The organism is Kribbella sp. CA-293567 (genome assembly GCF_027627575.1).
Lineage (GTDB): Bacteria > Actinomycetota > Actinomycetes > Propionibacteriales > Kribbellaceae > Kribbella.
The window spans coordinates 3,994,164-4,051,392 of the sequence record NZ_CP114065.1 but is presented as its reverse complement, the minus strand read 5'-3'; the positions used below and the strand labels follow the sequence as shown (position 1 = coordinate 4,051,392).

General features: G+C 69.6%; 52 protein-coding genes (2 of these 52 only partly in view). 35 read left to right on the top strand and 17 right to left on the bottom strand.

Annotated elements, in window-relative coordinates; all coding sequences use genetic code 11:
- On the bottom strand, positions 1-266 hold the start of the coding sequence (locus OX958_RS18605) for an SLC13 family permease (RefSeq protein ID WP_270130034.1). The gene continues 883 nt to the left of window position 1, outside the view; 266 of the gene's 1,149 nt are visible here — the first part of the coding sequence; the start codon lies at positions 264-266; the stop codon falls past the left edge of the window.
- Between the two features lie 45 nt (positions 267-311).
- On the opposite strand from OX958_RS18605, the gene OX958_RS18600 reads away from it, so the two are divergent.
- Entirely contained in the window at positions 312-3,032 is a 2,721-nt protein-coding gene (locus OX958_RS18600) for a bifunctional acetate--CoA ligase family protein/GNAT family N-acetyltransferase (RefSeq protein ID WP_270130033.1), read from the top strand.
- A gap of 382 nt (positions 3,033-3,414) precedes the next feature.
- Positions 3,415-3,606 (top strand): hypothetical protein, encoded by a 192-nt coding sequence (locus OX958_RS18595; protein WP_270130031.1) that lies wholly within the window; start codon positions 3,415-3,417, stop codon positions 3,604-3,606.
- A gap of 497 nt (positions 3,607-4,103) precedes the next feature.
- Here the strand turns inward: OX958_RS18595 and OX958_RS18590 are convergent, their stop codons facing one another.
- Positions 4,104-4,982, bottom strand: a complete 879-nt coding sequence (locus OX958_RS18590; RefSeq protein WP_270130030.1) for a helix-turn-helix domain-containing protein — start codon at positions 4,980-4,982, stop codon at positions 4,104-4,106.
- A gap of 136 nt (positions 4,983-5,118) precedes the next feature.
- On the opposite strand from OX958_RS18590, the gene OX958_RS18585 reads away from it, so the two are divergent.
- Positions 5,119-5,805: an SDR family NAD(P)-dependent oxidoreductase gene (locus OX958_RS18585; RefSeq protein WP_270130029.1), complete on the top strand. Its 687-nt coding sequence runs from the start codon at positions 5,119-5,121 to the stop codon at positions 5,803-5,805.
- Between the two features lie 89 nt (positions 5,806-5,894).
- Entirely contained in the window at positions 5,895-6,851 is a 957-nt protein-coding gene (locus OX958_RS18580) for a phosphotransferase enzyme family protein (protein WP_270130028.1), read from the top strand.
- Positions 6,852-6,937: 86 nt separating this feature from the next.
- On the opposite strand, the gene OX958_RS18575 is transcribed toward OX958_RS18580, so the two are convergent.
- A complete protein-coding gene (locus OX958_RS18575) occupies positions 6,938-7,450 on the bottom strand; it encodes a DUF2087 domain-containing protein (RefSeq protein ID WP_270130027.1) in 513 nt (170 codons plus the stop codon).
- A 57-nt stretch (positions 7,451-7,507) separates the two neighbouring features.
- On the opposite strand from OX958_RS18575, the gene OX958_RS18570 reads away from it, so the two are divergent.
- The gene (locus tag OX958_RS18570; protein WP_270130026.1) at positions 7,508-8,566 is read left to right on the top strand and encodes a P1 family peptidase; all 1,059 of its coding nucleotides are present in this window, start codon (positions 7,508-7,510) and stop codon (positions 8,564-8,566) included.
- A 104-nt stretch (positions 8,567-8,670) separates the two neighbouring features.
- On the opposite strand, the gene OX958_RS18565 is transcribed toward OX958_RS18570, so the two are convergent.
- Positions 8,671-8,967 carry a hypothetical protein gene (locus tag OX958_RS18565; protein WP_270130025.1) on the bottom strand — a complete coding sequence of 99 codons (297 nt, stop codon included), beginning with the start codon at positions 8,965-8,967 and terminating at the stop codon, positions 8,671-8,673.
- On the opposite strand from OX958_RS18565, the gene OX958_RS18560 reads away from it, so the two are divergent.
- The 4 genes from OX958_RS18560 to OX958_RS18545 all read left to right on the top strand — a co-directional run bounded on the left by OX958_RS18560 (position 8,968) and on the right by OX958_RS18545 (position 13,353).
- Positions 8,968-9,627, top strand: coding sequence for an ABC transporter ATP-binding protein (locus tag OX958_RS18560; RefSeq protein ID WP_270130024.1), 660 nt, complete (start codon positions 8,968-8,970; stop codon positions 9,625-9,627).
- Positions 9,624-11,531 carry an FtsX-like permease family protein gene (locus OX958_RS18555; RefSeq protein WP_270130023.1) on the top strand — a complete coding sequence of 636 codons (1,908 nt, stop codon included), beginning with the start codon at positions 9,624-9,626 and terminating at the stop codon, positions 11,529-11,531. Before OX958_RS18560 ends, OX958_RS18555 begins: the two co-directional genes overlap by 4 nt.
- Before the next feature lie 66 nt (positions 11,532-11,597).
- Entirely contained in the window at positions 11,598-12,224 is a 627-nt protein-coding gene (locus tag OX958_RS18550; RefSeq protein ID WP_270130022.1) for a DUF5998 family protein, read from the top strand.
- Between the two features lie 4 nt (positions 12,225-12,228).
- Positions 12,229-13,353, top strand: coding sequence for an alkaline phosphatase family protein (locus OX958_RS18545; RefSeq protein WP_270130021.1), 1,125 nt, complete (start codon positions 12,229-12,231; stop codon positions 13,351-13,353).
- Positions 13,354-13,366: 13 nt separating this feature from the next.
- On the opposite strand, the gene OX958_RS18540 is transcribed toward OX958_RS18545, so the two are convergent.
- Positions 13,367-15,058 carry a S8 family peptidase gene (locus OX958_RS18540; RefSeq protein WP_270130019.1) on the bottom strand — a complete coding sequence of 564 codons (1,692 nt, stop codon included), beginning with the start codon at positions 15,056-15,058 and terminating at the stop codon, positions 13,367-13,369.
- Positions 15,059-15,103: 45 nt separating this feature from the next.
- Between OX958_RS18540 and OX958_RS18535 the strand changes: the two genes are divergently transcribed.
- Positions 15,104-15,754, top strand: a complete 651-nt coding sequence (locus OX958_RS18535) for a thymidine kinase (RefSeq protein ID WP_270130018.1) — start codon at positions 15,104-15,106, stop codon at positions 15,752-15,754.
- The gene (locus OX958_RS18530; RefSeq protein WP_270130016.1) at positions 15,751-16,614 is read left to right on the top strand and encodes a sulfurtransferase; all 864 of its coding nucleotides are present in this window, start codon (positions 15,751-15,753) and stop codon (positions 16,612-16,614) included. The genes OX958_RS18535 and OX958_RS18530 overlap by 4 nt, the downstream gene beginning before the upstream one ends.
- 207 nt (positions 16,615-16,821) lie before the next feature.
- Here the strand turns inward: OX958_RS18530 and OX958_RS18525 are convergent, their stop codons facing one another.
- Positions 16,822-17,286 carry a GNAT family N-acetyltransferase gene (locus tag OX958_RS18525; RefSeq protein WP_270139090.1) on the bottom strand — a complete coding sequence of 155 codons (465 nt, stop codon included), beginning with the start codon at positions 17,284-17,286 and terminating at the stop codon, positions 16,822-16,824.
- A 153-nt stretch (positions 17,287-17,439) separates the two neighbouring features.
- On the opposite strand from OX958_RS18525, the gene OX958_RS18520 reads away from it, so the two are divergent.
- From OX958_RS18520 to OX958_RS18485, 8 genes are read left to right on the top strand one after another with little or no spacing between them, the layout of a single operon-like run.
- On the top strand, positions 17,440-18,822 hold the full coding sequence (locus OX958_RS18520; RefSeq protein ID WP_270130014.1) for an ABC transporter substrate-binding protein: 1,383 nt from the start codon (positions 17,440-17,442) through the stop codon (positions 18,820-18,822).
- 22 nt (positions 18,823-18,844) lie between these two features.
- Entirely contained in the window at positions 18,845-19,762 is a 918-nt protein-coding gene (locus OX958_RS18515; RefSeq protein WP_333486375.1) for a carbohydrate ABC transporter permease, read from the top strand.
- On the top strand, positions 19,759-20,649 hold the full coding sequence (locus OX958_RS18510; RefSeq protein WP_270130010.1) for a carbohydrate ABC transporter permease: 891 nt from the start codon (positions 19,759-19,761) through the stop codon (positions 20,647-20,649). The genes OX958_RS18515 and OX958_RS18510 overlap by 4 nt, the downstream gene beginning before the upstream one ends.
- Positions 20,646-21,524: an NAD-dependent epimerase/dehydratase family protein gene (locus OX958_RS18505; RefSeq protein WP_270130008.1), complete on the top strand. Its 879-nt coding sequence runs from the start codon at positions 20,646-20,648 to the stop codon at positions 21,522-21,524. The genes OX958_RS18510 and OX958_RS18505 overlap by 4 nt, the downstream gene beginning before the upstream one ends.
- The gene (locus OX958_RS18500) at positions 21,525-22,790 is read left to right on the top strand and encodes an enolase C-terminal domain-like protein (RefSeq protein WP_270130007.1); all 1,266 of its coding nucleotides are present in this window, start codon (positions 21,525-21,527) and stop codon (positions 22,788-22,790) included.
- The gene (locus OX958_RS18495) at positions 22,787-23,650 is read left to right on the top strand and encodes a sugar phosphate isomerase/epimerase family protein (RefSeq protein ID WP_270130005.1); all 864 of its coding nucleotides are present in this window, start codon (positions 22,787-22,789) and stop codon (positions 23,648-23,650) included. The genes OX958_RS18500 and OX958_RS18495 overlap by 4 nt, the downstream gene beginning before the upstream one ends.
- 51 nt (positions 23,651-23,701) lie before the next feature.
- Positions 23,702-24,976 (top strand): ROK family transcriptional regulator, encoded by a 1,275-nt coding sequence (locus OX958_RS18490; protein ID WP_270130003.1) that lies wholly within the window; start codon positions 23,702-23,704, stop codon positions 24,974-24,976.
- A complete protein-coding gene (locus tag OX958_RS18485; protein WP_270130002.1) occupies positions 24,973-25,536 on the top strand; it encodes a GNAT family N-acetyltransferase in 564 nt (187 codons plus the stop codon). Before OX958_RS18490 ends, OX958_RS18485 begins: the two co-directional genes overlap by 4 nt.
- 43 nt (positions 25,537-25,579) lie before the next feature.
- On the opposite strand, the gene OX958_RS18480 is transcribed toward OX958_RS18485, so the two are convergent.
- A complete protein-coding gene (locus OX958_RS18480) occupies positions 25,580-26,674 on the bottom strand; it encodes a Gfo/Idh/MocA family protein (protein ID WP_270130000.1) in 1,095 nt (364 codons plus the stop codon).
- Positions 26,675-26,690: 16 nt separating this feature from the next.
- Entirely contained in the window at positions 26,691-30,560 is a 3,870-nt protein-coding gene (locus OX958_RS18475; protein WP_270129999.1) for a glycosyl hydrolase family 28-related protein, read from the bottom strand.
- 109 nt (positions 30,561-30,669) lie between these two features.
- On the opposite strand from OX958_RS18475, the gene OX958_RS18470 reads away from it, so the two are divergent.
- Positions 30,670-31,941 (top strand): erythromycin esterase family protein, encoded by a 1,272-nt coding sequence (locus OX958_RS18470; RefSeq protein WP_270129997.1) that lies wholly within the window; start codon positions 30,670-30,672, stop codon positions 31,939-31,941.
- On the opposite strand, the gene OX958_RS18465 is transcribed toward OX958_RS18470, so the two are convergent.
- The 3 genes from OX958_RS18465 to pepN form a co-directional block, all read right to left on the bottom strand.
- On the bottom strand, positions 31,924-32,334 hold the full coding sequence (locus OX958_RS18465) for a hypothetical protein (protein WP_270129996.1): 411 nt from the start codon (positions 32,332-32,334) through the stop codon (positions 31,924-31,926). The genes OX958_RS18470 and OX958_RS18465 overlap by 18 nt on opposite strands.
- Before the next feature lie 330 nt (positions 32,335-32,664).
- Complete coding sequence (gene sepH / locus OX958_RS18460; RefSeq protein WP_270129995.1) at positions 32,665-34,671, bottom strand: septation protein SepH; 2,007 nt, start codon at positions 34,669-34,671, stop codon at positions 32,665-32,667.
- Positions 34,672-34,884: 213 nt separating this feature from the next.
- The gene (gene pepN, locus OX958_RS18455) at positions 34,885-37,344 is read right to left on the bottom strand and encodes an aminopeptidase N (protein WP_270129994.1); all 2,460 of its coding nucleotides are present in this window, start codon (positions 37,342-37,344) and stop codon (positions 34,885-34,887) included.
- A 70-nt stretch (positions 37,345-37,414) separates the two neighbouring features.
- Between pepN and OX958_RS18450 the strand changes: the two genes are divergently transcribed.
- The 6 genes from OX958_RS18450 to OX958_RS18425 all read left to right on the top strand — a co-directional run bounded on the left by OX958_RS18450 (position 37,415) and on the right by OX958_RS18425 (position 42,583).
- Positions 37,415-38,356, top strand: coding sequence for an aldo/keto reductase (locus OX958_RS18450; protein WP_270129993.1), 942 nt, complete (start codon positions 37,415-37,417; stop codon positions 38,354-38,356).
- Positions 38,353-39,120, top strand: coding sequence for a YaaA family protein (locus OX958_RS18445; protein WP_270129992.1), 768 nt, complete (start codon positions 38,353-38,355; stop codon positions 39,118-39,120). Before OX958_RS18450 ends, OX958_RS18445 begins: the two co-directional genes overlap by 4 nt.
- 169 nt (positions 39,121-39,289) lie before the next feature.
- Positions 39,290-39,499, top strand: a complete 210-nt coding sequence (locus OX958_RS18440) for a hypothetical protein (protein ID WP_270129991.1) — start codon at positions 39,290-39,292, stop codon at positions 39,497-39,499.
- 28 nt (positions 39,500-39,527) lie between these two features.
- Complete coding sequence (locus tag OX958_RS18435) at positions 39,528-40,040, top strand: MauE/DoxX family redox-associated membrane protein (RefSeq protein ID WP_270129990.1); 513 nt, start codon at positions 39,528-39,530, stop codon at positions 40,038-40,040.
- Between the two features lie 45 nt (positions 40,041-40,085).
- Positions 40,086-40,646 carry a TlpA family protein disulfide reductase gene (locus OX958_RS18430; RefSeq protein WP_270129989.1) on the top strand — a complete coding sequence of 187 codons (561 nt, stop codon included), beginning with the start codon at positions 40,086-40,088 and terminating at the stop codon, positions 40,644-40,646.
- Between the two features lie 5 nt (positions 40,647-40,651).
- Entirely contained in the window at positions 40,652-42,583 is a 1,932-nt protein-coding gene (locus OX958_RS18425; RefSeq protein ID WP_270139088.1) for an ABC transporter ATP-binding protein, read from the top strand.
- Here OX958_RS18425 and OX958_RS18420 read toward each other — a convergent pair.
- Positions 42,500-42,925: a S26 family signal peptidase gene (locus tag OX958_RS18420; RefSeq protein ID WP_270129988.1), complete on the bottom strand. Its 426-nt coding sequence runs from the start codon at positions 42,923-42,925 to the stop codon at positions 42,500-42,502. The two genes, OX958_RS18425 and OX958_RS18420, sit on opposite strands and share 84 nt — an antisense overlap.
- A gap of 177 nt (positions 42,926-43,102) precedes the next feature.
- Here OX958_RS18420 and OX958_RS18415 point away from each other — a divergent pair, with 177 nt between their 5' ends.
- On the top strand, positions 43,103-44,515 hold the full coding sequence (locus OX958_RS18415; RefSeq protein WP_270129987.1) for an APC family permease: 1,413 nt from the start codon (positions 43,103-43,105) through the stop codon (positions 44,513-44,515).
- A 10-nt stretch (positions 44,516-44,525) separates the two neighbouring features.
- On the opposite strand, the gene OX958_RS18410 is transcribed toward OX958_RS18415, so the two are convergent.
- A complete protein-coding gene (locus tag OX958_RS18410) occupies positions 44,526-45,749 on the bottom strand; it encodes a Cmx/CmrA family chloramphenicol efflux MFS transporter (protein ID WP_270129986.1) in 1,224 nt (407 codons plus the stop codon).
- A 243-nt stretch (positions 45,750-45,992) separates the two neighbouring features.
- Between OX958_RS18410 and OX958_RS18405 the strand changes: the two genes are divergently transcribed.
- The gene (locus OX958_RS18405) at positions 45,993-46,616 is read left to right on the top strand and encodes a rhomboid family intramembrane serine protease (protein ID WP_270129985.1); all 624 of its coding nucleotides are present in this window, start codon (positions 45,993-45,995) and stop codon (positions 46,614-46,616) included.
- An 88-nt stretch (positions 46,617-46,704) separates the two neighbouring features.
- Here OX958_RS18405 and OX958_RS18400 read toward each other — a convergent pair whose 3' ends face one another.
- Complete coding sequence (locus tag OX958_RS18400) at positions 46,705-47,622, bottom strand: threonine/serine dehydratase (RefSeq protein WP_270129984.1); 918 nt, start codon at positions 47,620-47,622, stop codon at positions 46,705-46,707.
- A 69-nt stretch (positions 47,623-47,691) separates the two neighbouring features.
- On the opposite strand from OX958_RS18400, the gene OX958_RS18395 reads away from it, so the two are divergent.
- Genes OX958_RS18395 through OX958_RS18385 form a run of 3 tightly spaced genes read left to right on the top strand, consistent with a single transcriptional unit; the run spans position 47,692 to position 50,744 of the window.
- Complete coding sequence (locus tag OX958_RS18395; RefSeq protein ID WP_270129983.1) at positions 47,692-49,572, top strand: propionyl-CoA synthetase; 1,881 nt, start codon at positions 47,692-47,694, stop codon at positions 49,570-49,572.
- A 59-nt stretch (positions 49,573-49,631) separates the two neighbouring features.
- The gene (locus tag OX958_RS18390) at positions 49,632-50,285 is read left to right on the top strand and encodes an SDR family oxidoreductase (RefSeq protein WP_270129982.1); all 654 of its coding nucleotides are present in this window, start codon (positions 49,632-49,634) and stop codon (positions 50,283-50,285) included.
- Between the two features lie 30 nt (positions 50,286-50,315).
- Entirely contained in the window at positions 50,316-50,744 is a 429-nt protein-coding gene (locus OX958_RS18385) for an OsmC family protein (protein ID WP_270129981.1), read from the top strand.
- An 83-nt stretch (positions 50,745-50,827) separates the two neighbouring features.
- Here the strand turns inward: OX958_RS18385 and OX958_RS18380 are convergent, their stop codons facing one another.
- Entirely contained in the window at positions 50,828-51,286 is a 459-nt protein-coding gene (locus tag OX958_RS18380) for an Lrp/AsnC family transcriptional regulator (protein ID WP_270129979.1), read from the bottom strand.
- 93 nt (positions 51,287-51,379) lie between these two features.
- Between OX958_RS18380 and OX958_RS18375 the strand changes: the two genes are divergently transcribed.
- From OX958_RS18375 to OX958_RS18365, 3 genes are all read left to right on the top strand, one after another.
- The gene (locus OX958_RS18375; RefSeq protein ID WP_270129978.1) at positions 51,380-52,231 is read left to right on the top strand and encodes an LLM class flavin-dependent oxidoreductase; all 852 of its coding nucleotides are present in this window, start codon (positions 51,380-51,382) and stop codon (positions 52,229-52,231) included.
- The gene (locus OX958_RS18370) at positions 52,228-52,653 is read left to right on the top strand and encodes a nucleoside deaminase (RefSeq protein ID WP_270129977.1); all 426 of its coding nucleotides are present in this window, start codon (positions 52,228-52,230) and stop codon (positions 52,651-52,653) included. Before OX958_RS18375 ends, OX958_RS18370 begins: the two co-directional genes overlap by 4 nt.
- Before the next feature lie 75 nt (positions 52,654-52,728).
- Complete coding sequence (locus tag OX958_RS18365; protein ID WP_270129976.1) at positions 52,729-53,982, top strand: serine/threonine-protein kinase; 1,254 nt, start codon at positions 52,729-52,731, stop codon at positions 53,980-53,982.
- Here OX958_RS18365 and OX958_RS18360 read toward each other — a convergent pair.
- Positions 53,969-55,999 (bottom strand): vWA domain-containing protein, encoded by a 2,031-nt coding sequence (locus OX958_RS18360; RefSeq protein ID WP_270129975.1) that lies wholly within the window; start codon positions 55,997-55,999, stop codon positions 53,969-53,971. The genes OX958_RS18365 and OX958_RS18360 overlap by 14 nt on opposite strands.
- 94 nt (positions 56,000-56,093) lie before the next feature.
- On the opposite strand from OX958_RS18360, the gene OX958_RS18355 reads away from it, so the two are divergent.
- A complete protein-coding gene (locus tag OX958_RS18355; RefSeq protein ID WP_270129974.1) occupies positions 56,094-56,627 on the top strand; it encodes a helix-turn-helix domain-containing protein in 534 nt (177 codons plus the stop codon).
- A gap of 6 nt (positions 56,628-56,633) precedes the next feature.
- Here OX958_RS18355 and OX958_RS18350 read toward each other — a convergent pair whose 3' ends face one another.
- Positions 56,634-57,229, bottom strand: partial view of an LppU/SCO3897 family protein gene (locus OX958_RS18350; protein WP_270129973.1) — the 3' portion only. The gene runs 301 nt beyond the window's last position; 596 of the gene's 897 nt are visible here — the last part of the coding sequence; its start codon lies off the right edge, out of view; its stop codon occupies positions 56,634-56,636.

Below are 57,229 nucleotides of genomic sequence, written 5' to 3'. Positions count from 1 at the left end.
TCGAGGGAGAGCACGATGGTCAGGGCGGTCGCGAGCACTACGACGAGCAGCCAGAGTCGCCACATCCGGCCCCGAGCCAGATGAGCTGCTTCACGGGCGGCGACGTCGAAGACCTTCGCTGCGTCGGCGAGCCCGGCGATCACCGTGACGGCGACCAGGAAAACCAGCACCGGAGCGATTCGCTCGATCACCGCGAGCGCGTCCGAGGGTCCGAGCAGACCGGTGGCGAGCGCAACGATCCCGCCGAGCGCACTCAACCACCACATGGAATCGCCGCCCTCCGAAGCCCGGTGTGTGAGTACGCTGGCCGCGTGACAGTGCCGGAACAGCCTCAGCGACCGGCTCAGTATGCCGTGGAGCACCCGGCCGGCTATCCAGCGGAGTACGAAGCGGATGTGGTCCTGCGCGACGGGGCGACAGCGCACTTGCGGCCGATCACCCCGGGTGACGCCGAGCTGCTGGTCTCCTTCTACGCGCGGGTCTCCGAGCAGTCGAAGTACTACCGCTTCTTCGCGCCCTATCCGCAACTGTCGGATCGCGACGTGGCGCGGTTCACCCAGGTCGACTACGTGGACCGGCTGGCGTTGATCGTGACCGTCGGCGACGCGATGATCGGCGTCGGGCGGTACGAGCGGACCGGGCGGCGGACCGCCGAGGTCGCGTTCCTGATCGAGGACGCGCACCAGGGCCGGGGCCTGGGGCAATTGTTTCTCGAGCACCTGGCCCAGTCGGCGCGCGAGCACGGCATCACCCGGTTCATCGCCGAGGTGCTGCCCGACAACCGCAAGATGATCACGGTCTTCACCGAGGCCGGGTACAAGGTCGCGCGCGAGTTCGAGGACGGCGTGATCATGGTCGAGTTCGACATCGCGCCGACCGACACCTCGTTCGGGGTGATGCAGGCCCGCGAGCAGCGCTCGGAGGCGCTCTCGATCGCGCGGCTGCTGAGCCCGGCCGGCGTCGCGGTGATCGGTGCGTCGCGGCGGGCGGGCACGATCGGCAACGCCCTGCTGCGCAATCTGCGGGACGGCGGGTTCCCCGGCCGGTTGTACGCGGTGAACGCCGACACGCAGGCCGACGAGATCGACGGCGTACCGGCGTACCCGACGATCCGGGACGTGGACGGTCCGGTCGACCTGGCCGTGGTCGCGGTCCGGGCCGAGATGGTCGCCGACGTGATCCTGGACTGTGCGGCCAAGGGCGTGCGGGGGCTGGTGGTGGTGTCCAGCGGTTTCGCCGAGATCGGGGACGAAGGCCGCAAGCGTCAGCGCTACCTGGTCGGCCTGGCCCGGTCGTACGGGATGCGCGTGATCGGCCCGAACGCGCTGGGTGTGATCAACACGGCCGCCGGGGTCAGCCTCAACGCGACCCTCTCGCCGCTGATGCCGAGTCGTGGGCGGGTCGCGTTCTTCTGCCAGTCCGGCGCCCTCGGCGTGTCGATCCTGGCCGACATGGTCGGCCGCGGTCTTGGTCTCTCGAGCTTCGTCTCGGCCGGCAACCGAGCCGATGTCTCCGGCAACGACCTGATGCAGTACTGGTACTCCGACGAGGCGACCGAGGTGGTCCTGCTCTACCTCGAGTCGCTGGGCAACCCCCGCAAGTTCAGCCGGGTCGCTCGTCGGCTGGCCGGGCGCAAGCCAGTGATCGCGCTGAAGTCCGGCCGCGCCACGCAGGGTGTTCCGCTCGGCCACACGGTCCGCCGCAGCACGTTGCCATCGGCAACGGTCGACTCGTTGTTCCGGCAGAGTGGCCTGATCGGCGTCGACACGCCGGGTGAGCTGTTCGACGTCGCCCAGTTGATGGCGCACCAGCCGCTGCCCAAGGGCCGCCGGGTCGCGATCGTGAGCAACTCCGACGCCCTCACCCTGCTCGCGCTGGACTCGATGGCCGGCTGTGGGCTCGACGTCGCGGGCGACCCGCGCACGCTGAACGCCGAGGCAACGGCCGCCGACTTCGGTGGCGCGCTGGAAGAAGTCTTCGCCGACGAGCGGGTCGACTCCATCGTGGTGATCTTCACCCCACCCGTCCAGTCGAACGGCGCCGAAGTCGCGGAGGTCCTCGCCGCCGCGGCCGCCGGATCGGACAAGCCGGTCGTCTCCACCTTCCTCGCATCCCGCAGCGTCCCCGCGCAACTTCGCGTCTCCGACGAGCAAGGCGGCGCCGCCCGCGGCTCGATCCCGTCCTTCTCCTCCCCGCAGTACGCCGTGGGAGCGCTGGCCAAAGCCACGCAGTACGCGGAATGGCGGCGGCGCGCGGACAGCACCATTCCTGAACTACCGGACGTCGACACCGCCGGCGCGGAAGACTTCGTCGCCGAGTTCCTGCAGCGCCACCCCGCGGGCGCCGACCTGGACGACGCCGACCGGCAGCGGCTGCTGAGCTTCTACGACATCAGCGTGCTGCCCGCCTTCCCGGTCCTGTCGGCAGACGAAGCGGTCGCCCGAGCGGAGGACCTCGGCTTCGAGGTGATCCTCAAGGCGACCGCCGAGCAATGGCGGATGCGCCCCGACCTGGCCGACATCTGGCGTCACATCCACGACGAAGACGACATGCGCGAGGCCTGGGCCGAGATGACCCGAACCTTCGGCGTCGCCGCCGACCCCGGACGAGCGCAGTTCGTGGTCCAGAAGATGGCGCCTCCCGGCGTACCGGTGGTGATCTCGGCACTGGAAGACGTCGCCTTCGGCCCGGTCGTCTCCTTCGGCCTCTCCGGCGTAGCCACCGACCTCCTCGGCGACCGCGCCTACCGCATGCCACCCCTCACCACCGTCGACGCCGCCGAAATGGTCCGCGAAGTCCGCGCGGCCCCCCTCCTTTTCGGCTACCGAGGCTCCGACCCGGCCGACATCCCCGCCATCGAAAACCTCCTCCACCGAGTCTCCCGCCTGACCCTGGAACTCGAAGAGGTAGTCCGCTGCGACCTCCGCTCAGTACTGGTAGCAGCCCAAGGCGCCACCATCCTCGACACCACCATCCGCATCGCCCCCAACGAAAAACCCCGCCAGGACACCCCAGCCCGCCGACTCACCTGACAACTCCCTCCGCACCCCGACTCGTGACGCACGCTCCGCTTCGCTCCGCCGCCTGCCTCGCACGCGAACGCTGACGCTGCAGGTGAAGCCTCGGTGGTCATCCCGTGCGGGGAAGGTTCGCGGCGCATGCTCCGCTTCGCTACGCCTGCTGCGTTGCTGCGTTGCCGCGGTGATGCGCGAGTCCCGCTGAGGCGAGGCGGGCGCAGGCGCGTCGCGACGGCTGCTCCGCGCCCGCTTAAGAGGCGAATACGGGGTCGAGGTGGCAGCTCGGCCGACGTCCCGCGCTAACGGGCTTGCGATGTTGGCGTGGTCGTTGCTTCAACAACTCGGGCTACAGGACTCCAGCCATCGCGCCCGGGGTCCTGGGTTCCCCCTGACGGTGATGTCCGGCTTCCGCTTCGTCCGGTACGCCGCGAAGGCCGCCAAGCCGGTGCTGATCATCAACCCGGGCCACACCCGAGGCGACCCGTACGCCGATGTCCGGGTGAACCTTCCACCGGGCGAGGCGCTGACCAGCCTGACGGACGTCCTCCGTTGCTCATCAAGGAAGTTCGTACACAACGACAGGCAGTAGTGCCCGATTTGCCGACCAGCCACCGAGTCGGGAGCCTGCCGTGATGGCGTCGAGGCGACTACTGCCTGTCATCGTGTCCGCCAGGGCGCGATCGCAAGCGCCGGGCGCTCCGACGCGGTCACACGAACCTCACAGGACCAAAGCACCGGGGGCAGAATCCTTCCGCGCACCCATCGGGACTGCTCGGCCGGTGTAACGCCGGTCGGCGCGCCGGTCGGCGACGAGCCCACCACGTCGAAGGCTGTCGCGTCTTCCTGCCACCAGCCTGATACATCCCCGGGCTCGACACCTCCGTAGGCGCGGCACATCCGCAGGCCCGATACATCCGCAGGCCCGACACATCTTTGGTCTGACACATCCCGAGGCCTCGACACATCCCGCCGCAGCGCGATCGGCAGCCGGCCCGTGCAACACCAGCAGCAGGCCGAGCAGGATCTTGCGCCGCCGCGACCACGTCTTCCAGCGAGGCTTCTTCACGCGGCACGACAACTAGTCCCTCAACGCCGGGCGGCGCTGTCCAGCTCCCGGGGAGCCGTGCCGAGGTTCCCGGACGAACTAGGCAGCTCCGCCGACGCCAGCAGAGCGAGCTTGTCGGCATCGCTCGACCCCGCGTCCGCGTGATAAACGACGAGTTTCAAATCCTCCGCACCGTCGATGCTCAGGCGTTCGCGGTTGAGGGTCAGCTCACCGACCTGTGGGTGGTTGATCCGGATCGGTGTTCCGCGCTGTCCGCGTACTTCGTGGCGGGCCCAGAGTTCGCGAAACAGAGGGCTGGCGAGTGAGAGTTCGTCGGTGAGTTCGAGGAAGCGGGGGTCGTCGACATCGTTGCCCACGGCTTGTCGCAGGTTTGCGATCAGGCACTCCGAGACGTTCTTCCATTCCGGCAGCAATGCCTGTTCCGCCGGGTCGAGGAACAGGTCCCTCAGTTGGTTGCCGCCGACGGTGAGGCCGGGAGAGAGGGCTCTGGCGAGACTGTTCGAGGCCAGGATGTCGAAGTACCGGCCCTCGATGAAGGCAGGCTGGACCAGGCCGTCCAGGAGCTTGAGCGCGCCGGGCGGAGGTGTGCCCTGCGCAGATCGGCCTCTGCGCGGCCGGGGCGCCTCCGAGACCAGAGACCGCAGGTGAGCGACATGATCGTCGTCGAGCCGGAGCACGCGAGCGATCGACTCGAGCACCTGCAGGGACGGATTGCGATCGCGCCCCCGCTCCAAACGCAGGTAGTAGTCGGCGCTGATGCCGGCGAGCATGGCGACCTCTTCGCGCCGCAGCCCAGGCACCCGCCGTACGCCGATGTCGGGAATGCCGGCTTGCGCAGGGGTCACCAGTTCGCGTCGGGCCCGCAGGTACGCACCGAGGGCGTTCGTCGTCTCCCTCATGCGATCGACCCGAAGCTCGGCAGAGGGGGGCCTGCCACACCCCAGGCTGAACAGGGCTCTGGTTCCGGCGGGTAGCTGCTCATACCGTTGCCAACGGCCCGCTCGGGCCAGATATTTCGACGGGAGAGACGGGCACATGACAGTCACACTGATCACCGGGGCCAACAAGGGCATCGGGTTCGAGACGGCCAAGCAGTTGCTGGAGCTGGGGCACCTGGTCTACATCGGAGCGCGCGACGTCGAGCGCGGCGAGAAGGCCGCGGCGGAGCTCGGCGCGCGGTTCGTGCAGCTCGACGTGACCGACGACGCCTCGGTGAGCAACGCGCTGGCGACGATCGACGCGGCCGAGGGCCGGCTCGACGTCCTGGTGCACAACGCCGGCATCCTCGGGGACGGCGACATCGACGGCCCCAAGGCGCTGCAGGTCTTCGACACCAACGCGGTCGGCATCGTCCGGGTCACCGAAGCGGCCCTCCCGCTGCTGCGCAAGTCCGCCAACCCCAACGTCGTGACCATCTCGAGCAGCGCCGGCTCGTTCTGGGCGGTAACGAACCCCGACCGGCCGGAGTACCCGATGCCGATCGGGCTCTACTCGGCCTCCAAGGCGGCAGCCACCATGCTGACGATCCAGTACGCGAAGTTCCAGCCGGGCATCAAGTTCAACGCGATCGAGCCGGGCACCACGGCCACCGACATGACCGCCGCCTTCGGTATCGGCCGCTCAGTGGAAGAGAGCGCGGCCTTCGTGGTCCGGCTGGCAACTCTCGCCGAGGACGGTCCGACCGGAACTTTCCAGGACGAGAACGGGACACTGGCCTGGTAGCGAGGATCGACCGATGCCAGATCGTCGGACCATCGGAGCACCTCACATCGGCAACAGGCCAGCCCCCGGCATCTCGGTAGCCTGCCTGGATGACGGCTGTAGAGGTGGTGGGCGTCGCGCGGTGGCTGGCTGAGGTGTTCGGGGTGGGGGAGCCCGTGCGGCTGGCGCGGGTGGGGCGGGGTGCGATGGGGGCCGTGTGGGAGTTGAGGGCTACCGCGGGAGTGTTCGCTGCCAAGCAGTTGTTCTGGTTCGACGGCGGGATGGCGGCGGTCGAGGCGGAGGTGGCGTTTCGGGCGGCGTGTGCGGAGGCCGGGGTGCCAAGTCCTGCGCCGTTGGCCGCGGTCGACGGCGCGTACGTCGTACGTCGCGGTGGTCAGTGGTGGCGGCTCTACGAGTGGGCTGATGGTGAGGTGCCCGACCGGTCGGATGCCGAGGCGGCTGGTTGGCTTGCGCAGCAGATGGGCGCCATCCATGGTCTCGATTGGCCTGGTGGGAAGACCGAGGTGGTCAGCTGGTACCACCGGGTGGAAGTCGATTGGCCCTCGCTCGTCGCCCTCGCGGACAGCGCGCGGGTCGAGTGGGCCGACGCGTTGGCGCGGTCGCAGCCGCGGGTCGCGGAGCTGACTGCGCTCGTCAATGCCGCGCCGATCGGTGAGCCGGTGTGGTGTCACCGAGACCTGCAGAACTCGAACGTACTGCGCTCCGCCGGCCGCAGTTGGCTGGTGGACTGGGACAACGTCGGGTCGCTGGCGCCGTGGCGCGAACTGGGTGCGCTGCTGACCCACCACCTCGATCGGCCGGACGAGCTGCATCGGATCGTCGGCGCCTACCGGACGGCCGGTGGGCCGGCCGAGATCGACAGCCCGACCGGATTCGCGACCGGGCTGGCGATCTCGCTCAACTTCCTGCACGAGCAGGCTTCCGTCGCTCTTGATGCTGGGGCTGCCGGTCAGCATCGGCAGTTCGCCGAGAAGCAGGTGCGGGCGCTGCTCGATTCACTGCCGAGCCTCGCGACCCTCGAGCAGGCTTCCCGAGCAGCGCGCTGACAGACGGCCCACTGACGAACCTCACGTTGGCGTCAGGCAGAGCGTCAGCGATAAGAAACCCGTCAACGGCGGGACCGACGGGGCGCTCACGCAGTACGGCGGTAGATGGCGTCGGTGCGGGTGAGGAGCCGGCTGTCGACCAGGAGGCGGCGGAGGGCGGCGTGGTCAGGGTGCCAGGAGTTCAGGATCGTGTTGACCTCCGGCTCCGGGTAGTCGCGGCCGGGCTCGAAGACCTTGACCAGGTGCTCGAGGACGATCTGCAGCTTCGCGGGGAAGGTCGGGAAGTGCGTCAGCCGTCCATCGCGGATGAAAGCACGGAGTACGGCGTCGCGGGCTGGGTCCGAGTCCAAGGGTTCGGGGTCGCGACGGTTGCTGCGGGCCGCCTCCTTGAAGACGTGCTCGACCGCCTGCAACCCGTCGGCCGAGGCGGTCAGGAGCCCGGTCTTGAGCAGCCGCTGAGCTGCCTTGCCGACAACCGCGGGGGAGAGGCCGGTCGCCGCGGCGATCTGGTCCGGGGTGCGCGCGCCGAGGACGACGGCGGAGTACGTGCGCAGCCTCGACGGTTCGGCCAGAGATCCACAGAGCAGGTCGGCGTTCATGCCTTCCAACGTAATGTCGGCGGCAACCGATTTTCCCCACAGTGCTAGACAGTCCCCATGACCGCCGAGCAACCGCGACCTGGTCCCCACAACGCGATCACCGACGTTCCCGGCGTACTGGTCGGGCAGGTCGAGCGCACCGACCCGCCGTACCTCACCGGTACGACGGTCGTCCACGTCCCCGAGACAGCGGTCGCGGGAGTGGACGTCCGTGGCGGCGCTCCCGGCACCCGCGAGACCGATCTGCTCGATCCGGTGAACTCCAATCCGGGCGTGAATGCGATCGTCCTGAGCGGCGGGAGCGCGTTCGGGCTGGACGCGGCGTCGGGCGTCATGCGGTCGCTCGAAGCGCGAGGGGTGGGGATTCGGGTCGGCGCGGGTGAGTACGACGTCGTACCGATCGTGCCGACTGCGGTGATCTTCGACCTCGGCCGCGGTGGCGGGTTTCAGGCTCGTCCGGACGCGGACTGGGGGTGGCAGGCACTCGACGCCGCCACGGGCGGAGCCGTTGCTGAAGGCAACCATGGTGCGGGTGCGGGGGCCAGGGCAGGTGGGCTCAAGGGTGGGGTCGGGACGGCCAGCGTGGTACTGGCGGACGGTACGACGGTCGGCGCGCTGGTGATCGTCAATGCGGCCGGCTCCGCTGTTGACGCGCAAGGGCGGTTGTATGGCGAGCGCTACGGGCTGGGGGAGGAGTTCGCTGGTCTTCGTACGCCGACTGAGCCGCCGCCGGACCTGCCTGGTCGCATTCCGGGTATGAACACCGTCATCGCGGTGGTCGCCACGGATGCCTCGCTGGACAAGGCCGCCGTCAAACGGATGGCGATGGTCGCGCACGACGGACTGGCTCGCGCGCTCGATCCCATTCACACGCTGCTCGACGGTGACTCGATCTTCGCCTTGTCCACCGGCAAGTCCGAGCGGCTGAGCGTCACTGATCCGGCAGCGCTTCTGCAACTGGAGTCGATCTTCGGAGCTGGTGCGCGGACGCTGTCGCGTGCGGTCGTCCGCGCGATGCTTGCCGCCGAGACGGTCGAGACTCCGGCGGGCAAGATCATCAGTTACCGAGACGCTTACCCGTCAGCGTTCCTGGGGGATGGGAGCACGAACGAGTAGCAGTACGTACGACTCCGGTCGTACGCGTGGCGGCTCATAGGCGCCGAAAGACGCACGGAAGACTGGTCCCGGGGCCGACGAAGTGGTGGTGCTTTCCCGGAAAGCTACCGGGTATGAGCTACCCAGGTCCCCACCCCACGAACCCGCATCAGTCCAACCCCGGCTGGTCCGCCGTGCCGCAGCAGACGGCGGAGGAACACGACCAGTTCACTGCCGTGCAGCAGGTCGGTGGTCAGTCGCAGCATCATCCGACCCAGCAGTTCGCGGGTGGGCAAGGCGTTGGTGGTCAGCAGCAGCAGTTGGCGGCGCAGCAGTTCGCGGGTGGGCAGCAGGCTGGTGGTCAGTCGCAGCAGCGGCCGGCGCAGCAGGTTGCGTACGGGCAGCACGGTGCTCCGGGGCAAGTGGTGCTCGCCGGGCATGGGCTGGTGAAGTTCTACGGCGACGTGGTCGGCCTGGCCGGTGTTGACGTGGAGGTGCGGACCGGGGAGGCGCTCGCTGTCATGGGGCCGTCCGGGAACGGCAAGACCACGTTGCTGCATGTGCTGGCTGGCATCCTCACTCCAGACCAGGGGCAGATCTGGCTGGGTGGTGACCGCGTCGACCAGCTGAACGACGCCGCCCGGACCGTACTGCGCCGCCGCCGGCTCGGGTTCGTCTTCCAGGACAACCAACTGCTCGCCGAGCTTCCCGCCGACGAGAACGTCGCCCTGCCGCTGATGGTCGACGGGGTCTCGCGGCGCGAAGCCATCAGCCGTGCCCGCGGAATGCTCGCGCAGGTCGGTCTGGCCAACGAGGCCGGGCGCCGCCCCGGTGAACTCTCCGGCGGGCAAGCGCAGCGCGTCGCCATCGCGCGTGCTCTGGTCGGTGAACCTCAGGCGGTCTTCGCCGACGAGCCGACCGGCGCCCTCGACGCCGCGACCGGCGCCCAGGTCATCGACCTGCTCGTCGGCGCCGCGACCCATCGCGGCGCGGCCGTGGTCGTCGTCACCCACGACGACGCCGTCGCAGCCCGGTGCCACCGCGTCGTACGGATCGTCGACGGCAAGGTGAGCGACCGATGAACCCGATGACCGACCTCGGTCTGCGGTTCGTCCGCAGGCCGGGACCGGGCGGACGAGCCGCCAACCTGGCCGCGCTCGGCGCCACCGCGATCGTCGCGCTGCTGGTCACCTTCCTGATCGCCGGCTCGCTCGGCCTCAAGCACCGGTCCGACCGGATCGGCTGGCGCGCCACCGACGACGGCACCGTGCAGACCGCCGTCGGTGTCGTCAACGAGCTCGACGACATGGCCGCCGGCATCCCCATCTCCCGGTACGACGTCGCCATCAACGACCCCGGTAAGAGCAGTGAACTCCCACCACCTCCGGGCCTGACCAGAGTGCCCAAGCCCGGCGAGGTATTCGTCTCACCCGAGGTCGCCAAGCACTGGTCGGCCGACCTCGCCAAGCGTTACGACCTCGCCAAGCCGACGGGCGTCATCAGCGACCAGGGCCTGTCGTCCACCAGCGAATGGGTGATCATTCAGGGCGTCGAGAAGAACTCGCCCGGCGTCGCGGCCGGCGACAATCCGAAGTACCTCGAAACCTGGAACGGCAAGGCACTCGACGAGCGGATGTCGACCCTGCTCGTGCTGGTCGCGTTCGGCATCACCCTGGTCCTCTTCCCGCTGCTCAGCCTGGTCGGCCAGGCAGCAGGTGTCGCCGCCAAGCGCCGTGAGCATCGCCTGGCGGCGCTCAGACTGGCCGGCTCCACCCGTGGCCAAGTGCTCTGGCTGAGCGCCGTCGAACAAGCGGTGCTCGGCCTGATCGGCGCCGTCGCCGGAGTGATCGGCTACACCTTGCTCACCCCGCTGATCGCGCGGATCCCGCTCGGTGGCGGCCGCTGGTACGTGCACGACCTGACCCCGAGCTGGTGGGTCGTCCTGATCGTGCTGCTCGCGGTCCCGGTCCTGTCGGTGCTGAGCGCGCTGATCGGCCTCGGCCGGGTCAGCATCACCCCGCTCGGCGTGGTCCGCGGCCAGACCCGCAAGGCCACCAGCGCGCTGCGCCTCGGTCTGCTGGTGATCGGCCCGATCGTGCTCGCGGTCCTCGGTACCGGCGGCGCGATCCTCCCGCTCCTGATCGGGGTCGGCCTGGCCGCGCTGGCGGTCCGGATCGTCGGCCCGTTCGCGGTCCAGGTGATCGGCAGACTGATGGCCCGTACGGCGAAGGGCCCGGTCGCGCTGCTGGCCGGCCGGCGCCTCGCCGACGACCCGAAGGCCGCCTTCCGCCCGGTCGCGGCGCTGGTGCTCAGCGGCTTCGTCACCGGCTTCCTCGCGCTCTTCATGCCCTACGGCATGAGCAACGACGCCAAGGACGCCTCTTTCGAGCTTTACACGAAACAAGGACAGTCAGCCACCGTCGTCCAGGATGCGAAGTCCAAGCTCACCGCGGCCGGACTCACGGGGCAGGTCACCACCTCGGGCCAGGTCGTGTACATCTCGGTCCCGGCCGACGACCGCGAAAGTGCCAGGACCGCGCTCTACGACCTGGTTCCCGGGAAGGTCCCGTTGACCGACGCCGAGCGGGAGGAGCAGGACGCCGGGATGTACAAGGACCTGCGGCTCGGCGTCGCGCTGCTGCTCGGGCTCGTCTTCGTCACCGGTGCTGCCTCGACGGCGGCCGGAGCGGTCGGGACAGCACTCGACCAGGCCGGGCCCGCGAAGGCGCTGCGCCGATCCGGAGTACCGCTGAAGGTGATCGAGAAGTCCGCCCGGCTGGCGGCCGTCGTACCGGTGGTCGGTGTCGGTCTGCCGGTGGTCGGCTTCGGCGCCCTGACCGGCTTGGCGCTGAGCGGAGGACGGGTTCTCACCGAAGGTAGTTCAGGAGTCGTGCTGCTGGTCGCGCAGGTCGTGATCGGGCTGGCACTGGTCGCCGTCGCCGGTGCCGCGGGCGCGCCGGTACTGCGCAAAGCCAGCGTCGGCTGATCCCGGCGCGCAACTGTCCACAGGGACCGATCGGGCTCCGGGCCCGGCGCATGCAAGGATGAGGTCATGCGTGACCTGAATGCGCCGGTCCCGGAGCTGGCGGACGCCTCGTCCGAACTTCGCGACGCGATCGACCGGTGCGGCTACTACCCAGACGTCGTGACCGACTCACTCGCGGTGGCGATCGCCGACGAACCGATCCGGGCCTTCGTGCTCCAGCACGAACCGACCTTCGACCGCGACGAGGTGCGGCGCCACATCACCATCCTGGCGCTCACCCCGAGCCGGCTGATCGTCGGGCACACCGACGAGCACGCCGCCGACGACCTGATCCGCGCGCCGTACGCGTCCACCTCGACCGAGGCGATCCCGCTGAACCGGGTGAACGCGGTGGTGGTGAACAGAGTGGTGCCCAACCCGGCCGGCTACGCCTCCAAGGCCTCCGGCGGCAAGGCCGACCCGGCCCCCGGCGGCGAGGTCGTGCTGACCATCGGCTGGGGGATGGTGAACCGGATCGACCTCGAGCCGGCCGTCTGCGCCGACCCGAACTGCGAGGCCGACCACGGCTACACCGGTTCCGTCGCGGCCGACGACATCTCACTGCGGATCTCCGCGGCGGCCGACGGCCCGGCCGGGATCCAGCAGGTGCTCGACTTCGCTTCCGCGTTGTCGTTCGCGACGACCAGCAGGTAGTGCCGTGGCCGACCCGACGCCGATCCTGCCCGCCTACGGCAGCGGGTCACTCGCCGACGTCCTGCCGTCGGTCGCCGGCGCCCTCTCGGTGCCCGGCGAGCAGAACCTGCTCGACCTCCCACCCGCACCCCGGTACGCCGTACTGCTGCTCGACGGCCTCGGCTGGAACCTGCTGCGCCGCAACGCCGAGACCGCGCCGTACCTGTCGTCCCTGACCGCCCGCAGCCTGACCGCGGGAGTCCCGTCGACAACCGCGGCGAGCCTCACCAGCCTCGGAACCGGCCTGCCACCCGGCGCGCACGGGATCGTCGGCTACACCTCCATCGTGCCGGAGACGGGCGCCCTGCTGAACGCCTTGCAGTGGGACGCCCCGGTCGACCCGCGGCGCTGGCAACCGCACCAGACCGTGTTCGAGCGGGTCGCCGCCGCCGGCGTTGCCGTGCGCAACGTCAGCAAGGCCCGTTTCGACAACTCCGGCCTGACCTCGGCGGCGTTCCGGGGCAGCAAGCACCGCGGCGCCGACACCGTCGAGGACCGCCTCGACGCGACCAGGTTCGCCAGCCGGGAGGGCGACAAGTCGCTGGTCTACGTCTACGACTCCCAACTGGACTACACCGGTCACGGGCAGGGGAGCGAGTCGTGGCAGTGGCGCAAGGAGCTGGCCGCCGCCGACACCTTCGCCTCGCAGATCAGGTCCGCGTTGCCCCGCGACGCGGTCCTGCTCGTCGTCGCGGACCACGGCATGATCGACGTCGCCCCCGAGGACCGGATCGATCTGGACGCCGAGCCCGCGCTGACCGACGGACTGCGGCTGATCGGCGGCGAGTCACGCTTCCGGCACCTGTACTGCGTCGACGGCGCGACCGACGACGTGCTGGCGACGTACCGGGAGCGGGTCGGCGACAAAGCCCTCGTGCTCAGCCGGGACGAGGCGATCGCGCGCGGCTGGTTCGGCCCGGTCGAGGAACGGGTCGCTCCGCGTCTGGGTGACGTCATCGTCGCGTCGCTCGGACCGGTCGCCCTGGTGGCCGGCCGCCGCTATCCGCAGGAGGCAGGCCTGATCGGCCTGCACGGCTCCCTCACCGACGACGAGATGGCGATCCCGCTGCTGATCGACTCGGGCTCCTAGCAGCGGGCCGGTACTAGAAGCTCCACACGTTCCAGAAGAAGCTTGCCTGCGCGGTCTTCGCCTCGGCGTCGCGCGCCGTCACGGTCACCTTGTAGCGGCCGGATCCCGGAGTCAGGACGCCGGTGATCCAGCCGCGCTGGCCGTCGATGCTCAGCCCCGGCGGCAGTCCGGTCGCGGTGTAGCTGATCTCGCCCTTGCTGCTCAGGCCCTTGATCAGCAGCGGGATCGCGGGCACCCCGCCGAAGCCGAGCTGCTCGGACGGCTTGGTGATGCTCACGCCGGAGGCCGGTGCCTTGGCCGTTGCCCCGACGGCCTCGGCCGCGTCGGTGACGCCTTCGCCGTAGAACGAGTTCAGTGCGTCGGAGCCCTTGCAGGTGGCCGCTCCGCTGGGCGGGCACGGCAGATCGTTGGCCTGCACGGAAAGCCTGGCCCGGACCTGCCCGGGGCTCAGCTTCGCGTTCGTACTGCGAATCAGCGCCGCGACGCCGGCGACGTGCGGCGAGGCCATCGACGTACCGTCGAGAGACTGGTAGCCGCCACCTGGCACGGTCGAGTAGACGGCCTGACCGGGCGCCGCCAGCGAGATCTTGCCCTCGCCGAAGTTGGAGAAGTTCGCCCTCGTCCCGCCGGGGCTCAGTGCCGCGACGACCACCATGTTGGGCAGTTCGGTCGGCAGGCTGATGCAGTCGTTGGTGACCGGCCGGGCGGCCGGGGTGGAGTCGTTCGGGCTGCTGTCGTCGGAGGACTTCGCGGCCAGGTCGTAGTTCTCGTTCCCGGCGGCGGCGACGTTGACGACGCCCTTGGCGTCCGCGTACGCGACCGAGCGCCGGACCGCCTCCTGGATGGCGTCCTGGTCGGGGTTGCTCGGGCAGAGGAACATCCACGGGTCGACGTAGTAGCTGTTGTTGGTGACCGAGACGCCCTTGTCGGCCGCGTAGACGAACGCGCAGACCGTGTTCTCGGGGTAGAACAACTGCTGGCCCTCGGGCTCGGCCACCCGGATCGACGAGACCTTGACGCCGGGCGCGACGCCGATCATGCCCTTGCCGTCCTTGGCCGCCGCGATCGTGCCGGCGACGTGGGTGCCGTGCGAGGCGACCGGCCGCCAGGCGCCGGGCCGGACGTCGGCCTTGCCGTAGGCGCAGGACGCCGACCTGCTGGCGTCGAAGTTCGCCTTGAGGTCCTGGTGCAGGTCGTCGACGCCGGTGTCGAGGACCGCGACGGTGACCGCCTTCGAGCCCTGGTTCACCTCCCAGGCCTGGTCCGCGCCGATCGCGGTCATGTCCGGGCGGACGGTCTCGGACGAGTTGTCCGGCGCCTGGGCCGTCGGGGCCGGGATCGCCGGGTTGGCGGCCGCGGCCGGAACGTCGGACGTGCGGGTCGCGCCGACCTTCTGCACCCCCGGCCTGGTCCGCATCGCGCCGGCGAAGCCCGTGTTCGACGAGTGCACGACGAGCACCCCGATGGCGTCGTACGCCGCGTAGACGGTGCCGCCGTTGGCGGCCACCCCGGCGATCGCCGTAGCGGTCTGCTTGGGAGCCGTGATCACGAAGTAGGCCCGTAACCCTGCCTCGACCCGGGTAGGAGCGGCCGCCGACGGGACGATGGTGGCAGTCAGCGTCACGCAGAGCGTGAGGAACAGGATCAGGGCTTTGCGCACGGTCAAGTAGAACCCGGGGAAGGTGCAGAACGAAAGCCGACGCACCCCGGCGTACCTGACGTGGGAGCGACTTTGGCAGGATGGGCGCCCGTGGCTGAGCTGCTGTACTTCACCGGGACCATGGACTGCGGCAAGTCCACGCTGGCGCTGCAGATGGATCACAACCACGCGGCGCGTGGCCGGCGGGGGAGGATCTTCACCAGCAACGACCGGGCGGGAGAGTCGACGCTGTCGTCGCGGCTCGGCCTGGAGGCCGCCGCGATCGAGGTCAAACCGGATTTCGACTTCTGGCAGTACGTCGTCGACGAACTGACCCAGGGCGGCCGGATCGACTACGTGGTCGCCGACGAGGCGCAGTTCTACCAGGCCGAGCAGGTCGACCAACTGGCCCGGCTGGTGGACGAACTGCAGATCGACGTCTTCTGCTTCGGCATCCTGACCGACTTCCGCGCCACCCTGTTCCCGGGCTCGGCCCGGCTGGTCGAGCTGGCCGACCGAATGGAACTGCTCCAGGTCGAGGCCTTGTGCTGGTGCGGTGAGCGCGCCACCCACAACGCCCGGACGCTGGGTGGTGAGATGGTCACCGAAGGCGAGCAACTCGTCGTCGGAGACATGGTCACCAATGCCGCCGACATCGCCTACGAGGTGCTCTGCCGACGCCACCACCGGCGCCGGCTGACCGCCGCTCGTGCTCGTGCCACCCTGTCACCCGAAGTACTCCCGTTCGGAGGCGCGTCGTGAACCCGCTCATCTCTGCCGAGTCGTTGCTGGCCGCCACCACCAGGCCGGTACTGATCGACGTCACCTGGAACCTCTCGGCCCCCGCCGGTGCGCCGAAGGCCGCGCCCGGCCGGGACGCGTACGACGCCGGTCACCTCCCGGGCGCGCATTTCGTCGACCTGGACACCGAACTGGCCGGACCTCCTGGCGACGGCGGCCGCCATCCGTTGCCCTTAGCAACCACTGTGGAAGCGGCGTTGCGCCGCGCGGGGGTGAACGAGGACTCCGCGGTGGTGGTCTACGACGCCGCCAACTCGATGGCCGCGGCCCGCGCCTGGTGGATCCTGCGGTACTTCGGCGTCCGCGACGTGCGCGTCCTCGACGGCGGCTTCGCGGCCTGGCGGGCTGCCGGGGGAGAGGTGACGACCGACGTTCCCGAGGACGGCAAGGGCACCTTCACCGCAACGCCGGGTCAGGTGCCGATGCTCGATGCCGCTGCTGCCGCCGAGCTCGCCGCCACCGGCGTACTGCTCGATGCTCGTGCGCCGGAGCGTTTCGCCGGTGAGGTGGAACCGCTCGACAAGGTCGCGGGCCACATCCCCGGCGCGGTGAACGCCCCGACCGTGGCCAACGTGACCGCCGACGGCCACTTCCTGTCCGCAGACGAGCTCCGGGCTCGCTTCGCCGCGCTCGGAGCCGACGGCTCGAAGCCGGTCGGCGCGTACTGCGGATCCGGCGTCACCGCCGCTCACCAGGCCCTGGCTCTGCAAGCGGCAGGCATCGAGTCCGCCGTCTACGTCGGCTCCTGGTCGGAGTGGATCACCGACCCCGACCGCCCGATCGCGACCGGCCGGCCGACGACGGCGTACCGATCGACCTGACCGGCTACCCGAGCGCACCGGCCGGCGAATCGAGAACGAAGCCACGGCTCAGCCGCCGTTCGACGGCACCACCCGAGCCCTGGCGATCGAGCCTCAGACGTCCGCCACACCGTCCCTGTCAGCCGCGGTCCAAGCCGGTACTGCGCCCGTGGTCGCAGTGGGCGCCGAGGTTCGAAGCTGGATCGAGGTCCGCCTCCGCAACCTCGGCTAGAGCACCAGCACCATCGTGTCGGAACCGCCGTTGCGGCCGGTCAGCCGAAAGCCGAGCGAGCGATAGAGGTCCGCCGCGCGATTGTCCGGCTCGACGCTCAGACTCAATCGCCCGTACGGCGCCGCCGCCCCGATCAACGCTGCCAGCAGAGCGCGCCCCACGCCTCGACCGCGACGTCCGGGGGCCACTCCGATGCTCAGCTCAGGCACATCGTCAGCGAGATACCCGTACCCCGGCCGCTCCGCGGTCAGCAGGCGTGCCCAGGCGGCACCGATCGGCCGGCCGTCCTCGGCGACGACGCCGAAATCGCCAGGCCGCATCCAGCCCTCGAGGTAGCGCGAGGCGTGATCCTCGGCTGCCAGCTGCTCCATCGTGAACCGAGGCTGCCCGTCCCAGTTGTAGGCCTCCAGCAACATCTCCTGCAGGAACGCCCGATCGCCGGCTCCGGCTGCCCGAATCATCACTTCGGCATCTTCTCGCACCCGGCCCACAACTGACCATTGATAAAGTAACACGCATGGTTTAACTTACTCGCAGATCGGGCCGCTGTGGCCCAGACCACACCCCTGACCGCTCGGTGAGCGGGGTGTTCCCGGACCCCTGAGGAGTTTCCGATGAACAGAACGGCACGGTTTGCCGTGACCCTGACTTCGGCGGCGTTGCTGCTGGCGACGGCAGCCTGCGCGGACGGCACCACCCCGGCGGCGGAGGAGGCCGGCCCGGCGGTCGACGAGAAGGCGCCGGTGACGATCACGGTGGGGAACAAGCCCAAGCCGGACAAGCCGGCCGATGTCGCGGGCTTCGAGCGCAACCTGAAGAAGTTCATGGCCGACCACCCGAACATCACCGTCAAGGCCAGTGAGACGGAGTGGAACGCGCAGACCTTCCAGGCTCAGGTGGCCGGTGGCTCGCTCCCGACGGTGATGAGCATCAGCTTCACCGAACCGCTGAACATGATCCCGAACAAGCAGCTGCCGGACATCACCGACGAGCTGAAGCTGGTCGACATGACCAAGGACCTCAACCCCGAGACGCTGAAGCTGGTGCAGGACGACAAGGGCCGGATCTACGGCGTACCGTTCGAGGCCTTCTCGGTCGGCCTCGCCTACAACCGGGCCCTGTTCAAGCAGGCTGGGCTCGACCCGGACAAGCCGCCGGCGAACTGGGACGAGGTCCGCCAGTTCGCAAAGCAGATCACCGAGAAGACCGGGAAGGCCGGCTACGCCCAGCTGACCAAGGACAACACCGGTGGCTGGATGCTCACCACGATGACCTACAGCATGGGTGGCTCGGTGCAGAGCCCGGACGGCAAGAAGAGCACCTTCAACGACGCGCCCGCCAAGAAGGCGCTGCAGTTGCTGAAGGACATGCGCTGGACCGACAACACGATGGGCACCAACTTCCTCTACAACCAGGAAGAGGCCCGGCAGGACTTCGCGGCCGGCAAGATCGGGATGATCATGCAGGCGCCGGACGCCTACGACATGGCGGTGAAGAACTTCGGGATGAAGCCGGCCGACTTCGGCGCGGGCGCGCTGCCGCAGGACGGTGGCCCGCACGGCACGCTGACCGGCGGCTCGATCAAGATGATCAACCCCAAGTCGTCCAAGAACGAGATCGTCGCCGCGCTGAAGTGGATCAAGTCGCAGGAGTTCGACAAGTACACCTCCGAGACGCTGGCGGTGCAGAACGCCAAGGACACCATCGCCGACAAGGGCTTCGTCGGCCGGCCGGGAGTGACGCCGCTGAGCCAGCAGACCTACGACCAGTACAACAAGTGGCGTGAGCCCTACAACAACGTGCCGGTGGAGCAGTTCAAGGGCTACGTCGAGTCGACCAAGTCGCTGAAGCTGCTGCCCGAGCCGGTGAAGAAGGGCCAGGAGGTCTACGCGCTGCTCGACCCGGTGGTCCAGCAGGTGCTGACCAAGAAGGACGCGGACATCGACAGGTTACTCGCCGACGCCGCCGCGAAGATCGACGCGCGCCTGGCCCGGTAGTCCGATGGCCGTCCTCACCCGCGTGTCCACGGCACGCCCCGCGACCCGGTCCGGCCGGAGCCCCGTCACCTGGTTCCGCTCCGGCGGACTGAGCAGCGTCCTGTTCGCCCTGCCCCTGGTCCTGGTCTTCCTGTACTTCTCCTGGGGACCGATCGTGCGCGGCCTGGTGCTGTCGTTCCAGAAGAACAACCTGGTCACCACGCCCGAGTGGGTCGGGACGGCCAACTTCAGCTACGTGCTGACCGACCCGCAACTGCCGCAGGCGACGCTCAACACCCTGTACTTCGCGTTGCTCGCGCTGGTCTTCGGCTTCCCGGTGCCGCTGTTCTTGGCGGTGTTCATCAGCGAACTGCGCAAGGCGGGCTGGCTCTACAACGTGCTGTCCTACCTGCCGGCGGTGGTGCCACCGGTGGCAGCGATCCTGTTGTGGAAGTTCTTCTACGATCCCGGCGAGTCCGGGGTCTTCAACGCGATCCTCGGCTGGTTCGGGATCGGCCCGTTCGCCTGGCTGAACTCGCCGAGCCTGGCGATGCCGGCGATCGTGCTGGAGGCGACCTGGGCCGGGGCCGGCGCGACCGCGATCATCTACCTGGCCGCGCTGACCAGCGTCCGGACCGAGCTGTACGAGGCGGCCGAGCTGGACGGAGCGGGGATCTGGCGCCGGGTCTGGCACGTCACCCTGCCGCAGATCCGCGGCATCATCCTGATCATGATGCTGCTGCAGCTGATCGGGACGTTCCAGGTGTTCACCGAACCGTTCCTGTTCACCGGCGGCGGTCCGGACAACGCGACCACCACGATCCTGCTGCTCATCTACCGGTACGCGTTCATCAACGGCGACTTCGGCGCCGCCACCGCGCTCAGCGTGCTGCTCGCGCTGGTCCTGTGCGCGCTGTCGGTCGCCTACCACTTCATGACCAGACGCTGGAGTACGACATGAGCGCGGACGTGCAGGAGCGCGGCATCATCTCCACGGCCGACCGCAACCGGCCACTGATCCAGTACGGGTTGCCCGCGATTCAGGTGCTGCTGTTCGTCGGTGTCCTGGTCGCCGGCGTCGGTCCACTGCTGTGGTTGCTGAAGTCGGGCCTGTCGACCAGCCAGGACATCCTGCAGGGGCCGATGAGTCTGTGGCCGAGCGGGATCCAGTGGCAGAACCTGCCGAACGCATGGACCCAGGTCCAGATCGGCTCTTACCTCGGCAACACCGCGATCATCGCGATCGGCTCGTTGCTGTCCACCCTGTTCGTCTGTACGACGGGCGCGTTCGTGCTCAGCGTGCTCCGCCCGAAATGGGGTCCGCTCGTCACCGGAGCGGTACTGGCCACGCTGTTCCTCCCCGGCGTGATCTCGCTGGTCCCGCTCTACCTGACCATCCTCGAGATGCCGGTGCTCGGGGTGAACCTGCAGAACACGTTCTGGGCGGTCTGGCTGCCGCAGGCGGCCGGCGCGTTCAACATCCTGGTGATGAAGCGGTACTTCGACGCGATCCCGCGCGAGCTGGTCGAGGCGGCGCGGATCGACGGCGCGAGCAACCTCAGGCTGTTCACCTCGCTGATCCTGCCGCTGTCCAAACCCATCCTCGGCGTCGTCGCGCTGCTCACCGTGATCGGCTCGTGGAAGGACTACCTGTGGCCGCTGCTGGTCCTGCCCGACCCCTCGATGCAGCCCATCTCGGTGGCCCTGCCGCGGGTCGCGGAAACCACTGAGATCTCTTTGCAGATGAGCGCATTGTTCCTGGCGGTCCTGATCCCCGTAGTGCTCTTCTTGATCTTCCAGAAGCAGTTCCTGCGTGGGGTCGGGATGTCCGGAGGGATCAAAGAGTGACTTCATCACTGAGTGGCCGACGGGTGCTGGTGACGGGTGCGGCCGGGCGGATCGGTTCGGTGACGACCCGTCACCTGACCGAGCTCGGCGCCCTGGTCACCGCGTTCACCGATGTCGAGGACGGCGAGCTGAAGGCGGACCGGATCGTCATCGGGGACACCAGGTCGCAGGCCGACGTCGCGTCGGCGCTCGAGGGCGCCGACGCCGTCGTCCACCTGGCCGCCCTGGCGCACCCGTCGGCCGGTACGCCGTACGACGTCTACACCATCAACGTCGTGTCGACCTTCAACGTGCTCGCCCAAGCCGGTGCCCTGGGCGTCGGGCGGGCCGTCGTCGCGAGCAGCATCAACGCCTTCGGGGTGCCGTTCAACCCCGACGACATCCGGCCGGCCTACTACCCGCTGGACGAGAAGATCCCCAGCGACGTCGCCGACTGGTACTCGCTATCCAAGCAGAACGACGAGAACACCTGCCGGATGGTCTGGCGGCGCTGGGGGACCGATGTGGTGGCGCTGCGGTTCCCGCACGTCAACTCCGCGGAGGTACTGCGGCGCCAGGCCGACGGGTTCGTCCGCGACCCGGCGGCCGGCGTACGGGAGGGGTGGTCGTACCTCGACACCCGCGACGCGGCGTACGCGATCGAGCTGGGACTGACGGCGAGGTTGTCGGGAGCGCACACCTTCTTCGTCGCGGCCGGCACCACCAACGCGCCGTACGAGACCGAGGCGCTGCTCGACGCCTTTGCTCCCGGCGTACCGCGGTTGCGGCGGTTCGCCGGGCGTGAGGTGCCGATGGACCTGACCGCTGCCCGCACCGTGCTCGGCTTCCGGGCCCGGCACGAACTCGACCTACCTACGCACGGTCTGGAGACCTGAATGCCGCAGGAGACCCCCGCCACCTTCGCGCAGCCCTGGCCGGTGCGTGACGACATCCGGATCCGCGCCGTCACGACGATCGTGACGGCACCGCAGGGCATCCCGCTGGTGGTGGTGAAGATCGACACCACCGAACCCGGGCTCTACGGGCTCGGCTGCGCGACCTTCACCCAGCGCTGGAAGGCAGTGCGGACGTTCGTCGACGAGCACCTCGCCCGGCTGCTGATCGGGCGCTATCCGGGTGACATCGGTGACCTGGTCCGGCTGGCCGGGTTCTCCGGCTACTGGCGTGGTGGGCCGGTGACGAACAACGCGATCTCGGGGATCGACCAGGCGCTGTGGGACATCGCGGGCAAGCGCGCCGGCATGCCGATCTACGAGTTGCTCGGCGGCAAGGTGCGAGCCGCCGCCGACACCTACATCCACGCCGGTGGCATCACGATCGAGGACACGATCGACCAGGCGAAGGAGTTCGTCGCGCAGGGCTGGCGGCACATCCGCCTGCAGGTCTCGACGCCCGGCGGCGGTGGGTACGGCGCCCCGCAGCTCTCGACGCTCTACCCTGATGCGCCGTACCGGAACGGGTGGAGTGCCCGCGACTACCTGCGGACGACGCCCGACCTGTTCGCTGCTGCCCGCCAGTCGCTGCCTGACAACATCGAGTTGCTGCACGACGTGCACTCCCGGCTGACGCCCAAAGAAGCAGTGCTGCTGGCGCGCTCGCTCGAGCCCTACCGACTCTTCTTCCTCGAAGACGTCCTGGCACCGGAGCTGTGGGATCGCCTGCCGGAGGTGCGAGCCGCATCGCCGGTACCACTGGCTGTCGGCGAGCTGACCACCTCGCTGAGCGATGCCGTCCGACTGGTGCGCGACGGTGGCGTCGACTTCATCCGGTCGCACATCTCCGACATCGGCGGCCTCACCGCGGCGCGCAAGGTCGCCGACCTGGCTGAACTGTGCGGAGTCCGGACGGCGTGGCACGGGCCGGGCGACACCTCTCCGATCGGCGCGGCCGCCAACGTCGCGCTCGACGTCAGCTCGGTGGCCTTCGGTATCCAGGAAGGCCACCTCTACAACGACGCCACGCACGAGGTCTTTCCCGGCACGCTGCGGATCGTCGACGGCTGGCTCACGCCGAACGAGACGCCGGGCTGGGGGATCGACGTCGATCTCGAGGCGGCCGCGCGGTATCCGGCCGAGCTGGCCGGCCACGACGAGTGGGCGGCCGGCGTACGGCGGATCGACGGGGCGCTGGAAGCGCCGTGAAGTTCGCGGTGTTCACCGGCTCGACGCCGGACTGGACCCCCGCGGAGGCCGTCAAGACCCTGGCCTCGCAGGGCTGGCACGGCGTGGAGTGGCGGATCACCGACCCGGTGGAAGCGGCCCGGCCGACGTTCTCGGCGGGCAACCGGGCGACCTGGCCGTTGACCGGCCTGGAGTCGCGGCTCGACGAGATCTCGGCGCTGACGCTGGACACCGGCCTGGAGATGCCTGCCCTCGGCGCCTCCGTGACGCCGCGGCAACGCGAGGACGCGGAACGGATGCTGTCGGCGGCCGCTGTGCTCGGCGTCGGTCAGGTTCGCTTTCGCGGGGTGCACGTCGAGAAGGGACAGAGCTATCGGGAGGCGTTCGCGGCGTACCGGGGTGACTGGGAGTGGCTCGAGGACCGCGCTCGCCGGTACGGCGTACGGGCGTTGCTGGAGCTGCATCACGAGAGCCTCACCCCGAGCGCGTCCGCGGCCCGGCGGTTGGTGGAGGGCCTCGACCCGCGCCACGTCGGAGTGCTGCACGATCTCGGCAACACGGTCATCGCGGGCTGGGAGGAGCCGGCCCACGCGCTCGACCTGCTCGGTGAGTACCTGGCGCACGTGCACCTCAAGAACGTCGCGTTCCATCTCGCCGGAGTGGAAAACGACGGGACGTTGCGATGGGCGCCGAAATGGGTGCCGTTACGCGAGGGCCGGGCTCATCTGCCGGAATTCTTCAAAGCACTGGCCGGTGCCGGTTATACCGGCTGGGTGACGGTGGAGGATTTCTCCACCGCACAACCACTGACGGAAAGGACGAGGGCCAATCTCGAATACCTCAGCGGCCTCGCGCGGGCTGCGGGGTACGATCTCGGCTAGTTCCGGGCGCCTTTTCGTGAGCGGGGAAAGTTATGGATGAGGAGGTGGGCCGTGGTCACGCCTGACAGTGACTCGGCAGTGCTCGACGAGCCGACGCGTTCCGGCGCGAACCAGTACGACCTGGGCTCCTTCAACGAGGCCGTGATCATCGAGACGATCCGGCTGGCAGGCATCGTCAGCCGGACCGAGATCTCCCGGCGGACCGGGCTGACCCAGCAGTCGGTGTCGCGGATCCTGCGGGTGCTGCTGCAGCAGGGACTGCTGGTCGAGGAGAAGCAGGAACGCGCCGAACGCCTCGGCAAACCCCGTACTCCGGTGCGGTTGCGCTCCAACGCGGCCCATGCCGTCGGTATCCACATCGACCCCGAACTGCTGACCGTCGCGGTCGTCGATCTGGACGGCGCGATCGTGCGCCGGGAGACCGTCGACCTGCCGGCCGATCTGGACGCCGTCCGGCTGGTGGACCTGGCCGCGGCCACGGTGACCGCGGCGCTGAGCATCAGCCAGGTCGACCCGGACTCGATGCTCGGAGTGGGCGTCGCGGTGCCCGGGCCGATCAATGCCGACGGCACCTTGCTCGATCTGCCACTGCAGCCGGCCTGGCGCGGACTCGAGCTGCGGCATCTGCTGCAGGGCAAGCTGAACCATCCGGTGCTGGTCGAGAAGGACGGCACCGCGGCAGCCATCGGCGAGCGCTGGATCGGGCGGTCCGCGCGGGCGCGGGACTTCGCCTACCTCTATCTCGGCACCGGGGTGGGAAGCGGGCTGATCCTGAACGGTTCGATCTATCGCGGGCTGACCGCGAACGCCGGTGAGTTCGGTCAGTTGTGCGCGCTGAAGATGGGCCAGTGGGACGAGAAGACCGGTCCGAAGATGATGGCCGAATGCAATCCGACCGCGTCGCTGCCGGTCATCGCCGCGGGCTTCGGATATGTCGAGACCGACCCCGGCGCGACCGATGAGGCAAAACGCTACAAAGCGGTCTGCAAAGCCTCCGCGAGTGGTGATGCCGCGGCCGCAAAGGCGGTCACTCAAGTGGCATCGGTGATTGCCCAGGGTGCGGTCGGACTGGTCGATCTGCTGGATATCGATTTGATCGTGCTCGGCGGTCCGGCGTTCGACCCCGAAATCGCGCCGGTGTTCCTTTCCGAAATCGGCCGGGCGGTGAATTCGCACCCGATCGCCAAAGGCACCCGGACGGTCGCGGTGGAGGAGTCGATGCTGCAGACCGACGCGGCCGCGGTCGGTGCGGCGTCGACGATCTTCCACGACGCCTTCACCCCCCGGGTGGGCGGATCGAGTCAGGCTCGTAGGCTGCCGAAGTGACCCTCGACCGACCGCTGACCGACGAGATCTCGCTACGGGTGGCGACGCTGAACGACGCCGCCGCGTTCGCCGAAGCACAGGTCCGCGACCGCGAGCACCTGCGACCGTGGGAGCCGGTGCGGTCCGAGCGCTGGTTCACCACGGCCGGTCAACAGGACCGGCTCGAAGCCCAGTTGGCGCGCTTCGAGCGGCGCGAAGTCGTCCCGTGGTTCCTGTTCCTGGGGGACCGGGTGGTCGGCGCGATCACGCTCAGCGACCTCGTTCCCGGACCCTTCCGCAGCGCGAGCCTCGGGTACTGGATCGCCTCCGACCAACTCGGCAAGGGCCTGGCCACCACCGCGGTGCAGGCGGTCGCCGAACTGGCCGACCGCGAGCTCCTCCTGCACCGCATCGAGGCCAGCACCCTCACCGACAACCTCGCCTCCCAGCGGGTCCTGACCAAGGCCGGCTTCCGGCAGATCGGTACCGCGCCGACATACCTGCACATTGCCGGGGTCTGGCAGGACTGCCACCTGTTCCAGCGGATCCTCAACAACCGCAACCCCGGCGCACCCGCCTGAACCGGGTGGCCTGAGCGGGACCGCCTGGACCGGACAGGCTTGGTCAGACCGGCGGCAGGCGGATCCCGCGGCTGACCTCGACGTCGTCGTAGCGGCCTTCGAGCACGTCGGCGAACTTCACCGGACGCTGCAGCGTCGAGGCGATGTAGACCGCCCGGACGGTGGCCAGCGCGTCGATGGCGTCGTGCACGGTGATGCCGGGCTGCTCGTTGTTGCCGATGGCGTCGAAGATGTCGGCGTACTGCGCGATGTGGCCGGACGGGCGCTCGGTCTCGACCGGCTGATCGTCGGGGGAGCCGTCGACGTTGAAGCGGCGGAGTACGTCGTCCTCGATCTCCGCGCCACCCTGGGTGCCGTGCACCGACACCCGGGTACGCCCGCCCGGGAAGGCCGCGGTGGTCGCGTGCAGGGTCGCGACCGAGCCGTTCTCGAAGGTGAGAGTCGCGACGACGGTGTCCTCCACCTCGATCGCGTGATGGGCAGCACGGAGCGCCTGAGCCTGAATGCTGACCGGCCGGCCCATGAACCACAGCAGCAGGTCGACGGTGTGGACGCCCTGGTTCATCAGCGCCCCACCGCCGTCCTGCGCCCAGGTGCCACGCCAGCCGGCGGAAGCGTAGTACTCGTCGCTGCGCCACCAGGCGACCGTCGCGACGGCCGAGGTGAGCTGCCCGAAGCGGCCGGCCTTGATCGCCTCGGCGACCTGTGCGCTGCCCGGGTCGAACCGGTGCTGGCTGATCACCGACGACACGACGCCGTGACCGGCCGCCCGGGTGGCCGCCGCGCCGAGGCGGCGGGCCCGGATCAGGTCGACATCGAGCGGCTTCTCGATCACGACGTGCAACTTCGCGTTCAGCGCCTGCTCGGCGAGGGCGGCGTGAGTGCCGCTCGGCGTGCAGATCGCGACGAGCGAGATGTCCGATCCCGACACGGCCGCCCCCAGGTCGACGTACACTGCCGGCTCCGGCTGCCCGGCCTCCGTCAGCCGCGCAGCCAGTGCGGCCGCGGCCGCCGGATCGCCGTCGACCAGCGCGGTCACCGTCGCGTCCGGCCGGGCAGCGATGGTGTCGGCGTGGGTACGGCCGATGATCCCGCAGCCCACGATGGCGACCTGGTGGTGGTTCGTCGAGTCAGACATCTCGCCCTTTCGGTGGTTACCCCGTCGTGAAGTTCGCCGTCAGCACCTGGTCCGCGGCCACCGTGAAGCGGTACGACGGCTCGGTCGAGACCACCACGCCGTCCACGGTCCAGTTCTGGAAAACGCTATCCGATCCGGGCGCCGCCGTTACGGTCACCTGCGCGCCGACCTCGTAGGTCCCCGGCTCGGACTGGTTGCCGGCGATCGTCGCGGTCCCGTCGCCGGTCGTGGCGACCGAGACGCGCCGCTGGACGACGTTGATCACCATCACGTTGTGCAGTTTCACCGGCCCGGTGCTGGTCGCGCCGTTGTAGCGGGCCAGGTTGGTCGCCTCCACGTCACCCTTGACCACCTTGACGGTGAAGCCGCCCTCGCCGAGGTTGTCGGTGCCGAGGTTGAACGCGTCGACCTGACCGTCGTTGACGACCAGTCCGTCGTGGAAGCCGTAGGCGAACACGTTGAACAGCGTCAGCCCGGTCGCGCCGTCGACGGTGACGATCTTGGCCGCTTTGCGCATGTACTTGTCGATCACCAGCTCGAAGATGCTGCCCTCGTTCATCCAGTTCGGCTCCTGATAGCCGATCCGGGTGACCGCGTTGCCGTTGGACAGGACCCCCTCGATCCGCCCGCCGGTACTGCGCCCGACGGCGATCGCGTGGTCGAAGAACGCACCGGCCACCTTGCGGACGACGAAGCCGTCGTTGCGGTGGGTGGTGAAGTCGATCCCGTTCCACGCGTTCGGGAAGCCCGAGTTCACCACGTACGTGGCAGCGCCGTTGCCACGTACGGCGTACGGGTAGGCGACGATTCCTTCGGCCTTGCCCGGGTTCTGCTCGGGGTAGAACACCCGCAGTCCACGCAGGCCCGACTTCTTGCCGTCCAGCGTGATCAGAGCGGTCGCGGTGTCCGGAGCGGCCGTGTTGCGCCCTTCGAAGGCATGCAGGACAGTGCCGCCGCTGGCCCCGCCCTGATCCCTGTTCGGGACGGCGGAGGCGCCGCGCAGTTCCACCTTCGCCGGGACCCTGAGGTGGGTGCTGATCCGGTACCAGCCGGCCGGCAGATACACGATGCCGCCCCCGGCGCGGCCGGCCGTGTCGAGAGCCTTCTGTACCGCGCTGGTTGCATCCGCGGCCGGGAGGTAGCCGACTCCGTGCGGCGCGTTCACGACGTACAGGGCGTCTTCGGCCGGGCTGGGCAACGGCCGGGCCGTGTACGTCGGAGCGGTGCCGGCCATCCGATGCACGATGCCCGCGACCGTCCCGTTGACCGCCGTACCGGTGACCTTCACGTAGCCGCGCGAATCGTTCTGAATCGCCTGGTCGCCCTCGATATGCCCGCCGGCCAGAGTGAGCCCCCAGCGGTCGTCCATCACGTCGACCTTGAGCGCGGTCCCGGTACGCCGTACGTCGGGCTGCAGGAAGCTGCCGGTGAACTGAGCCCGCTGACCCGCGACGACGTGGATGCCGATCTTGTAGTCGGAGAGCGTGATCTTGTGGAACTGGTCCCACTCGAGGTCGCCGAGGACCAGCCCGGTGCCGTTGGCCCGGGTCCAGGCGTCGAGCGTGGCGCGCGCAGGCGGGTCGAAGGAGCGGGCGGCGGCCCAGTAGGCGTTGCTGAAGGTGACGTTCTCCCAGGTGCCGACGTCGGCGCCGTTGTAGGCGCGGGCGCCCTCGAAGAGAGCGGTACCCCGGACGTTGCGGATGGTCGACGACTCGTGCACCTGGCCGGAGCTGGGCGCGTTGCCCTTGTCGTTGGGAAAGGTGCTGATCCCGATCCCGCGGTAGGAGTTGAGCATGGTGACGTCGGAGACGGTCGACATCATGTAGTTCTCGTTGCCGATCCAGGCACCGCCGGGGATCTCGAAGGTGTAGTTGTACGGCACCGGAGTGGTCGCGTTCTGCCGCGGGTACCAGGTGGTCACGCCGATCACGCCGGCCGAGCCGCCGATCCGGAACAGTGAGGGCCCGTCGTTGCCCGAGGCAAGGTCCGCGACGACGGTGGTGCCGTAGTCGCCGTGGTGGTTGCCGGGCTTGTCCGGGTCGCGCCGGTCACCGCGCAGGGTGCAGAACGCGTGCACCTCGACGGTGTCGGTGACGCGGTACTTGCCGGCCGGCAGCCAGACCGTGCCGCCGCCCGCGTCCTGGCAGGCGTAGATCGCGCTCTGGATCGCCTTGGTCGAGTCCACGCGGCCGGTACGGTCGGCGCCGAACTCGGTCGCGTCGAAGTCGGCGACCACCGTGTCCTCGGTCCGGTTGTCGGTGTCGACGAGCTTCGGCTTCGGGGAGACGACGGGTGACTCGCGGAGCTCGAGCTCCTTCACGGTGAAGTTGTCCGCACCGGTCATCGCGACGCGGACGAAACGCGCCTCGGTGGTGGCGAAGCGGGTCTTGCTGAACTGGTTCGCACCAGGGGAACCAGTGCGGCCGACGGTGGTGAAGGTGCTGCCGTCGTCCGACACCTGGACGGTGTAGTCGGGCGAGGAGGTCTGCGCCCACTCGACCCGCACGTCGTTCACGGCACGCTTCGTCTTGAGGTCCACCTGCAGCCAGGCATCACCGGCGCCGCTCGTCCAGGTCGTCTGGTGGTTGCCGTCGTTCGCGTTGCCGGGAGCAGTGCCGCTGCTGGCGGTCGCCGTACCGGTGGCGGCGAAGTTCGTGTCGATCACCAGGGCGCCGAAGGCATCCAGCTCGGCCTGCAGCGTCTGCAGCGCGGCCTTGACCTGGACGTCGGTGACACCCGGCGTCGCCGCGACGGCGTGGGCATCGTTGATCGCCTGCAGGAAAGTCGCCCGGCTGCCGGCCGGGAACTGACCGTCGCGCGTTCCCTCCCGCGCGGCGCGCTGCACGCGGGCGGCCTGGTCGATCAGATCACCCAGGCCCTCGGTCACGTCGAGCACGGTCGCGACCTTCGCGACGCGGACCGCGGCCACCTTGAGGTCCACCGCGCCGTCACCGTTGTGGATCCGGAAGTCCGCGCCGTTGGACCGGTTCGTCAGCACCGCGTCGCCGAGGGCGAAGGTGTGGGTCTTCCAGGTCCTGGTGTCGCCGTAGCTGATCACCTCGGAGTTCTTGAACATCTCCGGGATCGTCGCTCCGGGGGAGTCGTAGTGCAGCCCGAACTGCCCGTTGCCCTGGTCGAAGTAGTCGATGCTGACCAGCACGAGGTTGCGGTTGTCGTAGAGGTAGGTGTCCGACACGTTCGCGTAGAAGAAGTTCGTGCCGGGCGCCGGCGCGGTGCGGTCGGTCTGCCAGTAGCCCCGCCCGTCCTGGACGCCGGTGACCAGATTCTCCGGGCGATCACCGGCCCGGACCGAGATGCCGTTCTGCGCGGGGGAGGCGCCGAACTCGACCGCGGCTCCCGCCGTACTGATCCGCAGCCCGGCGACGGTGATGTCCTCGCTGCCCTGCAGCCGCAGGTCGCCGCCCCCGAGCCGGTCGTCGAAGGCGATGTCGTTCAGGGTGAAGGTGCCGGTCTGCCAGCGGCCGGTGTTCTTGAGCTGTACGTCGTCCGCCCGCGCCGCCGGGTTCGCGGCCGCGTCGTACTGAAGCTCGAGCGTGCCGGTGCCGCTGTCGAGGTAGGTCACGGTGACCACCACGTCGTCGGTGTTCAGCTCGTCGACGTAGTCACCGTCGACGTCGAAGGTGAAGTAGCTGGTGTTCGCCGCCTGGTCGGTACGCCAGAACGTGCGGCCCTGCTCCGTGCCGGTCCGCAGACCGGCCGGGTCCGCGCCGGCGGAAGGCTTCACGCCGAGCGTGGTCGGGGTGGCGCCGAGATCGGCGCCGACGCCGCTCGGGTACATCGATGCCGCGTGTGCCGGAGGCGCGGCGAGCACGCCTCCGAGCAGAAGAGCGGGCAGTAATCCCGCTAGCAGGCGTCGTGAGGACATGACAGGAACCTCCAGGTGGCGGGCCCAGGAGCAGGGTGCGTGTAAGTTAAACCATGCGTGTTACTTATTCAAGAGCCGAGTCACCGGCCCGGCTGGATAGGCTTTTCCGGTGACGAACGAAAGCTCGGCCGAGATCCAGCAGTGGTTGTCCGGTACGGCGCACCCGTTGGCGAGTCTGGTCGCGGGGCACTCCACCGAGGATCTCGCTCCGCTGGGCAAGGCCCTGGCCGGCGTACGAGTGGTCGGGCTCGGGGAAGCCACGCACGGGACACGTGAGTTCTTTCAGCTCAAGCACCGGCTCTTCGAGTATCTGGTGACCGAGTTGGGCTACTCGGTGCTGGCGATGGAGGCGAGCGAATCGGCCACTCCGGCGGTCGACGCCTACGTGCGCGGCGGCGCCGGTGACGCGGCGACAGTGGTGGACGGGCTGGGCTTCTGGACCTGGCGCACCGAGGAGGTCGTCGCGCTGGTCGAGTGGATGCGCTCCTACAACTCGGGCCGTCCTGCGGTTGAGCAGATCGGCTTCGTGGGGATCGATCCGCAGCGTTGTTCGGCATCGGTGGCCGCGGTACGGAGGTTCCTGGCCGAGTCGGTGCCTGACCGGCTGGCGGCGTTCGAGGAGGGCTTCGGCTCGCTGGCGGCGGCGCCACCGGGGTCGGCGCCTGATCCTGAGCGGCTGGTGGTCAAGGAGGCACAGCAGTTGATCCCGTTCCTGGAGGCCAAGGGCGCTTCGGCGGAGGTCGTGCGGCACGCGCGGATCCTGGAACGAGTCGGCGACCTGGTCAGCCGGCCCAAGGAGCACAAGGATCCTGCGGAGACGGTGTTCGCCGTACGGGATGCCTACCTGGCCGACGCGATCGTGTGGCTGGCCGACGAAGACCCGTCGCGGCGGATCGCGGTCTGGGCCCACAACGGTCATCTCGCGGCCGGCCGGCAGTCGCCGGAGCTGCGTCCGATGGGTCAGCACCTGCGGGAGCGGTTCGGAGCGGAGTACTACGCGGTGGCGCTGTTGTTCGGGTCCGGCGCGTTCCGTGCCCGGCGGCTGCGCCCCGGTCCGTGGCCGGGTCCGATGGACGGCCCGATTGTTGCCAACAGCATCGATCGCGGCGGCTTCAACGCGCTGGAGGGGCAGCTCGCCGCGGCGACGCCGGGCGATCACTTCCTGGATCTGCGCGGCGCCGGCGAGGCACCGGAGGCGGTCCGGCGCTGGCTGGCCGAACCGCAGATGTTCCGCAGCTTCGGGGCCTATGTCCAGCGCTGGACGTACAAGCTGCACTTCGCGCCCACCTTGCTGGCCAAGGAGTACGACGGTCTCGCTTACGTGGCGACGTCGAGCCCTTCGACCCCGCTGACCGGCGAAGGCTCAGGCGACGACGGCTAGGGTGCGCTCGGCCGCCAGCAGGGGAAGCAGGGTGAAGAAGTGCGGAACCGCGTCCGCGAGGCGCAGCGAGCCGGCCTCGTGGGCGGTCCAGCCGAACAGCAGTTCGCCGTCCAGGACGTGCTCGGACAACGGGGTCGCGAAGGCGCTGAGGGTGACGCGGTCGGGGCCGGTCTGCGGGTGATGGTCGCCGCAGCCGCACTCGGCGGCGATCACGACCGACGTGAGCGCGTCGGGGGAGTAGTGCCGCAACCGCAGCGTCCTGCCGCGGGCGGTGAAGCGCGCGAGGCTCGCGTCGGGCAGTTCGACGTACAGCTCGACCGGAACGGGGTGGGAGCCGGGGAGCAGGCGGAGACCTCGGGACGCGAGGAGGTCGACCAAAGCGGAAAGCTTCATCTGCGGGAATCCTGTAGGGCTGGTGTCGGCGGGCGGGCCTGGGAATGGACAGGGCCTCGCGCGCCTCAGACGGCGCGCGTCAGCGACAACAACAGCGACAACAGAGGGTGATCCGCATGCGGAAGATCATGGCAGGTCGGTCCCGCTGCTGCCAAACAACGCCCGCACTCTGAGACAGGTGTCCACGGGGCGCACAGCACCGCCCGGCCAACCGAGGAGTAGCGCCGGTTCGCCACCACACACCAAGCTCTCTCGGAGCTTCTGCCCTGAGCCTTCGCAGGCAGGCCGCGGTCGGCTTCAGCCGACTTGGTGTGTGCTGGCGCTCCGCAGTTAGTCGGCTTTCTTCCCGAACATGATCTCGTCCCAGCTCGGCACGCTGGCGCGCTTGGAGCCTCGCTTGGCCGGCTTCTTCTTCTCTTCGGCGGGCGGTGCCGCTGCGGGCTCGGCGGGAGCGTTCGCAGCACCCGAGGCGGCAGGCGCCTTCGCAGCTGGGTTAGCTGAGTCGGTGGACGTCTTCGCTGCGGCGGGAGTGCTTGCTAGGCCAGGCGTGGGCTCGGCAGATGCTGGTGCCTGGACGGCTGCAGGCTTCTGCTGACGCTCAGGCTGGCCCGGCTGCGGCGTCGCAGGCGACGCATTCTGCCTGGCCTGCTCGACCTCCGCTTGCTCCTGCCTCGCCTGCTCGCGGCGGGTCTGCTCACTCCGCCGCTCGTCGAACGTCGGCACCTCGGACCGGCGCCCATCCGGCTGCCGCACCTCGGACTCGCGCTGCCCCTGACCGTCCGGCTGCCTCAGCTCCGACTCGCGAGCGCCTTGGCGCCCGTCCGGGTGCCGCAGTTCGTTCTCCTGCTGCCCCTGCCGACCGCCCGGGTGTCGCAGCTCGAAGTCACGCTGACCCTGTCGTCCGTCTGGGTGGCGTAGGTCGGAGTCGCGCTGACCCTGGCGCCCATCCGGGTGGCGCAGTTCGGAGTCGCGTTGCCCTTGGCGCCCGTCCGGGTGACGTAGGTCGGACTCGCGTCCGCCCTCGCGTCCCTCGGGGTGCCGGACGTCTGCCTCGCGGTCGCCCGAGTGCCGCGACTCTGACTCGTTCTGCTCTGTCTGGCGCTGCTCGGCCAGGCGCGCCTCTGCTCGACGCGACTCGTCGTCACGTCGGTCAGCTTCGCGGCGGTCGGCTTCACGTCGCTCCGCCTCGCGCCAGTCGGCGTCTCGCCGGTCCTCGTCGCGTCGGTCGGCTTGGCGCCAGTCGGTCTCGCGCCGGTCTGAATCGCGCGACTCCGGCCGGTACTGCTCGTGCTGGCGTGGCTCGGGAGCATGTGAGTCCGGCGGCGGCATGCGGCGTTCGGTGAAGCGGTTCTCGGGCGCCGCGGCGCGCTCTTCCGGCGGCGACAGCGGGGGTGCTTCCACCGGGAGCTGGGCCGGGCGTTCGACCGCACGCACGGCCGGCCGCAGTGAGGGCGGCGGCTCGATCGGTACGTTGATCAGGGTCGGTTCTTCGTCCGGGCTCGGCACCGAGTGAACCCGGCGGGCGCTGCGCTCGACATCACGAGCCGTCCCGTACTCCGGGTCGCGGCCGAAGCCCCGGCCGGTGTCACGGTTCGCGTCCCGGTCGGCCTGGGCCGCGCGGCCACGCGGCAGGCTGATGGTGTCCTCGAACCCGGCTTCGTAGCTGTCCGCGCTGTGGTCGGGCGCCAGACTCAGATCGAAGTCGGCGACCGCGGTGAGCCGTCGCTCCGAGGTGGGTTGCGGCGCCATCACCTGCACCTGCTCACCGACCAGCCAGCGCGCCTCGTCGTCGTCCGGTACGGCGTAGCGCCCCGGAGCGTCGTAGGCGAACATGGCGACCTTCTCGTCGTTCTCCTCGGCGAAGTAGGAGACCCGGACCGCCCAGCGGCCGTCGTCGCGCCGCCAGGCGTCCCACTCGGCCGAGGCCGGGTCGACGCCGCGGATGCGCAGCCGCTCGGACACCCAGGCGCCCAGGTTACGGGTCGGGGCGTCGCCGCCACCTCGCCGGCGGACGGAGGCACGCTGGGCCAGGCTCGCGACGTGATCACGCTCGGCCAGGACGGGTCCGGCGAAGGCCATCACCCGCTCCATCGGCATCTGCGCGACGGCAGCGACCGCTTCGGGACTCTCACCGGCTCGGATCCGGGCCTGGATGTCTCGTGGGCGGAGCGCGCTCTCCATTTGAATCTCCAGCTGGCCGAGTCGGGCACGGTCGCCGCGCAGGGCCGCACGCAACCGGTCGTCGACCGGAACGGCGAACTCCTCACCCGTCTCCGCCATCGACAGGATGAGCTGCTTGCCATCCTGACTCAGGCCAACGAGCCTCGCCTCGCGCATTGCCTTTGTTCTCCTGTGCGGTTCTCGACAGTCTCTCCCGATACCTGCGCCCCGACCAAGACCGGCGCGCCGTGCCCGCCGGTCATTGTGGAGGTTACGTCACAAAACCCCAGCCGGCCTGCTCAGGAGGGTCCTTGCCGTCACACCAGTCACACTAGCCACAACGGCGAGTGAGCACGACGGCGAACCTCCGCAAACCGGTCGTTTCCTTGCTCAGCCCACCGGGTACGCCGCCCGCACCGCGAGCGCGCGGACCAGGTCGTCGTGGTTGTCGCCGACCGCCCGGCGAATCCCGGCCGGCACGTTCTCGTCGGCGGCCAGCCCGGCCGCGAGCCCGGCCACCCGCTCGTCGATCGCGTACGCCGGGAAGGCGAGGTTCGAGCTCCACGCCACCACCCAGCCCGAGCGCAACTTCTCGGTCCCCGCGATCTCCGCGAAGTACCGGTCGACGTACGGCGCGGTCAGCTCCTGCTGGTTGGCCTGCCAGAAGCCCTCGCACGCGGCGTACAGCTCGTAGTTGGCGATCTCGGCGTCGGTGGTGATCTGCGCCCAGGCGCGTTCCTTGGCCTCGGCCGTCGGCAGCGCGGCGCGGCAGCGGGTGGCGTGCACGATGCCCTCCGAGGAGTTGTCGCGCGCCAGTTCGGCGTCGATGCCCGCATCGTCGACGGCGCCCAGGGTCGCGAGCTGCAGCGTGATCAGCCAGCGCAGATCGGCGTCGACCGCCAGCCCTTCCGGTACGCCGTCGCCCTCGAGCCACCCGGACAGCAGTGCCACGTCGTCGGTGAGCCGGACGACTCCCCGCGCGACGGCGAGCTGCAGGCTGCTCCCGGCCGGCGTCGAGCCGAGCCGCTCGGTCAGCACTTCGGCGATCCGCGCGCGGTAGGGCTCGACCGGCAGGTAGCTGCCGAGCAGGCGGGACCGCACCCAGCCGACCATGGTCTGGACTGCGATGTCACTGGTCTCGGCCGGCAGTGCGGCCAGTACGACGTCGAAGCCGAGCCGCGGGTCGAGCTCGGCGTCGGCGGTGGCGTCGCGCAGGCCGTTCAGGACGACGGCGCGGGTGACGCCGTCCTCGATCTTCGGCATCACCGCGGCCAGCTTGCCGAGGCTCTCGGCGTCGAAGCGGATCTTGGCCCAGGTGTCGTCGCCCGCGTCCGGTACGACGACGGCGATCGACGGGTCCAGCTCGACCTCGACCACGTCGGCGTCGAGCAGTACCGGCACCGAGCTGCCCCGGCCGTCCTGGTCGAACCCGCCGATGGTCAGCTGGTGCGGACGGTCGGCCGGGTAGCCGGCGGGCGCGGTGCGGTGGAGCTTCACGCCGGTGGCCGTGCGCTCGGCGGTGATGGTGTCGACGCCAGGGGTCCGCAGCCAGTTCTGGGCCCAGTTCTCCAGGCCGACCGCGCCGGCCTCGGTCCACTTCGCGACCAGGTCGGCGAAGGTCGCGTTGCCGAACTCGTTGGCCTCGATGTGCGCCTTGACGCCGTTGAGGAAGACCTCGTCACCCAGGTAGGCGTTCAGTTGCTTGAGCACCGCCGCGCCCTTGGCGTAGGAGATGCCGTCGAAGTCGTCGAGTGAGCCGAGCGCGTCCTTGACCGCGTCGGCGGCGACCGGGTGGGTCGAGGACCGCTGGTCGGCCTGCAGGCCCCACCACTTACGGATGAAGGCGAAGTCGATCCAGTTGTCGGTGTAGCGGGTGGCGGCGGTGGAGACCCGGTGTGCCATGTACTCGGCGAAGGACTCGTTCAGCCACAGGTCGTTCCACCACTTCATGGTGACGGTGTCGCCGAACCACTGGTGGGCCATCTCGTGCACGACCGTGCGGGCCCGGCTGCTGCGTTCCCCGTCGGTGACCGCGGAGCGGAAGACCATCGAGTCGCGGAACGTCACGCAGCCCGGGTTCTCCATCGCGCCGGCGTTGAACTCGGGCACGAAGGCCTGGTGGTACTCGCCGAACGGGTAGCGGTAGCCGAACAGCCGGTGGAACTCGTCGAACGACTGACCGGTCACCTCGAACAGGTCCTCGGCCTCGCGGTCGAGTGCCTCGGCCAGCGACTGCCGCGAGACCAAGCCGAGCGGGATGCCGTCGTGCTCACCGAGGATCTGGTGGTAAGGCCCGGCGACCAGCGTGACGAAGTACGTCGACAGCGGCTTGGTCTCGGCCAGCTCCCAGCGGCCCGGCGACACCTGGGTCGCGGCGCCGTTGCCGAGCACGATCCACTCCTCGGGCGCGGTCACCGTCACCCGGTACGGCGCCTTGAGATCCGGCTGGTCGAAACAGGCGAAGATCCGGGGCGCGGCGTCGAGGAAGGACATCGCGTACAGATAGGTCAGGCCGTCGGCGGCGTCGACGCTGCGGTGCAGGCCCTCACCGTCGTGGGAGTACAGCATCGAGGCGACCACGACGAGCTCGTTCTCCGCGGTCAGACCGGGCAGCGCTAGCCTGCCGTCGCTCAGGCCGGCCACGTCGACGGGCGTCCCGTTCAGCGTGACCGAGAGCAGCTCGCCGGGCTTGACGTCCAGCCAGCTGGACTGCTCGGCGGCGGAGAAGACGATCCTGGTGGTCGATCCGAACGTCTGCTCGCCCTGGGTGAGATCGAGGTCGACGTCGTAGGAGTGGACGGACAGCGCGGCGGCCCGGGTGCGGGCGCCGTCGACGGTGAGACTCGGCATGCCGAGCACTCTATGCCGTCGTGCCAACGTCGCGCCCACCGTCCGGCACCGGCCTCGATACAGTTCACTCATGACCGAGATGGAGTACCGCCAGCTGGGTGACTCCGGCCTCACCGTGAGTGTGGTCGGCCTGGGTTGCAACAACTTCGGTGGCCGGATCGACGGCGACCAGGCGGCCGCCGTGGTGACCGCCGCGCTGGACGCCGGGATCACGCTGTTCGACACCGCCGACGTCTACGGCGACCGCGGCGCCAGCGAGGAGATCCTCGGCAAGTCGCTGCTGGCCCGGCGCGACGAGGCGATCATCGCGACCAAGTTCGGCGGCGACATGAAAGGCGTGAACGGCCCGGACTGGGGGGTGCGCGGTTCCCGGCGCTACATCCGCAAGGCGGTCGAGTCGAGCCTGCGCCGGCTCGGCACGGACTGGATCGACCTCTACCAGCTGCACGTGCCGGACCCGGTCACCCCGATCGAGGAGACGCTGGCCGCGCTGTCGGAGCTCGTTGCCGAGGGCAAGGTTCGCTATCTCGGCAGCTCACAGTTCGCCGGCTGGCAGGTGGTCGACGCCGACTGGGCCGCGCGGACCAACGGCTCGGAGCACTTCGTCAGCGCGCAGAACCGCTACAACCTGCTCGAGCGCGAGGCCGAGGACGAGCTGATCCCGGCGTGTGAGCACCTCGGGATCGGCGTACTGCCGTTCTTCCCGCTCGCCTCGGGGCTGCTGACCGGCAAGTACAAGCGTGGTCAGGAGGCCCCCGACGGCACCCGGCTGGCGAAGATGCCCGACCGGCTGGCCAACGCCGACTTCGACAAGATCGAGGCGCTGGAGACCTTCGCGGCCGAGCGTGACCTCACTTTGCTGGACGTCGCCATCGGTGGGCTCGCGGCGCAGCCGGCCGTCTCGTCGGTGATCGCCGGCGCGACCACACCCGAGCAGATCGAGCAGAACGTCGCGGCCGGGCTGTGGGTGCCGACCCTCGAGGACCTGGCCGCCCTGGACGAGCTGACGTGACCCTGATCCTGCTGCCGCCCTCGGAGGGCAAGACCGGTCGCGCCCGCGGCAAAGCGGTGGATCTGCCGGCGCTGTCGTTCCCGGAGCTCAACGCGGTCCGCGAGTCGGTCCTGGAGACGCTGGCCAAGCTGAGCTCCACCGATGACGCGTACGGCGTACTGGGGGTCGGCGCTTCGCTGAAGAGCGAAGTCGAGCGGAACACCCGCTGGCGATCGGAGCCGTCGGTGCCGGTCTCGGAGCTGTACTCCGGTGTCCTGTACGACGCCCTCGGCTACTCGACCCTGCCGGCGGGCACGAAACGCCGGGCCAATTCGCGGCTGCTGGTGACGTCGGCGGCGTGGGGCGCGTTGCGGATGGCGGACCGCGTACCGGCGTACCGGCTGTCGATGGGGACGACGTTGCCCGGGCTCGGCCCGCTCGCGTCGGTCTGGCGCGATCCGCTCGCGGCGTCGCTGGAGCAGGCCGCCGGAGACTCGGTGATCGTGGACTGCCGTTCGTCGACGTACGCCGCTGCCTGGCGCCCGGCCGGCCAGCAGGCGGCCAAGTGGGTGTCCGTCTCGGTCGTGCGGGAGCGTGGGGGAGTCCGCTCGGTGGTCTCCCACAACGCCAAACACACCCGCGGTCTGGTCGCCCGTCACCTGCTCGAGTCGGGCAAGGACCCCGGTACGCCGAAGGCTCTGCACAAGCTGATCGCCGAGCGCTGGAACGCCGAGCTCGAACGAACCGGTGCAGCTTGGACACTCACCGTGGTGGAACACGGCTAGCTTCACTCCCCGTCACCGGCCGACGGCCGATCGGTGCCGCTGGCATCGATTGGTCAGTGATCTTTCGGGTTGGCCGTTACCTTCCTGCGATCAGCTGACTATCCTCGGCCAAAATTTGCCGGGCGGTTGGTGACCAGCCGTCCGCCCCGACAGCTTTGAAGGAGGGTTCATGTCCGTTCTCACCCGCATGGGCGACTGGATGCTGAGCAAGACACTCGGTACGACGGAAGCCGCCGCCGCACCTTGTGAGCAGCCGCGTGGCGCCTGTAGCTACTGCGACAGCTCAGGCCGCTTCGTTCAGTGCAGCACCTGCTACTACGACGTGTGCGAGCGTCGCTGGCTCCGCAGCGGTTGCCGCCGGACGCAGCACGTCTGTTGATCGACTCCAGCATCCAGCGGTCGTCACGATGACACTGTTCTCCACTGGTGTCGGACTGCTGATCGCGGTCGTGCTGGGCACCGCCGCGGTGGCGAAGGTCCGGGATCCCGGACCTTTCGTCACCGCGGTCGGCACCCTGGTACCCCGCGGTGTCAGCAGAACCGTCGCCTGGACGGTGATCGGCGCCGAGCTGCTGGCGGCGGTGGCGAGCCTCGTTCCCGCCACGCTCCCGGCCGGCCTCGCGCTCGCGGTCGTGCTGTTCGCGGCGTTCGCCCTGGTCGCGCTGCGTTCGGCCAGAGCGCCCGCGCCGTTGCCCTGCGCCTGTTTCGGAGCGGTGAAAGCCGATCTCGGCTGGCCGCACGTCGTCCGCAACGTGGTCCTCACGGCGCTGGCCGGCACGGCTCTTGCCATTGTTCTCCTTGGCGACCTGGGCAGTGCCTGGTCCCAGCCGGCCGTCATGCTCCTGGTCGCCGCCATCGCCGTGGTCCTGGCCGCGGTGGCGATCTCGCTCGACCACCTGATCGCCCTGTTCGCTTCCTGACGCTATTTTCCTGACCCTGTCTTTCCGCGCTGAGGAGATTCCCCCATGTCGCCTGTTCTCGTGGCCGCTCTCGTTCTGCTCGGTCTCCTCCTGGTGCTCAACCTGCTGCTGACCACCGCGGTGATCCGCAAGCTCCGCCGCCACGACGAGTTGCTCCGCGACTTCGACGGTTCGGCGCCGTTGTCGGTGCTGCCGCAGATCAGGGTCGGCGCGCCCGTACCGGACTTCACCACCGAAGCGACCGACGGTCAGCTGACCGAAGCCGATCTGCGGTCCACCGAGACGTTGATCGCGTTCGCCGCGCCCGGCTGCGGTGGCTGCGAGGCCGCGCGGCCGCGGCTGATCGAGATGCTCGAGGCCCGCCGCCGGCGCGGCGAGGCGGGCATCGTGGTGATCGCGGACGACGAGGGCGACGGCGGCACGCTGGTCGGGGAGTTCAGCGCGCACGCCCGGGTGATCGTCGAGCACCCCGCCGACGGCGCGATCCATCAGGCACTCGGGATCGCGATGTACCCGAACTACGTGCTGGTCGGCGCCGACGGCCGGGTCACCAGGGTCGGTGGGGATCTCGACGAGATCGCGGCCGCGGTACCGATCCGGTCTTGACCAGCGTGCTGACGGCGATCGTCCGGCGGGCCGCGACCCTCGTCGTCCGGGCGGCGGCGGCCGTCCGGCTCGTCTTCGCGATCGATCCGATCCGGTCGGGGCTGGTGCTGTCCGGCGCGGTGCTGCTCGGCGCCGTGCCGGTGGCGATCGGCTGGCTCACCAAGGCGCTGATCGACGCCATCACCGACTCGGCCCGGCTCGGCGTCCTGGTGGGTATCGCCGTCGGCCTGATCGCGGCGACCGCGGTGTCACAGCTCGTGCCCACTCTGCTCAACCTGGCGGAGTCGGAGCTGAGCCGGCGAGTCGCGGCTGCCACCAAGGAGAAACTGTTCACGAAGGTCAACGGGTTCGCCGGCCTCGGCTACTTCGAGCAACCGGCCTTCCACGACAAGCTGCGGCTCGCGCTGGAGGCGGGGGAGTACGCCCCGACCCAGATCCTGCGGACGCTGACCGGGACCGTGCAGCGCGTGATCACGCTGGCCGGGTTCCTGGTGGCGCTGTGGTTGATCCATCCGCTCATCACGCTGCTGGCCGTGCTCGCCGCCGTGCCGCAGTTGCTCGTCGAGCTGCGGCTGAGCCGGGAACGCTTCTCGTTGCAGGCCGAGCTGAGTCCGGCCGAGCGTAAGCAGTTGTTCTACTCGATGCTGCAGACCCAGGCCGCGGCGGCCAAGGAGATCCGGCTGTTCGGTCTCGGCCGCTACTTCCGTGACCTGATGATGGCCGAACTGGCGACCACCCACCGGGGTCAGCGCCGGATGGACCGCCGGATGGCGGTGGCCCGGATCGGGCTCGATCTGGTCTCGGTGGTGCCGTTCGCGATCGCGCTGGTCTGGGTCGCCCGTTCGGTCGCGTCCGGCCAGCTCGGCGCCGGCGACGTCGTACTGTTCCTGGCGGCCCTGGCCGCCGTGACTGCCGGTACGGCGGAACTCGCTGTCCTGGTCGCCCGCTTCGACGAACTGGCGCTGACCCTGGGCCGGTTCGACGAACTGCTCGCCCTCGAACCGGACCTGCCGGTCCGGGAAGGCAAGACAGCGCCGGCGCTGCGCAGCGGTGTCGAACTGCAAGATGTCTGGTTCCGCTACCGCGAGGACCTGCCCTGGACCCTGCGTGGCGTCAGTCTCCGCATCCCGGCTGGTTCGTCGGTGGCTGTTGTCGGGCCGAACGGCGCGGGCAAGAGCACCCTGGTGAAGCTGCTCTGCCGCCTGTACGACCCGGAGCGCGGCGAGATCCGGTGGGACGGCGAAGATCTGCGGGACCTCGATCCGGCTTCGTTGCGGAACCGGATCGGGTCGGTCTTCCAGGACTTCGTCAGCTACGACCTCAGCGCCCGCGCGAACATCGGCCTCGGTGATCTGCCGGCCATGGACGACCTCGAACGGATCCGGACCGCGGCCGACCAGGTCGGGCTCGGCGCGACGCTGGACGCGTTGCCGAGAGGTTTCGACACGGCCCTGACCCGGATGTTCCTCGACGAGGCGCCGGACGACGAGCTACCGGACGGCGAAGCAGACCAAGCGCCCGGCGGCAGCTATCTGTCCGGCGGGCAGTGGCAGCGGCTGGCGATCGCCAGGATGCTGATGCGCGCCGATCGCGACCTGCTGCTGCTGGACGAACCGAGCTCCGGGCTCGACGCCCGCGCGGAGTACGAGCTGCATCGGGTGGTGTCGGAGGTGACCCAGGGCCGGACCCGGCTGCTGGTGTCGCACCGGCTCAACGCCGTCCGGGACGCGGACCTGATCGTGGTCGTCGATCAGGGCGAGATCGTGGAGCAGGGCAACCATCACGCCCTGATCGCCGCCGACGGCCTGTACGCCGAACTGTTCCGCCTGCAGAGCACCGGGTACGCCGATCCGTCACCCGCGCCGGGGGTCTCCCCACAGCCGGCGGACCACCAGGCCGATCACCTCGTCGTCAGCGACCGCACCGAAGTGCCGTGAGTCGAAGCTCTCCTGCCCGTCGCCGAGCAGCCACAACGACCCGGGCGGCACGGTCCGCCCGGGCTCCGCGGGGACTTCCATCCCGCCGGTCGCGGCGAGGCGCTTGATCAGGTTGCGGCCGTCCGCCTTCAGCACCACGATGTCGCCGACCCGCAGGGGCCGCGCCACCCGCCGGCGGAGAGCGATCACCCGGTCGCCGGGATCGAGGGTCGGCTCCATGCTGTTGCCGACGACCGTGACGAAGAGCAGCCCCGCGCGCGTCAGGCGCAGTACGGCCGCCACTGCCGCACCGCCCAGCAGGACAGCACGAACGACGGACCTCCACCGGCCGGTCGGTTCCAAGACGTGCCTCCTTCGTCGCGTTGCCACAGCGCCGCGACTCTAGCCGCCACCACGCACGGCCCGGCAAGACTGTTACCCGGCGTCGACCCGTTGCGACCACACCGTGACCTGCCTCGGCACGCGCCGAGCCCGATCCGGTGGGACGATGTGACGACTTCGAGAGACCTGGGAGGCAGGATGAGCGAGAGTGCGAGCGCACCCGCTGAGACGAAGGACCGTCCTGAACTGAAGCGGGTGATGGGCCCCGGCCTGTTGCTGCTGTTCGTGGTCGGCGACATCCTCGGCACCGGGGTCTACGCCCTGACCGGCAAGGTGGCCGGCGAGGTCGGTGGCGCGGTCTGGCTGCCGTTCCTGTGCGCGTTCATCGTGGCGATGCTGACGGCAACGAGTTACCTCGAGCTGGTGACGAAGTACCCGAAGGCCGGTGGTGCGGCGGTCTACACGCACAAGGCGTTCGGGATCCACTTCCTCACCTTCCTGCTCACCTTCGCGGTGATGTGCTCGGGGCTGACCTCGGCCTCCAGCGCGTCGAAGGCGTTCGCGGAGAACTTCTTCAAGGCCACCAAGATCGACCCCGAGCGCGGCACGGTGCTGATGATCACCGCGCTCGCCTTCATGGCACTGATTGCCCTGGTCAACCTTCGCGGTGTCGGTGAGAGCGTGAAGGCGAACGTGGTGCTGACCTGTATCGAGCTGAGCGGTCTGCTGATCGTGATCGGGGTCGGCGCCTGGGCGCTGGCCCACGGCGACGGCGACACCTCGCGGCTGACCCAGTTCAACACCCCCGACGGCGAGTCACCGTTCAGCGCGGTGACCGCGGCCACCGCGCTGGCCTTCTTCGCGATGGTCGGCTTCGAGGACTCGGTGAACATGGCCGAGGAGACCAAGGACCCGGTCAGGATCTTCCCCAAGGTGATGCTGATCGGTCTCAGCGTCACCGGCGTCATCTACGTCCTGGTCGCGATCTCGGCGGTCTCGCTGGTCTCTCCGGAGGAGCTGAACAAGGGCGCCACGCCGCTGCTGAAGGTGATCCAGGCCGGCGCCCCGGACTTCCCGATCGAGATCTTCGCCTGGATCACGATGTTCGCGGTGGCCAACTCGGCGCTGATCAACATGCTGATGGCCAGCCGGCTGCTCTACGGCATGTCCCACGAGAAGGTGCTGCCCGGCCCGCTCGGCCGCGTCCTGCACCGCCGCCGGACGCCGTGGGTGGCGATCCTGTTCACCACCCTGCTGGCGTTCCTGCTGATCGGGTACGCCGATCTGACCGCGCTCGGCGGCACGACCGCGTTCCTGCTGCTGTGCGTGTTCGCGATCGTCAACGTCGCCGTGCTGGTACTGCGCCGGGACCAGGTCGGGCACAAGCACTTCCACGCCCCCACGGTGCTGCCGGTGCTCGGTGTGGTGCTGTGCGTCTACCTGGCCAGCCCGCTGTCGGGCCGGGCCAAGCAGGACTACAAGATCGCCGGTTACCTGATGATCATCGGCGTCGGTCTGTGGGCGCTGACGTGGGTGCTGAACAAGTACGTGTTCAACCGTAAGTCCGACTTCGACCCGAGCCACCTCGACCCGAGAGGGCCGGTGAACTGACCGCCGGGTTCTAGATCCCGGTGGCTTCGGTCCGGCGGCCGGTGGGCATCACTGTGGTGTCCACCGGCGACGGCCGGCCGGTCGTCGTGGGCAGCGGCAGCAGCACGGCGAGCACGACCGTGCCGAGGGCGACGAGTCCGAGCGCGACTGCGATCCAGCCGAGCGTCTGGTAGCCGGCGCCGCCGGTGATGGCCAGGCCGCCCAGCCACGGACCGATCGTGATCCCGACGTTGAACGAGGAGAAGTTGACCGCCGTGGCCAGGGTCGGCGCGTCACCGGCGAGGCTGAAGACCCGCGCGTTGAGCGCCGGGTTGACCGCGAAGCCGAAGCCGCCGAGCAGGAAGATCGTCGCGATCGCCACCACCGGCACGGTCGCCCAGACGGCGAGGACGACCGACAGGGCGCACAGTCCGGTGATCCCGATCGCCAGGGTGTGGAACGGCATCGCGTCGGCGTACCGGCCGCCGATGGTGATGCCGATCAGCGAGCCCACGCCGTACAGGGCGAGGACGGCCGGCACCGCGCTGGAGTGCAGGCCGGTCGTTTCGGTGAGCAGCGGAGCGAGGTAGCTGAAGACGACCAGGATCGCGGCGGTGACGAACGCGGTGGTGGCGTAGGACAGCCACAGCCGCGGGTTGACCATCGCGCGCAGCTCCGCGCCGAGGCGGGGAGTCCGGGCGGGGTCGGGCCGGCCGAGCGGGATGGTCGCCAGGACGCCGGCCATCGCGCAGACCGACAGGATGCCGACCGCCCAGAACGCCGCCCGCCAGCCCAGGTGCTGACCGATCACCGTGCCGGCCGGCAGCCCGACGATGGTCGCGATCGTGAGGCCGCCGGTGACCACGCTCATCGCCCGGGCGCGCGACGTCACCGGGACCAGCCCGACCGCCGTGACGGCGGCGACCGCCCAGAACCCGGCGTACACGAACGCGCCGACCACCCGGGTGACCAGCAGCACCTCGTAGTTCGGGGTGAGGGCACCGGCGACGTGGCTCAGCGCGAACAGGGCCAGGAAGACCAGCAGGGCTGTTCGCCGCGGCCACCGCAGGGTCACGACCGCCAGCACCGGGGCCCCGACCAGCATGCCGACCGCGAACGCCGAGATCAGCAGCCCCGCCGCCGGGATGGAGACGCCGAGGTCGGCCGAGAGCTCCGGCAGCAGACCGGCCAGCATCAGCTCCGACGTGCCCTGGGCGAAGATGGCCAGGCCCAGGACGTAGACAGCGATCGGCATCGCGAGAGATCCCCTCCGGATTCTGGGTCGTGTGAGGCGGTCCAGAAGCGATCGCGCCCGCCGGTTACCGCGGGTATCGCGATCGTGTCATCCAGTGTGACCGAGCCGATCCGATCACGCAGCGCCACGCCCACACCCCGGACCGGAGTTGCAGGTTCCTGCAACTCCAACTTTCCGGCGTGTCGCGCGACGGCTCGCGCGCCGGAGGCGCCCCGGTTTGGCCGGATCGGGCAGAGTTGGTGCATGAGCTACCCGACCCCAGCGCGGCGTACCCGCGGCGTCGTCGACGGCGCCAGGATCAGCAGCGGACTGAAGCTGCTGGTCGCGCTGATCGGGCTGATGTGGCTGAGCGAGACCGTGGACACCGCGCTGAACGGCGAGCTCGACCAGTACGGGATCATCGCCCGCGATCCCGACGGCCTGTTCGGCATCCTGACCTCGCCGTTCCTGCATCTCGGGTTCGGGCACCTGATCTCCAACACGCTGCCACTGGTCACGCTCGGCGCGCTGATCGCGGTCAGCGGCGCGCTGCGGCTGTTCTCGGTGACCGCGATCGTGACCACGATCGGCGGTTTCGGCACCTGGCTGATCTCACCGCCGAACACGATCACGATCGGCGCCAGCGGCCTGGTCTTCGGCTTCGCCGCCTACCTGATCGCGCGCGGCCTGTTCAACCGCCGCCTCGGTCAGGTCGCGATCGGCGTGATCGTCGTGCTGGTCTGGGGCAGCGCCCTGCTCGGCGGTCTGCTCCCGCAGGACGGGATCTCCTGGCAGGGCCACCTGTTCGGCGGCATCGCGGGGGTCTTCGCCGCCTGGGTGCTGTCCGACGACCGCTCCAAGACGGCGCAGCCGAAGCCGGTGATCTGAGCCCGCCGATCGTCGGTCCGGTTCCGCGCGTCAGCCGATCGTCGGTCCGGTTCCGCACGTGAGCCGATCGTCGGTCCGGTTCCGCGCATCAGCCGATCGTCGAGAGGTCGGTGTTCGCGCCGCAGATGATCGCGACGACGCGCTCGCCGGCGGCCGGCCGGTAGGCGCCGCTCTGCAGAGCCGCGTAGGCGACCGCGGCGCCGTGCTCGACAGCGAGCTGGTATTCACGCCACAGCTCGTCGCGGGCCGCGACAATCGAGTCGTCGGAAACTAGCACCGACCGCACGCCGTTGGCCCGGACGGCCTCGAAAGCCAGCGCCCCGAACCGCCGCGCCCCGAGCGAGTCAGCCGCCACCCCACCGACCTGTACGTCGACCAGCTCACCCGCGTCGAGCGTCCTGGCCAAAGTGGGTGCCGACTCCGGCTCGATCCCGACGACCTGCGCCCGATCGCCGAGCGCCGTCGCGATCCCTCCGACCAGACCACCGCCGCCGACCGCGACCAGGACGGTGTCGAACTCGGCCTCCGCCAGCAGTTCCAACCCGATCGTCCCCTGACCGGCCACCACCTCGGGCTGGTCATAGGCGTGCAGCAGCAACGCGCCCGTCCGCTCGGCCTCGGCGACAGCGGCCTCGTACGCCTCGGCGTACTCGCTGCCGATCTGGACCACGTCGGCATCGAGAGTGCGCAACCGGGCGACCTTCGTTGCGGGTGCCGTCATCGGAACGAAGATCCGCGCCGGTACGCCGAGCTCGCGGGCGGCGTACGCCCCGGCCAGCCCGGCGTTGCCACCCGACGCGGTCACGATGCCCTGCCCGGAGAGCGCTCCCTGCTCCTTGGCGACCAGCAGCCGGTTGAAGGCTCCACGCGGCTTGAACGACCCGGCGTGCTGCAGCAGTTCCAGCTTGAGGCTGAGCGTCGGCGAGACCCGCAGCACCGGCGTACGGCGAACTCGGCCGGCGATCCGGTGGGCAGCGGCCTCGACGTCATCACGGGTCACAGTCATGTGTCCCACCCTGCCACGCGGGGCAGGACTACCGTGGTGCGAGCTTCACGAAGAGATGGAGGCGACCAGATGGGTGTGTACGAGGACGTTCACCGCCGCAGCCTGGCGGATCCGGAGGGCTTCTGGCTCGAAGCGGCCGGCGCGATCAGCTGGACGCGGCCACCGACGCGAGCGCTGGACACCTCGGCGGCACCGATCCACCGCTGGTTCCCCGACGGGGAACTGAACACGTCGTACAACGCGCTCGACCGGCACGTCGAGGCGGGGCTCGGGGACCGGACCGCGCTGATCTATGACTCACCCGTCACCGGCTCGGCCCGCACCTACACCTACGCCGAACTGCGCGACGAGGTCGCGCTCTTCGCGGGCGCGCTGAGACGGCTCGGCGTCGGCCACGGCGACCGGGTGATCGTGTACCTGCCGATGATCCCCGAGGCGGTGATCACGATGCTGGCCTGCGCGCGGCTCGGCGCGATCCACTCGGTCGTCTTCGGTGGGTTCGCGCCGAAGGAGCTCGCCGCCCGGATCGACGACGCGACCCCGAAGGTGATCGTCGCGGCGTCTTGCGGGATCGAGCCGGCCCGGGTGGTGGAGTACAAACCGATCATCGACGCAGCCCTCGAGCTGGCCACCCATCAGCCCTCGTCGACCGTCGTACTGCAGCGCCCGCAGGCCACGGCCGAACTCGGAGAGCGCGATCTCGACTGGTCCGACGCGGTCGGCGGTGCCACTCCGGCCGAACCCGTTCCGGTCGCCGCGACCGACCCGCTCTACGTGCTCTACACCTCGGGAACCACCGGCAAGCCGAAGGGCGTCGTCCGTGACAACGGCGGTCACGCCGTCGCGCTGGCCTGGACCATGGGCGCCGTCTACGACATCCACCCCGGCGACGTCTGGTGGACCGCCTCCGACGTGGGCTGGGTCGTCGGCCACTCCTACATCGTCTACGCGCCGCTGCTGATCGGCGCCACCACCGTCCTCTACGAAGGCAAACCGGTCGGTACGCCGGACGCGGGCGCCTTCTGGCGGGTGATCTCCGAGCATCGCGTGAAAGCGCTCTTCACCGCGCCGACCGCGCTGCGGGCGATCAAGAAGGTCGACCCCGAGGCGGGGCAGCTGGCGAAGTACCCCCTCGATGCGTTCAGGACGCTGTTCCTGGCCGGTGAGCGACTCGACCCCGAGACGTACCGCTGGGCGCACGGCAAGCTCGGCGTACCGGTGATCGATCACTGGTGGCAGACCGAGACAGGCTGGCCGATCGTCGCGAACCCCCGCGGTCTGGAGCCGCTGCCGGTCAAACCCGGCTCGGCGACGGTGCCGCTGCCCGGCTGGGACGTCCAGGTGCTCGACTCCACCGGAAGCCCACTGCCCACCGGGGAGGAAGGATCGATCGCGATCAAGCTACCCCTGCCACCGGGTGCGCTGCCGACGCTGTGGGGTGACGACCAGCGCTACATCGACAACTACCTGAGCCGCTTCGACGGGTACTACCTGACCGGCGACTCGGGCTACCTCGATGCCGACGGCTACGTGTTCGTGATGGGCCGGACCGACGACGTGATCAACGTGGCCGGGCACCGGCTCTCGACCGGCAGCATAGAGGCCGTCCTCGCGGCACATCCCGCGGTGGCCGAGTGCGCGGTGATCGGCGTGCACGACCCGCTCAAAGGGCAGTTGCCACGGGGGCTGGTCGTGCTGAAGGCCGGCGCGACGATCTCGCCGGAGCTGCTGCAGGAGGAACTGGTGGCCGCCGTACGGCGTGACATCGGGCCGGTCGCTGCATTCCGGGAGGTGGCCATGGTCGACGCGCTGCCCAAGACCCGGTCGGGCAAGATCCTGCGCAAGACGATGCGGGGGATCGCCGACGGGCGTGACGAACCCGTGCCGTCGACGATCGAGGACGCGGCGGTGCTCGAAGCGCTCCGGCCGATCCTGCGGCACGAGGCCTGACGCGGGTCCCGGCCCCCTGGGATCGGCGGGCCGGGAGCCGGTGACCTAGGCTCGGTGACATGCGAGTCGTGATAGCTGGTGGACATGGACAGATCGCGCTGCGGCTGACGAGGCTGCTCACTGCCGACGGACACACGGTGGTCGGGCTGGTCCGCAACCCCGCGCACGAGGCCGACATCGCCGCGGCCGGCGGTGAGGCCGCAGTACTGGATCTGGAGTCGGCCGGTGCCGAGGAGGTGGCCAAGATCCTCACCGGCGCCGATGTCGCGATCTTCGCCGCCGGGGCCGGACCGGGCAGCGGGAACGATCGCAAGGACACCGTCGATCGCGGCGCGGCAGCACTGCTGGCCGACGCGGCGGAGCAGGCCGGCGTCAGGCGCTACCTGCAGGTCGGCTCGATGGGCGCCGACCGGGCCGACGAGCTGGACCCCGACGACACCTTCACGATCTATCTCAAGGCCAAGAAGGCCGCCGAGGACGACCTGCGTGCCCGCGACGGGCTCGACTGGACGATCCTGCGCCCGGGAGCACTGACCAACGACCCCGGCACGGGCCTGGTACTGCTCGCCGACAAGACCGGGAACGGCAGCATCACCCGCGACGACGTCGCCCTCGTGCTGGCCGGCCTCTGCGACACCCCGGCGGCGATCGGCCGCACCCTCGAGCTGATCGCCGGCGACACCCCGGCCGCCGAGGCACTGGCCACCCTCTGACGTTGCCTCAGGCAACAGATTGTGACGGAAATGGGCGACGACACCCTCCGGCAGGTGCAGTTCGAGCGCACCGCCAACAGCAAGTACGAGGTCCGCAACGTGCGCGGCGGCAGCCTGTCGGTCGGCTCCGGCGGTGACACCGACTTCACCCCGGTGGAGCTGTTCCTGGCCGCCATCGGCACCTGCTCGGCGATCGACGTCGACGTGGTGACGAGCCGCCGGGCCGAGCCGACCGAGTTCCGCGCGGTGGTCCGCGGCGACAAGGTCCGCGACCCGGAGGAAGGCAATCGGCTGGAGAACCTCGAGGTCGAGTTCACCATCGCCTTCCCCGAGGGCGAGGACGGCGACAAGGCCCGCGAAGCACTGCCCCGCGCGGTGAAGATGTCGGACGACCGCCTCTGCACGGTCAGCCGCACCGTGGAGCTCGGCACCCCGGTCACCACCACGCTCTTCGACTGACCTCCTGCGACCGACCGACCGCACGTCAGCAACCGTCCCGCACCTCCCGCGGCGTCACTCCTGCTCATCCAGCCCAACCGGCATCACGCCTCTGGGGGCGGGGCCTGTGGGCCGCGGTAGGGCTGGGTCTGGCTGTAGACGAGGTTCGTGGTGGTGCTGCCGAACTCGGTCAGCTCGTTCACCAGCTCCTCCAGATGCGCCATCGAGCCGGCCGCCACCTTGAGCGTGTAGCAGTCGTCGCCGGTGGTCCGGAGACACTCGAGGATCTCGAGTCGTCGCTCCATCAGCAGGCGGAGGGGCTCGTGCCGGTTGCCCGGATACTTCAGCCGGACGACGGCCAGTACCGCGAAACCCACCTTCGCCAGATCGACGTCGGCCCGGTAGCCGCTGATCACCCCGGTCGCCTCCAGCCGCTTCAACCGCTCGGTGGTCGCCGAGGCGCTCAGGTTCACCCGGCGGCCGAGTTCGGTCAGCGGGATCCGGCCGTTGCGCTGCAGCTCGACCAGGATGGCCCAGTCGGTCGGATCAAGACTCTCGGTCACCGGGTAACGATACCGGGGAATCCCCGGCCAGGCAGCGGATTTTCGCCGCGGAACCTCTTCAGGACGGCCCTTTCGGCTGGATAGCCTGACGAGGTGGAAATCGGTGTGAACGTCCCCAACTTCGGCCCCGGTGCCGACCCCGCCCGCCTGCGCGACTGGGCCGGCATCGTCGAAGGCCTCGGCTACGACCGGCTGCTGGTCTCCGACCACGTCGCGATCACGCCCGACGTCGCGGCGCAGTACCCGGCACCCTTCTACGAGCCCTTCACCACCCTGAGTTGGCTGGCCGGCGTCACCACGATCGGACTCGGTACGACGGTACTGATCGCGCCGTACCGGCATCCGCTGCTGGTCGCGCGGATGGCGGCCAACCTCAACGCTCTGAGCGGCGGCCGGTTCGTGCTCGGCCTCGGCGTCGGCTGGGCGCGGCAGGAGTTCGAGGCGCTCGGCGTCGACTTCAACCGGCGCGGGAAGCTGACCGACGAGCTGATCATCGCTGTCCGGGAAGCCTGGGCGAACGAGGCCGACTACCGCAGCGGCGACCTCCCGATCTGGGTCGGCGGTGGCAGCGAAGCCGGACTGCGCCGCGCGGTACTGCTCGGCGACGCCTGGCATCCGCTGCGCCAGCGCGTCGACTGGATGCGCGGCAAGCTGGACCGGCTGAAAGCCATCGCGGACGAGGAGGGCCGGCCGGTACCGGGATTCGCGCCGCGGATCCTGCTGCGGCTCACCGCCGCGCCGCTGCCGGAGGACGAGCGGGTCGCCGGTGAGGGAACGATCGACCAGGTGGTGGCTGATCTGGAGGAGCTGCGGCTGCTCGGCGCGACCAGCGTCGTACTGGATCCGTTCGCCGGCGATCCGGCGGAGACCGAACGGCCGGAGTACGCCTGGAAGGACCTCGCGACCGTCGCGGCGTCCTGGAAGTACAGAGGAGACTCGTTGTGACGCCTGAAGCAGAAGAGTTCCTGCGCCGCGCGATCGCCCTGGCCGCCAAGGCCCGGGAGTCCGGCAACCCGCCCTTCGGCTCGCTGCTCGTCGGTCCCGACGGCAGGGTGGTCGCCGAGGACCACAACACCACCATCACCGACGCGGACATCAGCGCGCACCCCGAGCTGAAACTCGCCAAGTGGGCCGCCCGCGAACTCGACGCCGACACGGCAGCCGGTACGACGATGTACACCAGTTGCCAGCCCTGCGGCATGTGCGCCGGCGCGATCGAACGCTCCGGCCTCGGCCGCGTCGTCTACGCGCTCTCGGGCGACCAGCTCAACGGCCTCAAGCCTGGCGGCGGCTTCCCCGCGGTACCGCAGGAAGGCCCTGCCCTGTACGACGAGGCACGGGTTCCCGTCGACGGGTACTACGTCTAGCCAGGGTCACCTCTCCTCCGGCACCCGCGGCCTGGCAAGGTAGGCCGCGGTCACCGGGTGAGAGGAGAACTGCTGGTGCCAGACGTCTTCGCCGGCCGGTTCGAGCTCATCGACCCGATCGGCTCAGGTGGCACCGGAACGGTCTGGCGTGCGTGGGATCGCCGCCTGGGCCGGATCTGCGCGGCCAAGGTCCTGCGGCAACGCCATGCCGGCGCCATGCTGCGGTTCGTCCGCGAACAAGGCCTGCGGCTCGACCACCCCAACGTATTGAGCCCGTACGGCTGGGTGGCCGAGGACGACCAGGCACTGCTCGCCATGGACCTGCTCGGGGGCGGCGACGTCAGTAGCCTCGTCGCCGACTTCGGCGCCTTGCCCGAGCGCTACACCGCCGAACTGCTCGCTCAACTGCTCAGTGCCCTGGAGCAGGTTCACGCCGCAGGACTGGTCCACCGTGACGTGAAGCCGTCCAACCTCCTGCTGGAGACCACCGGCACCGGCCTGCCCGTACTACGCCTCAGCGACTTCGGCATCGCCCTGTCGCTGACCGAACCACGTCTCACCCAGCACGGCGCCGTGGTCGGCACACCTGGCTACGTCGCACCCGAGGCGCTGGCCGGAAAGCCGCCGTCGATCAAGCAGGACCTGTACGCCGCCGGTGTCACCGGTTGGCAGCTACTGACTGGGGAGGAGCCACCTGCCGCCGGGCCTCTGCCAGAGCGGCCGGCCGGTTCGAGGGGCGTTGTGTGGGACGTCGTCGAGGCTCTGACGCGTACAGCGCCAGACGAGCGACCACCCTCGGCGCGGGCCGCACTAGCTGGGTTGGAGCCGGTACTCGCTACCGAACTGCGAGTACCGGTGCACACAGCCGACGGAGAGCTGATCGAGGTCTTCGACCAGCTCCCTGAGCTTCCTGCGGCGTACCACACTCGTGCCGAGCCGCCTGCACCTCCGGCTCAGCCAGTGGTCAGGCCACCTTCACGTGACGTGCATGCGCCGTGGCCTCGCCGACGGCGTCTCGTACTGGCCGTCGCTGGGGTGGTTGGCCTGCTCGCGGCCGGTACTGCGGGCGCTTTGGCGCTGAACCGGCCACCGGACGGCGACAGCTCCACACCACCCAGCAACTCGCCGAAACCTCCCTCCACGAGCGGCACACTGTCGCCACCCCCAACGGTTCCCACCGGGCCGGTGACGCCGGTGCCGAACCCGCAGGTCACCGTCGGCGCCGCATGCGGGTGGCAGGAAGTCGGTGGGATCGAAACGACGACTGACGGCACCCGGGTGGAGTGCCGCCAGTCTGGGTCGTCCTACCGCTGGGTCAAGGCCGGTTAGACCCGCCCTGCCCGGGCTGCCCGTGTCCGGGCTGCCCTGGTCCGCCGTACGGCGGGTATTGCTGACCCTGCCCGCCGTACGGCGGGTATTGCGCCGCAGCCGGGCCCGATGAGTTGCGGTTGCGATTGCGGAGGATCACGGCGGCGGCGACGATCGCGAGAGCCAGGACCAGCACGCCACCTCCGATGAGCCACGGCAGCAGCGAGGACGACTCGTCCGCCACCGGCCGCTCGGTGTCACCACCGCTGTTCGACCCTTCGGTGTTTCCACCCGAGGGCGTCGGCTCGGAGGTGGTACTCGTCGTGGGGGTCGGTGTCGGCGTGGCCGCCGCCTCACCCGTCGACGCGCCGTACTCGGGTCCGGCGACCTTGTCACCGACGACCGCGACATCGATCGTCATCGGCACTCCGCCGGTCGCGCCGTCGGCGCCGAAAGGCACGCCCAGCTTCGCGACGATGTAGTACCAGCCGTCCACGCCGGTCTTGCGCAGCTCCGCGACGTTCGAGTTCCGGTTCAGATAGACGACCCGCGGCGTCGCGATCGGCTTGCCGGCGGACGGCAGGATGTCGGTGGTCCCGGTGTACGCGGTGGTGTGCGACTTGATCTCGTCGCGAACCGGGCTGTGCAGCGCCGTGCGGATGTTGGTGGTCTTCCCGTCCGGCGTACCAGCGAAGGTGACCCGGTAGGCCAGCCCCTGGCCCCAGTCGAGCTTCACCCGGTAGAACAGCTCTTCGCCGTAGTAGATCGTCTCGCCGTAGCGGCCGGAGCCGGCCAGAGTGGTGGCTTCGTTGAACGAGCCGCCCGCCCGCACCGGACGAACCGCACCGGCCGGGTCCTGGGCGAACTCGACCTTGCTGGTCTGTGCCTGCTCGCCGAGGCTTCCCGTCACCGGCGGCTCGACTCGGAGCTGAAGCTCGACCGGCACCCGGTCGGTCCCGCCCTGCCTCGCGTCCCGGGTGACCCTGAAGACGTACTTCCCCGGGACGCTGCAGGCCTTGGGCCTCGACGAGCCGGCCACCGTGCCGTCCCAGCTCAGGACCGTCGTCAGCGAACCGCCGTCCACCTTCGCCCGGGTGTGCAGCTCCCGCCGGGACCGGAAGCAGTCGGCGCCGCCAGGTCCGGTGATCTTGATGTCGAGGAGCTCCAGGTCGCGCGGGTTGCCGCGGGGGAAGACGGCCGTAGCGGCGAAGTACGCGGTGTCGCCGCTCTTCAGCTCGGTCGCGTAGAACCGCTCCTCGACGGGATCCAGGGTGTCGAGGTACTGCCCGGGCGTGATCGTCGGAGCGGTGAACGGGTCCGCAGTACCGGTCACCGGCTTGCCCGTCGGCTCGTAGTGGCGCAGCGCCCGCTCGGTGACTCGCCCGAGTACGCCGAGCAGCGAACTCGAGTCGGTCGCGTCGTGGTACGTGCCGCCGGTGTTCTGCGCGATACAGGCGAGCTGGGCGCGCGCCTTCGCGTCGACGCGGAAGCCGATCGCGTGCACGTGCAGGTCGACGCCTTGCCGGTGCAGCTCCTTAGCCACCTCGCAGGGCTGCGGGGGAGCGCAGGTGTCCTCGCCGTCCGACACCAGCACGATCGACCGCTGTCCCTCCTTCGGCAGCTGAGCCGCCGCGACCCGCAGCGACTGGCCGATAGGCGTGTAGCCGCTGGCCTTGGCCGAGTTGACCGCCGCGGTCAGCAGCGGCTTGTTCACCGCGGCGACCGGCCGGACGACCCGGACGTCGCGACAGCCCGCGGCCTTCTCCGAACCACTCGAACCAGTACCGGCGCCGTAGATCGTCAGACCGACCTGAGCCTGAGCAGGCAGACCCGCGACCATCGAGGTGACGGCACGTTTGGCGGCGTCCATCCTGGTGCCACTGCCGCCCGCGTCACGAGCCGTCATCGAACCGGAGGAGTCCAGGACCACCATGACCGGCGAGAGCTCGCCCTCCGCCACTGCCGGCGAAACGTTCGCGAACGAAAATGCCGCAGCCAGGGCGGCGGCCGCGGTCACTGCGGCTAAGCGTCGTATCATCGGCTCTCCAGGGGACTTCAGCGGTACGTTGGGGTTGATGTCGGCTACGCTAGCGTTTGCATATGCAATTTGCAAACAGGAATCCGGAGGTGTCGTGAACGACCTGCACGGACGGAACCTCGAACTGCAGCAGCAGTGGTACGGCGAACCGCTGGGGGACCGCTTCCGTCGCCTGCTCAGCCGCCTCGGCCTCTCCCAGGCCCAGCTCGCCGGCGTGCTCGGGCTGTCGGCGCCGATGCTGTCGCAGCTGATGTCGGGCCAGCGCGCGAAGATCAGCAACCCCGCCGTCCTGTCGCGGCTGCTCCAACTCGAAGCGATGGCGGGGGAGCAGGGCTGGGATGCACTGCCCGCCGCAGAGCGAGCCCGTCGGCTCGACGATGTCCGCGCCGCTCAGCGATCCACCCTCACCGTCGACCACGCGGGCACCTCCGAACCGTCCAGCCCGGCAGACCCGGTGCTCGCCATCCAATCGCTACTGAGAGACGTAGCCTCAGCCGCCGAGCTCCAAGGCGCCGCCGAACTGCTGCAGGACACCTACCCCGACCTGGCCGAGGCCCTCCGAGTGCTCGGCGCGGGCCGCACCCAAGAGGCCCGCGCCTACTACAACCGGATCACCGCCAACCACTGACTCCGCTCAGCGCGGTGCCAGGCAGAGCGTGAACTTCTTCCGGCTGTCGGTGTAGGACACAGTGGAGGTCTCGAACTTGGCGCACTGATCGCCGTCCACGGTGTTGTCGATCTTGCCGACCACCTTGTAATCCGCCTCGGTCGACGTGCACTCGACGACCTCGACGTCCGGTTTCGCCGCGCTGCCCTTGTTGGTGACGCACGAGCCGACCGTCGCGTCCGGGCTCTTGGTCAGATTGGCGACCACGATGAACGCGATCAGCGCGACCGGGATCAGCAGACCGAGCACGGCCGGCCGCTGGATCAACGGCTTGCCCGGGTTCATCGGCCGCCCCGGAGCGCCCGGTGCCGGCTCCGGCAGGTTCCTGAACTTCGAGCTGGTGACCAGGTTCATGATCAGCGTGACCGGGTTGATGATCATCGAACCGATGCTCCACCAGCCCTGCCACAGACTCTTCGCGGTCATGTCGCGGGTGGCCGCCGTACCGCAGGTCTTGCAGAACGGTCCCTGCAGCTTCAGCAGCCGCATCAAGATGATGATGCCCTGGTGGCCTCGCACGGTCGCCTGCACAGCCGGCACGCCACCACAGAACCGGCACTGCA

Excerpts from the sequence above, each read along its gene's own strand:
- OX958_RS18410 (WP_270129986.1), bottom strand. The coding sequence starts at position 45,749 with ATGCCGATCGCTGTCTACGTCCTGGGCCTGGCCATCTTCGCCCAGGGC.
- OX958_RS18385 (WP_270129981.1), top strand. The coding sequence starts at position 50,316 with ATGGGCGACGACACCCTCCGGCAGGTGCAGTTCGAGCGCACCGCCAAC.
- OX958_RS18500 (WP_270130007.1), top strand. The coding sequence starts at position 21,525 with ATGCCGCAGGAGACCCCCGCCACCTTCGCGCAGCCCTGGCCGGTGCGT.
- OX958_RS18360 (WP_270129975.1), bottom strand. The coding sequence starts at position 55,999 with ATGATACGACGCTTAGCCGCAGTGACCGCGGCCGCCGCCCTGGCTGCG.
- OX958_RS18405 (WP_270129985.1), top strand. The coding sequence starts at position 45,993 with ATGAGCTACCCGACCCCAGCGCGGCGTACCCGCGGCGTCGTCGACGGC.
- OX958_RS18465 (WP_270129996.1), bottom strand. The coding sequence starts at position 32,334 with ATGAAGCTTTCCGCTTTGGTCGACCTCCTCGCGTCCCGAGGTCTCCGC.
- OX958_RS18400 (WP_270129984.1), bottom strand. The coding sequence starts at position 47,622 with ATGACTGTGACCCGTGATGACGTCGAGGCCGCTGCCCACCGGATCGCC.
- OX958_RS18435 (WP_270129990.1), top strand. The coding sequence starts at position 39,528 with ATGACACTGTTCTCCACTGGTGTCGGACTGCTGATCGCGGTCGTGCTG.
- OX958_RS18480 (WP_270130000.1), bottom strand. The coding sequence starts at position 26,674 with ATGTCTGACTCGACGAACCACCACCAGGTCGCCATCGTGGGCTGCGGG.
- OX958_RS18415 (WP_270129987.1), top strand. The coding sequence starts at position 43,103 with ATGAGCGAGAGTGCGAGCGCACCCGCTGAGACGAAGGACCGTCCTGAA.
- OX958_RS18575 (WP_270130027.1), bottom strand. The coding sequence starts at position 7,450 with ATGAACGCCGACCTGCTCTGTGGATCTCTGGCCGAACCGTCGAGGCTG.
- OX958_RS18585 (WP_270130029.1), top strand. The coding sequence starts at position 5,119 with ATGACAGTCACACTGATCACCGGGGCCAACAAGGGCATCGGGTTCGAG.
- OX958_RS18595 (WP_270130031.1), top strand. The coding sequence starts at position 3,415 with ATGTCCGGCTTCCGCTTCGTCCGGTACGCCGCGAAGGCCGCCAAGCCG.
- OX958_RS18580 (WP_270130028.1), top strand. The coding sequence starts at position 5,895 with ATGACGGCTGTAGAGGTGGTGGGCGTCGCGCGGTGGCTGGCTGAGGTG.
- OX958_RS18390 (WP_270129982.1), top strand. The coding sequence starts at position 49,632 with ATGCGAGTCGTGATAGCTGGTGGACATGGACAGATCGCGCTGCGGCTG.
- OX958_RS18430 (WP_270129989.1), top strand. The coding sequence starts at position 40,086 with ATGTCGCCTGTTCTCGTGGCCGCTCTCGTTCTGCTCGGTCTCCTCCTG.
- OX958_RS18590 (WP_270130030.1), bottom strand. The coding sequence starts at position 4,982 with ATGAGGGAGACGACGAACGCCCTCGGTGCGTACCTGCGGGCCCGACGC.
- OX958_RS18450 (WP_270129993.1), top strand. The coding sequence starts at position 37,415 with ATGACCGAGATGGAGTACCGCCAGCTGGGTGACTCCGGCCTCACCGTG.
- OX958_RS18440 (WP_270129991.1), top strand. The coding sequence starts at position 39,290 with ATGTCCGTTCTCACCCGCATGGGCGACTGGATGCTGAGCAAGACACTC.
- sepH (WP_270129995.1), bottom strand. The coding sequence starts at position 34,671 with ATGCGCGAGGCGAGGCTCGTTGGCCTGAGTCAGGATGGCAAGCAGCTC.
- OX958_RS18570 (WP_270130026.1), top strand. The coding sequence starts at position 7,508 with ATGACCGCCGAGCAACCGCGACCTGGTCCCCACAACGCGATCACCGAC.
- OX958_RS18520 (WP_270130014.1), top strand. The coding sequence starts at position 17,440 with ATGAACAGAACGGCACGGTTTGCCGTGACCCTGACTTCGGCGGCGTTG.
- OX958_RS18550 (WP_270130022.1), top strand. The coding sequence starts at position 11,598 with ATGCGTGACCTGAATGCGCCGGTCCCGGAGCTGGCGGACGCCTCGTCC.
- OX958_RS18510 (WP_270130010.1), top strand. The coding sequence starts at position 19,759 with ATGAGCGCGGACGTGCAGGAGCGCGGCATCATCTCCACGGCCGACCGC.
- OX958_RS18525 (WP_270139090.1), bottom strand. The coding sequence starts at position 17,286 with ATGATTCGGGCAGCCGGAGCCGGCGATCGGGCGTTCCTGCAGGAGATG.
- OX958_RS18475 (WP_270129999.1), bottom strand. The coding sequence starts at position 30,560 with ATGTCCTCACGACGCCTGCTAGCGGGATTACTGCCCGCTCTTCTGCTC.
- OX958_RS18555 (WP_270130023.1), top strand. The coding sequence starts at position 9,624 with ATGAACCCGATGACCGACCTCGGTCTGCGGTTCGTCCGCAGGCCGGGA.
- pepN (WP_270129994.1), bottom strand. The coding sequence starts at position 37,344 with ATGCCGAGTCTCACCGTCGACGGCGCCCGCACCCGGGCCGCCGCGCTG.
- OX958_RS18395 (WP_270129983.1), top strand. The coding sequence starts at position 47,692 with ATGGGTGTGTACGAGGACGTTCACCGCCGCAGCCTGGCGGATCCGGAG.